General features: G+C 72.3%; 44 protein-coding genes, 1 pseudogene and 1 riboswitch. Of the genes and pseudogenes, 17 read left to right on the top strand and 28 right to left on the bottom strand.

Translation table 11 applies throughout. The features are described 5' to 3' along the window. Positions 1 to 76: 76 nt before the first annotated feature. Complete coding sequence (locus MXD62_RS19045) at positions 77 to 1,390, bottom strand: DUF2252 domain-containing protein (RefSeq protein WP_248830864.1); 1,314 nt, start codon at positions 1,388 to 1,390, stop codon at positions 77 to 79. A gap of 101 nt (positions 1,391 to 1,491) precedes the next feature. Beyond that, positions 1,492 to 2,568, bottom strand: a complete 1,077-nt coding sequence (locus MXD62_RS19040; RefSeq protein ID WP_248830863.1) for a YafY family protein — start codon at positions 2,566 to 2,568, stop codon at positions 1,492 to 1,494. A gap of 129 nt (positions 2,569 to 2,697) precedes the next feature. On the opposite strand from MXD62_RS19040, the gene MXD62_RS19035 reads away from it, so the two are divergent. The 4 genes from MXD62_RS19035 (at position 2,698) to metH (ending at position 10,177) form a co-directional block, all read left to right on the top strand. Continuing rightward, positions 2,698 to 3,114 carry a VOC family protein gene (locus tag MXD62_RS19035; RefSeq protein ID WP_248830862.1) on the top strand — a complete coding sequence of 139 codons (417 nt, stop codon included), beginning with the start codon at positions 2,698 to 2,700 and terminating at the stop codon, positions 3,112 to 3,114. 215 nt (positions 3,115 to 3,329) lie between these two features. After that, positions 3,330 to 5,189 (top strand): lytic murein transglycosylase, encoded by a 1,860-nt coding sequence (locus tag MXD62_RS19030; protein WP_248830861.1) that lies wholly within the window; start codon positions 3,330 to 3,332, stop codon positions 5,187 to 5,189. A gap of 223 nt (positions 5,190 to 5,412) precedes the next feature. Then, positions 5,413 to 6,243, top strand: coding sequence for an alpha/beta fold hydrolase (locus MXD62_RS19025; RefSeq protein WP_248830860.1), 831 nt, complete (start codon positions 5,413 to 5,415; stop codon positions 6,241 to 6,243). 61 nt (positions 6,244 to 6,304) lie between these two features. After that, positions 6,305 to 6,381, top strand: a riboswitch (S-adenosyl-L-homocysteine riboswitch). A 16-nt stretch (positions 6,382 to 6,397) separates the two neighbouring features. Beyond that, a complete protein-coding gene (metH, locus tag MXD62_RS19020) occupies positions 6,398 to 10,177 on the top strand; it encodes a methionine synthase (RefSeq protein ID WP_248830859.1) in 3,780 nt (1,259 codons plus the stop codon). A gap of 124 nt (positions 10,178 to 10,301) precedes the next feature. Here metH and MXD62_RS19015 read toward each other — a convergent pair whose 3' ends face one another. From MXD62_RS19015 to MXD62_RS19005, 3 genes are read right to left on the bottom strand one after another with little or no spacing between them, the layout of a single operon-like run. Next, on the bottom strand, positions 10,302 to 11,687 hold the full coding sequence (locus tag MXD62_RS19015) for a permease prefix domain 1-containing protein (protein WP_248830858.1): 1,386 nt from the start codon (positions 11,685 to 11,687) through the stop codon (positions 10,302 to 10,304). Beyond that, positions 11,684 to 12,058 (bottom strand): PadR family transcriptional regulator, encoded by a 375-nt coding sequence (locus MXD62_RS19010; RefSeq protein ID WP_071060168.1) that lies wholly within the window; start codon positions 12,056 to 12,058, stop codon positions 11,684 to 11,686. Before MXD62_RS19010 ends, MXD62_RS19015 begins: the two co-directional genes overlap by 4 nt. 20 nt (positions 12,059 to 12,078) lie before the next feature. Further along, the gene (locus tag MXD62_RS19005; RefSeq protein ID WP_248830857.1) at positions 12,079 to 12,348 is read right to left on the bottom strand and encodes a hypothetical protein; all 270 of its coding nucleotides are present in this window, start codon (positions 12,346 to 12,348) and stop codon (positions 12,079 to 12,081) included. Positions 12,349 to 12,476: 128 nt separating this feature from the next. Between MXD62_RS19005 and MXD62_RS19000 the strand changes: the two are divergent. After that, positions 12,477 to 13,043, top strand: a pseudogene (locus tag MXD62_RS19000) (zinc ribbon domain-containing protein); the annotation flags it as partial. A gap of 20 nt (positions 13,044 to 13,063) precedes the next feature. Here the strand turns inward: MXD62_RS19000 and MXD62_RS18995 are convergent. After that, positions 13,064 to 13,408 carry an EthD family reductase gene (locus MXD62_RS18995; RefSeq protein WP_248830856.1) on the bottom strand — a complete coding sequence of 115 codons (345 nt, stop codon included), beginning with the start codon at positions 13,406 to 13,408 and terminating at the stop codon, positions 13,064 to 13,066. Between the two features lie 56 nt (positions 13,409 to 13,464). Then, positions 13,465 to 14,286, bottom strand: coding sequence for an AraC family transcriptional regulator (locus MXD62_RS18990; RefSeq protein WP_248830855.1), 822 nt, complete (start codon positions 14,284 to 14,286; stop codon positions 13,465 to 13,467). 176 nt (positions 14,287 to 14,462) lie between these two features. On the opposite strand from MXD62_RS18990, the gene MXD62_RS18985 reads away from it, so the two are divergent. Next, positions 14,463 to 14,939, top strand: coding sequence for a ferritin-like domain-containing protein (locus MXD62_RS18985; protein WP_248830854.1), 477 nt, complete (start codon positions 14,463 to 14,465; stop codon positions 14,937 to 14,939). A gap of 22 nt (positions 14,940 to 14,961) precedes the next feature. On the opposite strand, the gene MXD62_RS18980 is transcribed toward MXD62_RS18985, so the two are convergent. Further along, positions 14,962 to 16,512 (bottom strand): NAD(P)/FAD-dependent oxidoreductase, encoded by a 1,551-nt coding sequence (locus tag MXD62_RS18980; protein WP_248830853.1) that lies wholly within the window; start codon positions 16,510 to 16,512, stop codon positions 14,962 to 14,964. 193 nt (positions 16,513 to 16,705) lie between these two features. Here MXD62_RS18980 and MXD62_RS18975 point away from each other — a divergent pair, with 193 nt between their 5' ends. Continuing rightward, positions 16,706 to 17,320, top strand: a complete 615-nt coding sequence (locus MXD62_RS18975) for a TetR/AcrR family transcriptional regulator (protein WP_248830852.1) — start codon at positions 16,706 to 16,708, stop codon at positions 17,318 to 17,320. 115 nt (positions 17,321 to 17,435) lie between these two features. Here the strand turns inward: MXD62_RS18975 and MXD62_RS18970 are convergent, their stop codons facing one another. From MXD62_RS18970 to MXD62_RS18950, 5 genes are all read right to left on the bottom strand, one after another. Continuing rightward, positions 17,436 to 18,248: a CYTH domain-containing protein gene (locus MXD62_RS18970; RefSeq protein WP_248830851.1), complete on the bottom strand. Its 813-nt coding sequence runs from the start codon at positions 18,246 to 18,248 to the stop codon at positions 17,436 to 17,438. A 230-nt stretch (positions 18,249 to 18,478) separates the two neighbouring features. Continuing rightward, positions 18,479 to 18,673, bottom strand: a complete 195-nt coding sequence (locus tag MXD62_RS18965) for a ferredoxin (protein WP_071060280.1) — start codon at positions 18,671 to 18,673, stop codon at positions 18,479 to 18,481. Positions 18,674 to 18,796: 123 nt separating this feature from the next. Further along, the gene (locus MXD62_RS18960; RefSeq protein WP_248830850.1) at positions 18,797 to 19,630 is read right to left on the bottom strand and encodes a TauD/TfdA family dioxygenase; all 834 of its coding nucleotides are present in this window, start codon (positions 19,628 to 19,630) and stop codon (positions 18,797 to 18,799) included. A 97-nt stretch (positions 19,631 to 19,727) separates the two neighbouring features. Next, complete coding sequence (locus tag MXD62_RS18955) at positions 19,728 to 20,300, bottom strand: carboxymuconolactone decarboxylase family protein (RefSeq protein WP_112104624.1); 573 nt, start codon at positions 20,298 to 20,300, stop codon at positions 19,728 to 19,730. A 571-nt stretch (positions 20,301 to 20,871) separates the two neighbouring features. Beyond that, entirely contained in the window at positions 20,872 to 21,783 is a 912-nt protein-coding gene (locus MXD62_RS18950; RefSeq protein WP_248830867.1) for an NAD(P)-dependent oxidoreductase, read from the bottom strand. Positions 21,784 to 22,064: 281 nt separating this feature from the next. Here MXD62_RS18950 and MXD62_RS18945 point away from each other — a divergent pair, with 281 nt between their 5' ends. After that, positions 22,065 to 23,723: a carotenoid oxygenase family protein gene (locus MXD62_RS18945; protein WP_248830849.1), complete on the top strand. Its 1,659-nt coding sequence runs from the start codon at positions 22,065 to 22,067 to the stop codon at positions 23,721 to 23,723. A 13-nt stretch (positions 23,724 to 23,736) separates the two neighbouring features. Here the strand turns inward: MXD62_RS18945 and sigJ are convergent, their stop codons facing one another. From sigJ to MXD62_RS18930, 3 genes are all read right to left on the bottom strand, one after another. Continuing rightward, positions 23,737 to 24,648, bottom strand: a complete 912-nt coding sequence (sigJ, locus tag MXD62_RS18940) for an RNA polymerase sigma factor SigJ (protein WP_248830848.1) — start codon at positions 24,646 to 24,648, stop codon at positions 23,737 to 23,739. 21 nt (positions 24,649 to 24,669) lie between these two features. Beyond that, the gene (locus MXD62_RS18935) at positions 24,670 to 25,365 is read right to left on the bottom strand and encodes an NAD(P)-dependent oxidoreductase (RefSeq protein WP_071060157.1); all 696 of its coding nucleotides are present in this window, start codon (positions 25,363 to 25,365) and stop codon (positions 24,670 to 24,672) included. 169 nt (positions 25,366 to 25,534) lie between these two features. Continuing rightward, the gene (locus MXD62_RS18930) at positions 25,535 to 26,044 is read right to left on the bottom strand and encodes a TetR/AcrR family transcriptional regulator (RefSeq protein ID WP_248830847.1); all 510 of its coding nucleotides are present in this window, start codon (positions 26,042 to 26,044) and stop codon (positions 25,535 to 25,537) included. Positions 26,045 to 26,309: 265 nt separating this feature from the next. Here MXD62_RS18930 and MXD62_RS18925 point away from each other — a divergent pair, with 265 nt between their 5' ends. After that, on the top strand, positions 26,310 to 27,617 hold the full coding sequence (locus MXD62_RS18925; RefSeq protein WP_248830846.1) for a GDSL-type esterase/lipase family protein: 1,308 nt from the start codon (positions 26,310 to 26,312) through the stop codon (positions 27,615 to 27,617). Between the two features lie 98 nt (positions 27,618 to 27,715). Here the strand turns inward: MXD62_RS18925 and MXD62_RS18920 are convergent, their stop codons facing one another. From MXD62_RS18920 to MXD62_RS18905, 4 genes are all read right to left on the bottom strand, one after another. Then, positions 27,716 to 28,984, bottom strand: coding sequence for an acyl-CoA dehydrogenase family protein (locus MXD62_RS18920; protein ID WP_248830845.1), 1,269 nt, complete (start codon positions 28,982 to 28,984; stop codon positions 27,716 to 27,718). Further along, positions 28,981 to 30,120, bottom strand: coding sequence for an acyl-CoA dehydrogenase family protein (locus MXD62_RS18915; protein ID WP_248830844.1), 1,140 nt, complete (start codon positions 30,118 to 30,120; stop codon positions 28,981 to 28,983). The genes MXD62_RS18920 and MXD62_RS18915 overlap by 4 nt, the downstream gene beginning before the upstream one ends. Before the next feature lie 245 nt (positions 30,121 to 30,365). Then, positions 30,366 to 30,764 (bottom strand): PPOX class F420-dependent oxidoreductase, encoded by a 399-nt coding sequence (locus tag MXD62_RS18910; RefSeq protein ID WP_248830843.1) that lies wholly within the window; start codon positions 30,762 to 30,764, stop codon positions 30,366 to 30,368. Between the two features lie 218 nt (positions 30,765 to 30,982). After that, positions 30,983 to 31,882 (bottom strand): hypothetical protein, encoded by a 900-nt coding sequence (locus tag MXD62_RS18905; RefSeq protein ID WP_248830842.1) that lies wholly within the window; start codon positions 31,880 to 31,882, stop codon positions 30,983 to 30,985. A 360-nt stretch (positions 31,883 to 32,242) separates the two neighbouring features. Between MXD62_RS18905 and MXD62_RS18900 the strand changes: the two genes are divergently transcribed. From MXD62_RS18900 to MXD62_RS18890, 3 genes are read left to right on the top strand one after another with little or no spacing between them, the layout of a single operon-like run. Beyond that, positions 32,243 to 33,163, top strand: coding sequence for an enoyl-CoA hydratase (locus MXD62_RS18900; protein ID WP_248830841.1), 921 nt, complete (start codon positions 32,243 to 32,245; stop codon positions 33,161 to 33,163). Continuing rightward, positions 33,160 to 33,933, top strand: a complete 774-nt coding sequence (locus MXD62_RS18895; protein WP_248830840.1) for an alpha/beta fold hydrolase — start codon at positions 33,160 to 33,162, stop codon at positions 33,931 to 33,933. The genes MXD62_RS18900 and MXD62_RS18895 overlap by 4 nt, the downstream gene beginning before the upstream one ends. Then, positions 33,926 to 34,660, top strand: a complete 735-nt coding sequence (locus tag MXD62_RS18890; RefSeq protein ID WP_248830839.1) for a methyltransferase domain-containing protein — start codon at positions 33,926 to 33,928, stop codon at positions 34,658 to 34,660. The genes MXD62_RS18895 and MXD62_RS18890 overlap by 8 nt, the downstream gene beginning before the upstream one ends. A gap of 25 nt (positions 34,661 to 34,685) precedes the next feature. On the opposite strand, the gene MXD62_RS18885 is transcribed toward MXD62_RS18890, so the two are convergent. Continuing rightward, complete coding sequence (locus MXD62_RS18885; RefSeq protein ID WP_248830866.1) at positions 34,686 to 35,621, bottom strand: LysR family transcriptional regulator; 936 nt, start codon at positions 35,619 to 35,621, stop codon at positions 34,686 to 34,688. 96 nt (positions 35,622 to 35,717) lie between these two features. Here MXD62_RS18885 and MXD62_RS18880 point away from each other — a divergent pair, with 96 nt between their 5' ends. Next, positions 35,718 to 36,116, top strand: coding sequence for a nuclear transport factor 2 family protein (locus tag MXD62_RS18880; protein ID WP_248830838.1), 399 nt, complete (start codon positions 35,718 to 35,720; stop codon positions 36,114 to 36,116). A 43-nt stretch (positions 36,117 to 36,159) separates the two neighbouring features. Here MXD62_RS18880 and MXD62_RS18875 read toward each other — a convergent pair whose 3' ends face one another. The 5 genes from MXD62_RS18875 to MXD62_RS18855 all read right to left on the bottom strand — a co-directional run bounded on the left by MXD62_RS18875 (position 36,160) and on the right by MXD62_RS18855 (position 42,640). Continuing rightward, complete coding sequence (locus MXD62_RS18875) at positions 36,160 to 37,380, bottom strand: low temperature requirement protein A (protein ID WP_248830837.1); 1,221 nt, start codon at positions 37,378 to 37,380, stop codon at positions 36,160 to 36,162. A 163-nt stretch (positions 37,381 to 37,543) separates the two neighbouring features. Beyond that, a complete protein-coding gene (locus MXD62_RS18870) occupies positions 37,544 to 38,998 on the bottom strand; it encodes a cell wall metabolism sensor histidine kinase WalK (RefSeq protein WP_248830836.1) in 1,455 nt (484 codons plus the stop codon). Then, positions 38,991 to 39,752, bottom strand: a complete 762-nt coding sequence (locus tag MXD62_RS18865; RefSeq protein WP_248830865.1) for a response regulator transcription factor — start codon at positions 39,750 to 39,752, stop codon at positions 38,991 to 38,993. Before MXD62_RS18865 ends, MXD62_RS18870 begins: the two co-directional genes overlap by 8 nt. A gap of 119 nt (positions 39,753 to 39,871) precedes the next feature. Then, positions 39,872 to 41,209 (bottom strand): DUF1501 domain-containing protein, encoded by a 1,338-nt coding sequence (locus tag MXD62_RS18860; RefSeq protein ID WP_248830835.1) that lies wholly within the window; start codon positions 41,207 to 41,209, stop codon positions 39,872 to 39,874. Positions 41,210 to 41,293: 84 nt separating this feature from the next. Further along, positions 41,294 to 42,640 (bottom strand): DUF1800 family protein, encoded by a 1,347-nt coding sequence (locus tag MXD62_RS18855; RefSeq protein WP_248830834.1) that lies wholly within the window; start codon positions 42,638 to 42,640, stop codon positions 41,294 to 41,296. A gap of 120 nt (positions 42,641 to 42,760) precedes the next feature. On the opposite strand from MXD62_RS18855, the gene MXD62_RS18850 reads away from it, so the two are divergent. The 3 genes from MXD62_RS18850 (at position 42,761) to MXD62_RS18840 (ending at position 46,247) form a co-directional block, all read left to right on the top strand. Further along, positions 42,761 to 43,522, top strand: coding sequence for an SDR family NAD(P)-dependent oxidoreductase (locus MXD62_RS18850; RefSeq protein ID WP_248830833.1), 762 nt, complete (start codon positions 42,761 to 42,763; stop codon positions 43,520 to 43,522). Between the two features lie 306 nt (positions 43,523 to 43,828). Next, the gene (locus tag MXD62_RS18845; protein WP_248830832.1) at positions 43,829 to 44,995 is read left to right on the top strand and encodes an acyl-CoA dehydrogenase family protein; all 1,167 of its coding nucleotides are present in this window, start codon (positions 43,829 to 43,831) and stop codon (positions 44,993 to 44,995) included. 37 nt (positions 44,996 to 45,032) lie between these two features. Next, complete coding sequence (locus tag MXD62_RS18840) at positions 45,033 to 46,247, top strand: CaiB/BaiF CoA-transferase family protein (RefSeq protein WP_248830831.1); 1,215 nt, start codon at positions 45,033 to 45,035, stop codon at positions 46,245 to 46,247. Between the two features lie 62 nt (positions 46,248 to 46,309). Here MXD62_RS18840 and MXD62_RS18835 read toward each other — a convergent pair whose 3' ends face one another. Then, a complete protein-coding gene (locus MXD62_RS18835) occupies positions 46,310 to 47,173 on the bottom strand; it encodes an alpha/beta hydrolase (protein ID WP_248830830.1) in 864 nt (287 codons plus the stop codon). Between the two features lie 16 nt (positions 47,174 to 47,189). Beyond that, entirely contained in the window at positions 47,190 to 48,029 is an 840-nt protein-coding gene (locus tag MXD62_RS18830; RefSeq protein ID WP_248830829.1) for an alpha/beta fold hydrolase, read from the bottom strand. A gap of 179 nt (positions 48,030 to 48,208) precedes the next feature. Between MXD62_RS18830 and MXD62_RS18825 the strand changes: the two genes are divergently transcribed. After that, complete coding sequence (locus MXD62_RS18825) at positions 48,209 to 49,252, top strand: helix-turn-helix domain-containing protein (RefSeq protein WP_248830828.1); 1,044 nt, start codon at positions 48,209 to 48,211, stop codon at positions 49,250 to 49,252. The last annotated feature ends 45 nt before the right edge of the window (positions 49,253 to 49,297 follow it).

The raw sequence follows: 49,297 nt of genomic DNA, 5'->3' as shown, positions 1-49,297 counted from the left end.
GGCGGGGCCCCCCCCCCGGGGGGCGGCGCCCGGCCCCCCCGCCCCGGGGGGGGGGGCCCGGGCCCGGCCCGCGGTCTCAGTCGACGTCGATGATCTGCCCGTTGCGGAACATGTCGACGAACAGCGCGTGGTCGTGGTGGACCTGGGCGCCGTAGTCGTGCGCGAACTCGACCAGGGACGCCGTGAACGCCTTCTCGTCCGCCGAGATCGCCTCGTGGATCGCGTCCTCGGTGGAGAAGCTGACCAGGTCGTGCTCGCTCTCGTCGTCGGCGACGGCGTGCATCCGCGCGGTCGACCGGCCGAGGTCGGCGACCAGGGCGAACATCTGCTCCCGCTCGTTCACCTCGGACCAGTCCAGATCCTGGGCGTACGGCGACACCTCGGCGACGAGCTGGCCGACGCCGTCGACCTCGGTGTGGCCGAGCCAGCTGTCGCTGTCGGCCTGCAGCGCCCGCTGCGAGACCGCCGTCCGATGGCCCTGGTGGTGGAAGTACTCCCGGATCCGTTCGTCGGAGACGAAGCGGCTGACCGCCGGGACCTGCCCCTGCTTCATGTACAGGACGACGTCGTTGTCGAGCGCCTCGGTCTGGCCCTCGACCAGCAGGTTGTAGGACGGCAGGCCGGCGCTGCCGATGCCCACCCCGCGCCGGGCGACGACGTCCTTGACGGTCAGCGACACCGGGCGGGTGCGCCGGCCCGGCGGCACTGTCGCCAGGTAGCGGTCGAACGCCTCGAGGACCTTCGCGTGGGTCTCCTCGTCAACCGCGGTGACGCCGTCGACCCGGGCGAAGCGCCGGTCGTAGTGCTCGACCACCGTGAGGTCGTCGAGCAGGCCGACCCGGGTGGAGCGCCGTGCCTGCTGCAGGAACGCGTGCACCACGCCCGAGGTGGACGTCCGGGTCAGCAGGTCCGCCGACGACCCGCCCTCGGCGAGGTCGCGGATCTTCTCCCGGTAGGCGTCCGCGCAGGCCTCGACGAGGCCCGTGATCACGGCGTCGCTGAGCGCCTTGGCGCGGCCCAGCAGCGCGAGGCTCGCCACCAGCCGGCGCAGGTCCCAGCGGAACGGCCCGACGTAGGCCTCGTCGAAGTCGTTGACGTTGAAGACCAGCACGCCGTTGCTGCTCATGTAGGTGCCGAAGTTCTCCGCGTGCAGGTCACCGTGGATCCACACCCGGCTCGTCCGCTCGTCGAGGAACGGGTCGTCGATGTCGTGGACGTCGGCGTAGAAAAGCGCGGCCGAACCCCGGTAGAACGCGAACGGCGAGGCCGCCATCTTCCGGAACTTGCGCCGAAACGCGCCCGGCTCGGCGGCCATCAGCTCGCCGAACGCCGCCGTGAAGACGTCCCCGATCACCTGGGCGCGCTCGGATTCGGGGGCGGACGTCGTCATGCGCTGCGCTCCTCCTCGCGCGACTACCACCGTGGTCCGCGCGTTATCCGTTCAGCATGCCAGCGCTTCCCGGCCGGGGGCCGGGCCGGGGGCCGGGCATCTCAGCACGCGGGCGGGTTCGCGGGCGGGTTGTAGAGCCCCGCCAGGCCCGCGACCGCGTCCGCCATCGCCGCCCGCAGCTCCGGGGGATCGAGCACCTCCAGGTCAGGGCCGAGGACGAGCAGGTCGCCCCGGGCGTGCCGGACCGACTCGATCGGGAGCTCGGCGCGCACCCAGCCGTCGGCGTCGGGGTCGCCCGCGGTCTGCTCGACGGCCCGCGCCACCGCCGGGGCGAGCCGGAAGGGAACCATCCGCCGGCCCTCCGGCGACAGGCGCACCGTGGCGGTCCCCCGGTAGACGCCGGCCTCGTACCTGGCGGTCCACCGCTCCCAGTAGGCCGCCAGGTCGAACCGCTCCGGCCGTTCGAACGTCTCCGGCATCGCCTCGAGACCGAGAATCTTCGCGACCCGGTACACCCGCACGGACGCCTCGAACGCCTCCGCCGTCTCCGGTGTCTCCGGTGTCTCCGCGGGTGGAGCGTCCGCGATGTCGGCCCGGCCGTCGCCGGGGCAGGCGGCGGCTACGACGTACCAGGTGCCGCTCTTGAGGACCACGCCGAGCGGCTCCAGCTCGCGGACGACCCGGCGCGGTGCGCGCCAGCGCAGGTAGGTGATCCGGATGCGCCGCCGCCCCCACACCGCACCGGCGACCTCGGCGAGCAGCGGCACCGGCTCGGCGGCGCGGAACCAACCGGGCGCGTCGAGGTGGAACAGCTCCCGCACCCGAAGTGCCCGCTCACGGGCCTCGGCCGGGAGCGCGGCGAGCAGCTTGAGCTCGGCGGCGGCGACTACCGCGCCGAAACCGAGCTCGGCGGCGGCGTCCGGGAACCCGGCGAGCAGCAGGGAGTCGGCCTCGTCCGCGGTCAGCCCGGTCAGCCGGGTGCGGTAGCCGGCGAGCAGCTCGTAACCGCCGGTGGCCCCACGCTCCGCCAGCACCGGGACGCCGGCCTCGGCGAGCGCGTCCAGGTCCCGGTAGACCGTGCGGACCGACACCTCCAGTTCGGCGGCCATCTCGCGGGCCGTCAGCCGGCCGCGGGTCTGCAGCAGCAGGAGGACGGAGAGGAGCCGGCTGGCACGCACGACCGAATTCTCCCCCGTCTCCCTCTGTCATCTCCCGGCGATACCTGACAGGAGAAGTCAGTTATCGGCGCCAGGATGGGTGTTGACAGCGCACCGACGCGCGGAACCAACGAGCGAAGGAGTTCGACCATGGCAACCACGGAGACCGCCCAGCCCAGCCAGGCCGCGCCCGTGACCTGGGCAGGGCTGATGCTCGACTGCCCGAACGCGAAGGATCTGGCGGCCTTCTACGGCGAGCTGACGGGCTGGGGCGTCGGCGGCGCGGACGAGGAGGGCGCCTGGGCGTTCCTGAGCCCGCCAGGCACCGAAATCATGATCGGCTTCCAGCGCGTCGAGAGCTACCAGCCGCCGAGCTGGCCCGACCAGTCCGCGCCCCAGCAGGTCCACCTCGACTTCCGCGTGGCGGATCTGGAGGCCTCGATCAGCCTCGCGGAGAAGCTCGGGGCGACGCAGGCCGAGTTCCAGCCGGGGGGCGAGCGCTGGCGGGTGCTGTTCGACCCGGCAGGCCACCCGTTCTGCCTCTGCCCGCCGGCGCAGGAGGGCTGAGCGCGGCGTCCGCAGAGCGGCGGGTCGCGTTCATGTCACCTGTTCTTCGCCCGACGGTCGCGCTGGGCAGCCACAATTGTACGGATGCGGTACTTCCCGGCGGATCCTGACCCTCGCCCGATCCGATGACACCGGCGGATGGCGACACGCCGAGCGGCCGCCACCGGCGGCCCCGGCAGCAGCCCCGTGATGGCCGCGTCCGGACGGCGTTGCCAGTGATCGCCACGGCGGGGCTGCTGCTGCTCTGCTCCGGCGCGGCGGCCCGGCCGGAGTCGGAGCCGTTGCCATCCGATCAGGCCAGCCGGTGGAACCTGGCGGATTCCAGGCCGCCGGGCACGGCGCCGACCGACGTGGCGAGCCTCACCGAGATCCCCGCGAGCCTCGACCCGCTCGGAGAGGACTCTGGTGCGCCCGGCGATGACGACACCGACGCGACGACCGCCCCGGGGGACGAGACCGGCGGGGACGGGAGCGCCGGGAGCGGGAGCGACGACGGCTCGGGGCCGGCGGGCACTGTCATCACGGGTGGGCGGGGCGTCCCCGACCGCGTCCTCGACGCCTACCGCCAGGCCGCCGGGCGCGTCGAACGGGAACTGCCCGGCTGCCACCTCCCGTGGGAACTCCTCGCCGCCATCGGGAAGATCGAGTCCGGCCACGCGGCGGGCCGGCCGATGGCCGACGACGGCACGGTGACCCGGCCGATCCTCGGTCCCGTCCTCGACGGCCGGGACGGGCGCGCGCTGATCCGCGACTCGGACGACGGCGTGTTCGACGGCGACGCCACGCTGGACCGCGCGGTCGGCCCGATGCAGTTCATCCCGACCACCTGGCGGACGTCGGGCCGGGACGGGTCGGGCGACGGCCGCCGCGATCCGCAGAACATCCACGACGCGACGCTCGCCGCGGGCGGCTACCTCTGCGCCCACGGGCGGGACGTGAGCCGGCCGGACCAGCTGCGCGCGGCGATCTTCTCCTACAACCCGTCGGCGTCCTATGTGAACGCCGTGCTGACCTGGATGACCGCCTATCGGGAGAAGGGCGCGACCGCGCTGCCCGGCGAGCCGGCGCAGGCCGGTGACCCGGAGCCGGCCATCCCGGAGCTGACCGCCCCGGAGCCGGCTGGCGACCCCCTGGTCCCAGCCGAGCCCACGACGCCAGCCGAGCCCACCGCGCCGGCCGAACCGTCCCCGCCGGCCCCCAGTGAGCCGCCGGCCGGGCCGGGGCCGTCGCTGCCTGCCGGCGGGGACGGGGGGCCCCGCGTCGAGGTCGCCCCGGAGGAGCGGCAGCCGGGTGGCGGAGGCGAGGTCGGCGAGGAGCCGGTGTCCGCGGCGCTGCGCGACCTTGGCATCGCGGTCACCGATCTCGCCGTCACACCGGTCGAGCTCGACGGCGCCGCCGCCGGCTTCGAGGCGCTGGACCTGACCTCGGCGCGCCGCCCGGCTCCGGCCGGACCACTGCGGGTGGCGGCCACCGCCGCGACGGAGGCCGGGCGCCCGATCGCGAGAAGCGAGATCACGATTCCCGCCGAGCCGGACCGGCCCGCGCAGGCAGCGTCCGGGGGCACGGGAGCGGCGTCCGGGGCCGCTGGAACGACGCCCGGGGAGGAGAAGCCGACCCTGCTCGCGCGGCTCGCCGGCGGGGACCTCGCCGCGGCGGGCCTGCCCGCGGGACGGTTCGTCCTCACCCTCGAGGCGCATGCCGAGTCCGGGCGCGTGTACACGGTGCGGCTGCTGGTCAGCCAGGTGAACGTGAAAGCCTTCGTCGCCCGCCCTGCGGCCACCGGCACTCCGCCCACCGGGCACGCGCCGTCCCCGAAGCCGCCGGCGTCCGCACCCGGGCCGTCTACCGGATCGCCCGCCGGCACACCGAGAACTCCCGTCCGGCCCGCCACTCCACCGGCCGCCTCGCCGCCAGCCGCGTCGACACCGGCCACCTCAAAGCCGGCCACGTCTTCACCGGCCGCCTCGCAGCCGGCCACCTCGCAGCCGGCCACCACGGCGCCAGCCGCGGTGGGGTCCGACCCCGCGACGCCCACGGCGACTCGGACGGGTGGGCCGGCGTCCGCGGCGCCGTAGGGCGCGTGTGCGGCGCGGCGCGGCGCCACCGGAATGAGCACCGTGGAATGAGCGCCGCCGGGATGGCGGCCGCGGCGGGCCCGCTCGTCGAGGCGGCCGTGCGCGGGGCGTGGGCCGGGGACGTCCACGATGGTGGATGTCGGATCGTGGGTGTCGGAACGGGTCGGGAAAGCGGGTGTCGGTGAGGGCACGGACGAACGGGCGGGCGCCGGAGGTGCGGGCGGTGGGCGCCCGAGGTGCCGTGAACGAGGTGCTCGTCGTGGGCGACGGGGAGCCGGTGGTGCTGGTCGCGCACGCGTGGGGGGCGTCGGCGCGAGTCATGCTGCCGACGGTGGCTGGTGTCCCCGGGACGCTGGTCGCGGTGAACTTCCGCGGCTACGGGGGCTCGTCGCCCCGGCCGAACGGCTGGACGTACGCCGACCTCGCCGAGGAGCTGGCCGGCGTCGCCCGCGCGGTGGGGGCCAGCGCGGCGGTCGGGCAGAGCATGGGCGCGGGCGCGCTGCTCGCCCTGGCCGACGGCGAACCGGACCTGTTCACGGCGATGGCGCTGCTGCTGCCCCCGGCGGTCGACAAGCCGATCCCGGCCGAGATCCACGAGATGTTCCGGCGCGTCCACGTCGCCAGGCTGGCCGGTGACCCGGCGGAGCTGCGGGCCGAGATCGCGCGGTGCATGTCCCCGGAGCTTCGGGACGCCCGCGGCGGCGCCGTCTACCTGCGCGCGTACGCGCTCATGCTGATGGCCTGCTCGGCGCCCACCGAGCGGCCGGGGAACGCGCCCGTCCCGGACCGCGCCCGGCTGGCGCGGGTGCGCGCGCGGACGCTGGTCGTCGGCCAGGAGGGTGATCTCATCCACCGCACGGAGACGGCGCTGGCCCTCGCCGCGGCTCTTCCCGCCGCCCGGTCGCATGTGTTCCCGGCAACAGCACCGATGTGGAGCGAGCGGCTCGCGCTGCGCACGCTGCTGACCGACCACCTGGCCCCGGCTGACACCCCGGCGCTGGCGGGTCATCGGGCGGTGACCGACCCGCCGGGTACGGCCGATCCGCTGAGCTGACCGTTCACCCGGCCGGTCGAGCCCCGCCCCGCGGCGCGCGGACGGCACTGTATCGTCGATGCCGGTCGAGGGGCGCTGCAACGGACCGAGGTCCGCCACGCTCGATCGGAACCTCATCCGCAAGGGCGCCTCCCACAACCGGGAGGTGTGCGCGATGGCAGGATCCGGATCGCTCGACGAGGTGTCGGTCCCCGCCGGCACTGTCGGAGGCGAGCGAGCCGAGGCCGGCGCCGGCGCACGGCCCGAAGGCGGCGGTGCCGTCCGGCCGGCGGCCACCGGCAGCGAACAGGCGCTGCGGGAGCTGCTGGAGCAGCGGGTCGTCGTCCTCGACGGGGCCTGGGGCACGATGCTGCAGAACGCCGGCCTCACCCCCGCCGACTACCGCACGGAGCGGTTCGCCGACCACCCGAAGGACGTCAGCGGCGACCCGGACCTGCTGAACCTGACCCGGCCGGACGTCATCCTCGACGTGCACCGGCAGTACCTCGCGGCCGGCGCGGACATCACGACCACGAACACGTTCACCGCGACGAGCATCGCCCAGGCCGACTACGGCCTGCAGTCGCTCGTGCGGGAGATGAACGTGCGGGGCGCGCAGCTGGCCCGCCAGGCCGCCGACGAGGCGGGCGGGCGGCGGTTCGTCGCCGGGTCGATCGGGCCGCTGAACGTCGCGCTCTCGCTGTCGCCGCGGGTCGAGGACCCGGCCTACCGGGCGGCAACCTTCGACGAGGTCCGGGACTCCTACGCCGAGCAGATCGAGGCTCTCGCCGAGGGCGGGGTCGACCTGCTCCTCATCGAGACGATCTTCGACACGCTCAACGCGAAGGCCGCGATCGCCGCCGCCCGCGAGGTCGCGCCCCAGCTGCCGCTGTGGATCTCGGTGACGATCGTCGACCTGAGCGGGCGGACGCTGTCGGGGCAGACCGTCGAGGCGTTCTGGAGCTCCATCGCGCACGCGAACCCGCTGGTCGTCGGGGTGAACTGCTCGCTGGGCGCCGACGAGATGCGCCCGCACGTCGCCGACCTCGCCCGCCTCGCGGGGACGTACACGGCCTGCCATCCCAACGCCGGCCTGCCGAACGCGTTCGGCGGCTACGACCAGTCCCCGGAGGAGGCCGGCCGGCTGATCGGCGAGTTCGCCGAGGCGGGCATGGTCAACATCGTCGGCGGCTGCTGCGGGACGACCCCGGCGCACATCGCGCGGATCGCCGCCGCGGTCGCCGGCGCGGCACCGCGCCCGGTTCCGGCGCTGCCGCCGCGCACCCGGTTCAGCGGGCTGGAGCCGTTCGAGATCGGCCCGGACACCGGGTTCGTCATGATCGGCGAGCGCACCAACGTCACCGGTTCGGCGCGGTTCCGCCGGCTGATCGAGGGCAACGACTTCCAGGGCGCCATCGACGTCGCACTGGAGCAGGTGCGCGGCGGCGCGAACCTGCTCGACGTCAACATGGACGCCGACCTGCTCGACAGCGAGCGGGCGATGACGACGTTCCTGAACCTGCTGGCCACCGAGCCGGAGGCGGCCCGGCTGCCCATCATGATCGACAGCTCGCGCTGGAGTGTGCTGGAGGCGGGGCTGCGCTGCGTGCAGGGCAAGGGCGTGGTCAACTCGATCAGCCTCAAGGAGGGTGAGGAGCCCTTCCTCGAGCAGGCCAGGCGCATCCGCGACTTCGGCGCCGGCGTCGTCGTGATGGCCTTCGACGAGCAGGGCCAGGCCGAGACCGCCGAGCGCAAGGTGGCCATCTGCGGCCGCGCCTACGACCTGCTCACCCAGCGGGTCGGCTTCCCGGCCGAGGACATCGTCTTCGACCCGAACGTGCTCGCCGTCGCCACCGGAATCGCCGAGCACAACGGCTACGCGAAGGCCTTCCTCGACGCGCTGCCGCGCATCAAGGAGCGCTGCCCCGGGGTGCACATCAGCGGTGGCATCTCGAACCTGTCGTTCTCCTTCCGCGGCAACGACGTCGTCCGCGAGGCGATGCACTCGGCGTTCCTCTTCTACGCCGTGCAGGCCGGGCTCGACATGGGCATCGTGAACGCCGGCCAGCTCGCGGTCTACCAGGACATCCCCGCGGACCTGCTCGAGCTCGTCGAGGACGTGCTCTTCGACCGCCGCGACGACGCCACCGACCGGCTCGTCTCGTTCGCCGAGACGGTGACCGGCAGCGGCACGAAGCGCGTCGTGGACCTGTCGTGGCGCGAGGGGCCGGTGGAGCAGCGGCTGTCCCACGCGCTCGTGCACGGCATCGTCGACTTCATCGAGGCCGACACGGAGGAGGCCCGGGCCAGCGCGGCCCGCGCCCTCGACGTGATCGAGGGCCCGCTGATGGACGGCATGAAGATCGTCGGTGACCTGTTCGGCTCCGGGAAGATGTTCCTGCCGCAGGTCGTGAAGAGCGCCCGGGTGATGAAGCGCTCCGTCGCCTACCTGGAACCGTTCATGGAGGCCGAGAAGCAGCAGGCGCTGCTGGACGGCACCGCCAGCTCCGACCGCAGCGGCAACGGCAAGGTGGTCCTCGCGACGGTCAAGGGCGACGTCCACGACATCGGCAAGAACATCGTCGGTGTGGTCCTCGGCTGCAACAACTACGAGGTGATCGACCTGGGGGTGATGGTCCCCGCGAAGGTCATCCTCGACACGGCGGTGGCCGAGAGCGCTGACGCGATCGGCCTGTCCGGCCTGATCACCCCGTCGCTGGACGAGATGGTCTCGGTGGCCACCGAGATGCAGCGGCGCGGGCTGAAGCTGCCGCTGCTGATCGGCGGCGCGACCACCTCACGCCAGCACACCGCCGTGCGCATCGCCCCCGCCTACGACGCCACAACCGTCCACGTGCTGGACGCCTCCCGTGTCGTCGGCGTGGTCTCCGACCTGCTGGACGCCGACCGGGCCGCCGACCTCGCCGTGCGCAACCGGGACGAGCAGCAGCACCTGCGTGAGCAGCACGAGAAGCGCCAGCAGCAGCCGCTGCTCACCCTCGCCCAGGCGCGGGCGAACCGCGAGCAGGTCTCCTTCGACGAGCTGCCCGTGCCGGCGTTCACCGGCGTCCGCGTCGTCACGCCGGAGCTCACCGCGCTGCGCGAGATGATCGACTGGCAGTTCTTCTTCCTCGCCTGGGAGCTGAAGGGCAAGTACCCGGCGATCCTCGACCAGCCGGTCGCCCGCGAGCTGTTCGACGAGGGCAACACGCTGCTCGACCAGATCATCGCGGACGGCTCCCTGCGGGCCGAGGGCGTCTACGGCTTCTGGCCGGCCAACTCGGACGGCGACGACATCCTGATCGACGTCAGCGCTGGTGGTGGCACTGGCACTGGTGGTGGCACTGGCGCGGCGGGCCCGCTGCGGGTGCCGATGCTGCGCCAGCAGACCGCCAAGCCCGCGGGACGCCCGAACCGCAGCCTCGCCGACTACGTGGCCCCGGCCGGCGATCACCTCGGCGGGTTCGCGGTGGCCATCCACGGCGCCGACACACTCGCGGCCGCCTTCGAGGCCCGTCAGGACGACTACCGTTCGATCATGGTGAAGGCGCTCGCCGACCGGCTGGCCGAGGCGTTCGCCGAGTACGTCCACCTCGAGGCGCGGCGCGCCTGGTTCGAGCCGGGGTCCGAGCCGGCGCTGGCGGATCTGCACGCCGAGCGGTTCCGCGGCATCCGCCCCGCCTTCGGCTACCCGGCGAGCCCCGACCACAGCGAGAAGCAGGCCCTGTTCGACCTGCTGGACGCCGGCCAGGTCGGCCTGGGCCTGACCGAGTCCTTCGCGATGACCCCGGCCGCCGCCGTCAGCGGGCTGATCTTCGCCAGCCCGTCGTCGCGGTACTTCACCGTCGGGCGCATCGGCCGCGACCAGGTCGAGGACTACGCCACGCGACGCGGCCTGACGGTCGGCGACGTCGAGCGCTGGCTGCGCCCGAACCTCGCCTACGACCCCGAGTAGGGATCTCGCCCCGCGCGGCTGGCCAGAACCCGGCCGCGTGGGGCGTACCCCGCCCTCTCCCCGCCTTGCCTCGGTCCCGCCTTACCTCGGTCCGTCTTCGACGGCGGGCCCGGCGATGCCTCGGTCAGGCATAGCCGAACAACGGAGGAAAGGCGAGGACCACGATCCAGGCCCAGACGGCGTACACCGGCAGGTAAGAGGTCTGCCAGCGTTCGAGCGCCGCGAATGGCGTGTGCCGGCGGACCAGCCTCAGCAGGAGCCACGCCGACCAGGCGAGGTTCGCCAGCAGGATGACGTTCTCCCCGAGTGCCGCGGCCTTGTTGGGCGTGGTGCCGTACTCGGTGATGCGCCCGGTGATTGCCAGTAGGACCAGCACGTCGATGGCCAGCGCGCTTACCACCAGGGCGAGCTGCATTCTGTCGAACAGGTCGGGCGGGGCCAGCGGATCGCGGGCTGACATCGAGTAGAGCAGCAGCCCCAGGACGACGACCAGCAGCAGGTCGAACAGGATCAGCGCGTCACGCTCGACGTCAATGCCGGTGCTGGTCCAGCAGACGGCGACGAGGAAGGCCAGCAGGACCACCGTGAACAGCGGTGTGAACAGCCTGGTGAGCACCGGGGCGATGTTCTCGACCACGCTCTGCTTCGCCTCGACGAGCCACCCGGCCACGATGACCCCGGCTGCCGCTCCGCAGGGAAGGAGCCACTGCGAGATGAAGTCGTCCGAAACGATTCCGATGGCTTCGAAGGTGCCGGCCGTGAACACGGTGAGCACACCGCCGCCGAGGGCGATGAGGACGAAGTAGACGAACCATTCGCCGGTGAAGCGGATGAAGTCCATACGTCTACGGGACGAGCGCCAGTCGTCCGCGGCGTAGGCCAGCCCCACCACGAGCCACAGTGCGATCGGGAGGTGGATGCTGGTGAGAACCAGTGACTGCGAGTTGTCGGCTACGGGATAGACGTTGGCCGCCACCGCGCCGAGCGCGAACAGCGCCCCCATGATCCCGATCAGCGGGCGTCGGGCCTCGCGGCGCCAGGCGAGGAAGCCGGCCAGCCAGGGCAGCACGAACAGGCTGAGGTTCGGCCCGTAGAACGAGGCCGAGCCGTCATCGGTCATCCGCATACCGAACAGCTCCGGCGCCTTGAGGGACGCCGCCGCACCCGCGGCACAGAGCACCATCACCCGCAGGTCCCGCCGCGACCGCGTGTCCGCGTCCGGGCCGCCGGTCAGGACCAGCTGCTTCCACAGCCGTTCCGAATGCTCCCGGGCGAACTCGCGGGACAGCTCGTCGAGGCTGCCCATCCGCTTGACCGCGACCAGGAACGCCTCGTCCGCGCTCAGGCCGGCCATGACGAGCTCGTCGACGGAACCGCGGAGATGGTCCTCGAGCTCGTCCGCGTCGGAGGACTGTAGCTCCCGGCGGCGCTGCGCGTAGTGCCGCCACTGCGCGAACTGCGCCTCCAGCGCCTGCGTCTCCACTGCCTCCTGGCCTTCCTGTGCTGTCATGCGTGGCCCTCCACTGGGATCACCGGCAGCGCGGCGCGGTCACCGAGGCCGGTCCAGATCTCCTTGAGCGCGTCGACGACGGTGTCCCACTGGCGGCGCTGCTCGGCCAGTTCAGCCAGGCCCCGGTCGGTGATGCGGTAGTACTTGCGCCGACGTTCGCCGGTGGCCGACCGCCAGCTGGACTCCACGTGCCCGAGGCGCTCGAGCCGGTGCAGCAACGGGTAGAGCAGGCCCTCGGTCCAGTCCAGCTCGCCACCGGACAGCTCGTTGATCCGCTTGAGGATCGCGTAGCCGTAGCTCTCCTCCTCCGCCAGGATGCCGAGCACGATCGGGGTCGCCGAGGCGGCCACCAGATCCTTGGCGACCTTCACGCTGCTTCCCCCTCGGTAACCTAGAAGCTCGATGCATAGTACTGCCAGGTAATCATGGAGCACCACCGGGCCCGACGGCTGACCACGACCTGCGGTTCGAGATGGCCGGGGTCCTGGCGAGCTGGGCGGTCCCCCGCGGCCCGACCCTCGGCACCTGGGCGCCGCACGGCACCACCGACCCGGTCGCGGCGGTCGCCGCCGGCGAGCTGCATGCCGACGTCTTCGGGCACAAGCTGCGCGGCCGGCTGGTGCTGGTCCGCGGCGATGGTGAGCAGTGGCTCCTGCTGCACACACGGGACGCCCACGCGGTGGCCGGCTGGGACCCGGAGGAGCATCCGCGCTCGGTGCTCAGCGGCCGGACCAACGAGGAGGTCCGGGCCGATCCCGACCGGATGTGGCGCTCGGACCTGCCCCGGCGCTGGCGGGGGGCAGTGTCGTCGTGCAGCAGCAGGCTTTGCGTGACTTCGCGACGGCGATGGGGAACTTCTTCCGCGGTTCGCATCGCAGGCCCACTTTCCGGAGGCGTGGGCGTGGTGAGGGGTTCCGGGTCGTGGCGGTGAAACCGGGCGACGTGCGGCGGGTGAATCGCCGGTGGGCGCGGGTGCGTGTCCCGAAGGTGGGCTGGGTGCGGTTCCGCTGGTCCCGTGCCGTGCCGGACGCGAAGTCGTATCGGGTGACGCGGGATCGTGCGGGCCGCTGGCATGTCGCGTTCGCCGTGACCCCCGCGCCGGGCACCCGTGCGGTCGTCGGTGTGGACCGTGGGGTGGTCGTGTCGGCGGCGCTGTCGACCGGGGAGCTAGAGCCAGCGGTCTTCCGGTGCGTCGCCTGCGGGCACACGGCCAACGCCGACGTCAACGCGGCCAGGAACATCGCGGTTGGGAACATCGCGGCCGGACGGGCCGTGACCGCGCGGGGAGGCACGGCGTTGGCCGTGCCCGCGAACCGCGAATCTCAACACCGCGCACCCCTTCCGACGGGTGCGTAGGAGTTGGAATCCCCCGCGGTTCACCCGGGGGAGGACGTCAAGATCTCGCTGATCTGCATGACGGGGGTGATCGTCGTGTAGTTCGACAGGTCGGCGCTGATGGCTGTGCTGTCGGCGCTCATCGCCGCCTGGAGCGCCTCCGCCGACTCGAAGAGGAAGTGCGACGCCGCCACGTACGGCCCACGGATGCCCTGGTCGACCTCGACCTCGGTGAGCCCCCACATCCGGCAGGCCATCGGGATGTGCTTGTTCACGTAGTAGTCGAGGTCGAACGTCGCGCCCTCGGTCCTGGGGTAGAACACGCTCAGTCGAATCACGGCGTTGACCTCCTCGTTCACCGCGCCTGCCGGATGAGACGCGTTCATCTCAGCTTCTCCCAGAACACACCGCCCACGCACCCGTTGGCCGGAAACAGCGACGCTTACGTACTCGTCAGATGGCTGGGGTCGTCCAGGGCGGCGGTCGTGAGCCATCGGTCGCGGTAGGCGGACGGGCTCTCTCCCGTCCACGCCCGGAAGGCACGTGCGAGCGCGCTCGCGCTGCCGAAGCCCACCTCGGTGGCGATCTCGCCGACCGAGGTCGTCGGCGTGCTCAGCAGTGCCATGGCCCGGATCAGCCGGACCTGCCGCAGGTACTCCCGCCACGGCTGCCCGAGGACGGCCGCGAACCGCCGGCGCAGCACCCGCTCCGAGATGCCGACGGCCCGGCACACCCGGGCCGCTGTGGCATCGGCCAGGTGGTCCGTGGTGTAGGCCATCACGTCCCGGACGATGGGATCGTCCGCGGTGGGCAGCGACAGGGGTGCCTCGTGCGCGAGCTGGCCGCGGACCACCGCGGCCAGCGCTTTGAAGAAGGTGTCGGCCTCGGCGTCGTCCTCGCCCCGGCCGATCGGCCATCGGGTCGCGTACCGCATCATCTCCCGCAGCACCGGCGGCACGGGAATGACGGCGGCCCGCGAATACGGGAAGTCGAAGACCGCGGGGTCGAAGAACACCGCGATCGTGGTCACGTTCCTGAGCAGGGGCGAGTGCTCCACCCCGGCCGGCACCCACGCGGCGTAGGACGGCGGCATCAGATAGTGGGTCGTCGATGTGCGGATCTCCGCGAGACCGGAAACGGCGTACTCGACCTCGTGCAGGTCGTGCCGGTGCCAGTAGGAGATCAACTCGTCCGCCCGGTGCTCCACCGTGCCCGCGCCGACCGTCACGCACCGGCGCATGGGGAGAAATGGCACTGCCGTCACGCTGGAATCGTAGGCGACCAGCCGGTCCGGGCGGGGCCGCCGCGTACGTGGGAAGGCCGGTCCGAACTGGGCCGCCGCGGTACGTGGGAAGGCCGCTGCGGTCGCGCGCCGATGCCCGGGGCGTCCCTACAGTCAGGCCGGTCCGATGGCCACTGTTGCCGAGGAGGCGACGAAGAATGGAAGAGCGGGACTTCGGGGCGTCCGCGCAGGCGCTCGCGAAACTGGACCACCTGGGCGTGCCCGAACTCAAGATCCTCTACAAGCTGGAAAGGACGTCAGGACAGCTCTATTTCCATCTGGCGGACAACATCGGCAACGAGGAGGCCGCCGAGCTGCTTCGCCGCAACGGCCGCGAGGAACTGGGCCACGCCAACCGAATGGGACAGGCCATCGGCATCAAACTCGGACGCGCCTACGAGGCCTCGGCGGACCTGAAGGCGGGATATCCCGTCGCCGCGCCCACCGCCGTCGACGCGGCCCTGCTGAACGCCATCGTGCGCGGCGAACGTGCCGGCGACGCCGACTACCAGCGGTGGGCGGCGTCCGAGGCGGACGAGAAGGTCGCCCGCCTGCTCCGGATCAGCGGCACCGAGGAGTCCGCGCACGCCGACCGGGTGGCCCGCGCGATCACTCTGCTGGATTCGGCCGGCTGACGGCCGACGATCCGCAGGTGTTTCAACCGCGGCCGACGGAGCGGGGGGCTGAGGCCGGGCCGACCACCGGGCGGGGAATCACCGGCGCGTCCCGGCCGGTCCCCCCACCGCCGGCCCTGCCACGCTCACTCACCTTCTCCTCGTGGTATTCCTCCTCGACGTTCACCGTCCAGATGTCGTGCCCGGCGTCGTCGAGGATGTTCTCCACCGTGAGCATGGCGGTCAGCATCGAGTGATCGGCGTTGTTGTAGCGGTGCATGCCGTTCCGGCCGACCGGATGCACATTGGGAACATGTAGCGCCAGCCATTCCCGCATCACCTCCACGTTCCGCCGGTAGAACTGGTCGTAGGTCGGATATGCCTTGGGGACGCGGACGACGTAGCCCCGCTCGACCGCGCCGGGGCGGACCAGCCCGAGGGTCTCGAGCTCGGCGGTGCCCAGCGCGACCAGCTCGTCGTCCGGACGAACCCACATGTCGTCACCCTCGAAGACGAAGAACTCGAGCCCGAGGCAGGTCCGGCCCTCCTTGACCAGGTACGGGGACCACGACCCGTAGTTCTGGATGCGCCCCACCCGCACCCCGGGGTCATGGATGTAGATCCAGTTGTCCGGGAAGCTGAACTCCTCCGACACGATGAGCGCGACGGTCAGGTAGTCGCGGTAGCGCAGATCGTTGGCCGCGTCGAGAACATGCGCGGGTGGCGGCGGATCCATGCTGGTGAGCAATGTCGACATCGGCATCGACGAGATGACGTGATCAGCCAGCACCCGCGAGCATTCACCGGACCGCGTCCGCACGGTGACCGCGACCGCCCGGCCGTCCTCGTGGTGGATCCTGGTCGCGGACGCGTTCATCACGACCCGCCCACCCAGTTTCTCGACCTTGGCTGCGGCCGCCTCCCACATCATTCCCGGCCCGTACTTGGGGTAGCGGAACTCCTCGATGAGGCTGGTTATCTTCTTCTGGTTACGCTTCGGAAGTACCGCATTCACGATGGCGGCGGCAAGCGACAGGCCTTTTACCCGCTGGGCCGCCCAGTCGACCGGCATCTGGCTGACCGGCATACCCCACACCTTCTCTGTGTAGGTCTTGAAGAAGGTCCGGTAGAGGCGCCATCCGAACCGCGCCACCAGCCATGCCTCGTAGTTGGTCGCCCGCTCCTTCGGAGGCCGGACGCGCGCCCACAGGTACGACGCGATGGCGAGCGATGCCTCGGCCAGACCGAGGTTAACGAGCGCGTTGAGCGCCTTCAGCGGGTAGTCATAAAGCTTCCCGTTGTAGTAGATCCTGCTCATCCGGGGGCGTAGCAGAAAATCCTCCTCAGGCAGGATCTCCCGCCAGAGTGCGTCCACCTGCGAGACCTTCGTGAAGAAGCGATGGCCGCCGATGTCGAAACGCCAGCCGTCACGCACGACGGTGCGGCTGATGCCGCCGACCACGTCGTCGGCCTCGTAGCAGGAGACGGGCGCTCCTCTGGTGGCGAGCTGGTAGGCAGCGGTCAGACCCGCGGGTCCGGCCCCGATCACGACGGTGTGCGGGCGGTCGCTGGGCAGGGTGTCGGGGTTGGGCACTCATCTCTCCATTGATCGGAGGCGGGACCGACCCGGCCAGCGTCCCGTTCGACGCGCGCAGCCAGGCTTAGGTTGGACGTCCACGCCTAGAGTGTTGGACATCAGTGTCCAAGGTTAGCCTGACCCGATGCCAGGCAACGAAGGTGGGCTCCCGCGAGCGCGGCGCGGCCTTCCCGCGAAGCGGGAAGCGATCATGGAGGCAGCGCTCGATCTCTTCGTCCGCCAGGGGTACGCGGCCACGACCCTCGACGACATCGCCACCGCGACCCCGGTCTCGAGGCAGACCGTCTACAACCACTTCGGCGACAAGGAGACGCTGTTCCGTGCGGTCATCGACACGCACCTGAACGCGACCCTCGAGGCGTTGCACGCCCCAGCCGACCGGCCGACCACCAGCCCGGCCGAACGCCCGGTGGACGCCGAGTCGCAGCTGAACGATCTCGCGAGACGCCTGACGGCGATCTTTCTCAATCCCCGGACGGCGTCACTGCGACGACTCCTCCAAGCGGAGGGCCCCCGCCAGCCACATCTACTCGAACTGTGGCGCACCCGCGTCGCCGGGCCCGTCTGGTCGGAGGTGATCAGCCAGCTGGCCCGGCTCACGCACGCCGGCGCGCTGCGCATCGACGATCCCGTCAGGGCCGCGAGCCAGTTCATCGTCCTGGTCACCGGCACGGCCTGGCAGATCACCGAGGTGGGCGTCTTCCTCTACCCGCCCCCGCCGGGCGTGGACGGCGAGCAGCTGGACACCGCGGTCCGCTCCTGCGTCGCGCTGTTCGTGCGCGGCTACCGGCCGGCGGCCCAGTGACCCTCTTGGCGTGAAGCTCCCAGGACCGAACCCCTCAGCACTGTGAATGGTCGTCGGCAGTCCGCGAGGGAGCGCCCGCCCGCTGCTGGGCCGGCCACCGCCGGGCCGGCCGCCCTCACCGCCGGGGGCCGGTCAGCTCGCCGGCGAAGAAATCCAGGGTGGTGCGGGTCTTCGTCTGCTGCGGCCCGCTGAGATCGACACCGTGCCGGCGCAGGACGTCCGCCGTGCGCCCGGCGACACGCAGCGCCTCGGCGGGCCGGCAGCGGGTGGAAAGCTCGAGGATGCGCGAGCCGTCGGGATACGTCCACCGCTCCGCGAGCAGCGCGCGGTCGTGACCGGCGGGGATGATTTTGACCCGGCGGGCGTCCACCGGGCCGAACACCGCGAGATCGTCGACGTTGAGCCGGGCCGGCAGGCGGGTGGCGAGCAGCCGCAGCTGCGGCGGGGTGAACAGCCGGTGCAGCGCCCGCCGCCGGGCCATCGTCCGGTCGACGTCGGTGGCGGCGTCCAGCCGGGCCCGCAGCGCCCCGGAGCAGACGTACCGGCCGGGCATACCGTCGATCTCGACGATGAAGTTGCGGGAGCGGCGCAGCCGCGGCGGGACCTCGGCCGGGACGACGGGCCGCAGCTTCACCACCGCGTCGTCGGCGCGGCCGGCGATGCTGCGAACCCGGGCCACCACACCGTTGCGGTGCAGCGCACGCTCGGGAGTGTCCAGGTAGAAGACCCGCAGCGCCCGGGCGCGGGTGAACTCGATGCCGAGCGCGGCGCAGGTCGCCTCGTGCGCGGCCACGGGCACGACCAGCTTCAGCTCGACCCGGTCGGCCTCGCCGGTCAGCGCCAGCAGGTCGTCGAGATCGGTGTCGGAAAGCTGCCAGAAGCGTTGCGCGGCGTGCCGATGCCGGGCGGATCGGGCCCCGCCGGCCACCCCCTCCTCGCCGACCCCAAAGCGGGCCCGGTCACGGGGACTGGAGTGAGCGCGGGACATCAACCGCCATGATAAGAGAAGGTGGCGTTCACCTGCCGGCCAAAGATCGTCTGCGTAACCGTCACCCCCCGTTCACGACACCGTGTCACGACGCGGCGCCGCGGCCCGGGGACGGAACGCGGCCGACGCGCCGGACGGTCAGTGGCCGCCCGGCGCCGACCTGTGCGCGCTCAGTCGTCGACGAGCTTGATGGCCTGCTTGGGGCAGGCGGTGACGGCCGCGCGGACGTCCTTGACGAGGTCCTCCTCGGGGTGCTCGTCCAGCACGTTCAGATAGTCGTTGTCGTCGAGCTCGAACACCGTGGGAGCGAGCCCCACGCACAGCGCGTTGCTCTCACAGAGCTTGAAGTCCACGACCACTCGCATGCTGACCTCCATCGGGCAGTTCGGACAGTGCGGACGTCCGTCGTCCCGCCGGCCTCGGCCTCGCCCGCGGGCCGACCGTCCGATGGACGTCAGAACTTCGCGCGGGGGTGCCGCGCGCGGAGGTCAGGCTACGACTTCTTCGCCCACGAGGGTCGTTCGGTGCATCAACCGGTGCGACGTCGCCGTGTATGGGATCGCCCGGTGCAGCATGCCGGTGTTGTCCCAGATCACGAGGTCGCCGGGGTGCCAGTGATGGCGCAGGACGAACCGCGGCTGGGTCGACCACTCGAGGAGCCGGTCGAGCAGGGCGCGGCTTTCGTCCGCCGGCCAGCCGACGACGTGGTCGGTCGTCGCGCCGACCAGCAGCGACCTGCGGCCGCTGCGGCGGGTCCAGACCAGCGGGTGCTCGCGGGCCGGCACCCGTGCCCACAGCGCGCGGGTCCGCTCCGACGCGTCGGGCTCGGCCAGCGACTGTGAGGCCGCGAAGCTGTGCACGACGCGTAGCTTCGCGAACTGCTCCTTCTCGGCGTCGGAGAGCGCCTCGTAGGCGGCGTAGGTGTTGGCGAACTCGGTGTCGCCGCCCTCGTCGGAGACCTGGCGGGCCGTCAGCAGCGTGGCCTTCTGCGGCAGCTCGTCGTTGGCCCCGTCGATGTGCCAGAAGAAGGTTCCCCGCCGGTAGGCGGCCAGGACGCTCTCGGCCGGGTCCAGAGTGATCTTCGAGATCTCGGGGTGGGTGTCCGTGCCGCCCACGGGGGCGACGACCACCTGGCCGAGCAGGCGGCTGAAGGCGACCAGGTCGTCGTCGCCGACGTGGATCTCGCGGTAGACGACGACGCCGTGGCGTTCCAGCAGGGCCTGGCAGTCGGCCGCGACCGCCGGGTCGGCGAGCTGGTGGCCGGCGAGGCCGGCGATCTCGACGCCGACCTCCGGGCTGATCTCGGTGACGGTCACGGCCATGACTACTCCTGTCGGATCCGGGTGCGCCACCACCCGCCGGAGACGGCGCCGGGCCGGGTCGCTCGCCCGGCGGTCAGGTCTGGGTCTCGTTCGGTGGTCAGGTCTGGGTGAGGTCGTCGTCGAGCTCGAGCTCGAACGAGCGCATCATCAGCGCCAGGGTCTCGTAGGCGCCGACCGTGAAGATGATGTCCAGCAGCTGCTGGGTGTCGTGCTTGGCCGCGAGGGTCTCCCAGCTGCCGGCGCCGATCGCGCCCTCGGTGAGGAGCTCGTCCACCGCGCGGATCAGCGCCGCCTCGACCGGGTCCCAGAAGGGCGCGTCCGGGCCCAGCGCGATGCGGGTGATCTCGTCGTCGGTCAGGCCGATGTCGTGGCCCATGACGACGTGCTGTGTCCACTCGTAGTAGCACTTGCGCAGTGCCGCCACCCGCAAAATGATGATCTCCCGCTGGCGCAGCGTCAGCGTCGTCGCACGCTGGATGTGGCCGTTGAACGTGAAGAAGGCGTGCGCCAGCGTGGGGTGGTGGGCGAGCGTCCCCAGCGTGTTCAGTGCCTTGGGCTTGCCCTCGGAGGGCATCGGAGGGTGCAGCGGCACGGGCGGCGTCAGGGCTGCCAGGGCCGGCCGCATCTCCTTCGGCCATTCCCTGAGGGGAAGCGGGTCGATACGTGCCATATCAGAGGTTCCTCCGCCCTTGAACCGGTAAACACCCGGCAACCGATAGTGATACCGATCACACAGCAGGTCAATAGTACTGTGATAACCGGGGCGAGCCGTCCGAACCGAACGAATCCCAAAAAATGCCTATCACCTGACGTTGGGTCGGTCAAGACCCACAGATCAATTCCGGCCGGCCGATCACCGCCTCCGACACCGCGTCACGGACGGTATTCGACCTCCCGGAATGCCGGCGCCCCCCCCCACGAAGCCCGGAAAACCTTATATGACGCATCCGAGAACCACCTTACCGCCCACAACCCCGCTGGTGACGCCCCAGGACAGGACCCGACCTCCAGCCTGGCCTGGCCTGGCCTGGCCGCTGGTGGACGTGAGCGCCGCCAGCCGTCGATTGCACTTTTTGGTAATAATCCTCTCCTCAACAGAGAGGATGATTTTCGATCATCAGCGAGAATCAACTCGGCCCGGATTAGTTTCTGAACACCCGCTTTGTCAAGACCCCGACCCCAGGAGGCTCCCCGGCCGGGAGACAGTGCGGAGATACTCGGAGCAGGCGTCCGGCGGGCAGTCAGGTGCCCTTCACGAAGGGATAGATCCGGGTGAAGTCGGCACCGGGTGCCGCGGCCGCGAACCGCTCCCACACCGACGCCGTGACCGCCCCGATCCGCGAGTCCCGCGAGTTCGGTGAGTTCGGTGAGTTCGGTGAGCTTCGCACAGCGCCGTCGCGCTCCTGGACGGCCGCCAGATAGAGCGCGACGTCCTTCGCCATCAACGAGTTGGTGAAACCAGCCGCGTAGCGTTCGGTGAGTACGTGGTTGGGGAACTTGTCGCCGGTCGCCGAGCTCCGGCCGCTCGCGCCGTTCAGCACGTCGAGCATCGTGGCCATGTCGAGCCCGGCCGCGGTGCCGAAGGCGATCGCCTCGCTGGTCGCCGCCAGCGCCGTCGCGGAGAGGAAGTTGTTCGCCAGCTTCAGTGCCTGGGCCAGGCCCGGCTCGTCGCCCACTCTGGTCCGGCGGTCACTCAGGCCGGCCAGGACGGGCGTGACCGCCGCGCAGTCGGCGTCGGACCCGGCGAACATCACCGCGATCGTGCGCGCCCGGGCGCCCGCCACGCCACCCGACACCGGCGCGTCGACGTAGCCGACACCGGCGCCGGCCAGCCGGCCGGCGATCCGGCGCGCGGCGGCCACCCCGACCGTCGAGGTGTCGACGACGTACGCCGCCCGCCGGCCGGCCAGCGCGACGATCTCACCGGCGACCTGCTCGGACACCGCCCCGTCGGGCAGGCTGAACACGACGGTGTCGGCCCGTCCGGCGACCTCGGCGACGTCGGCCGCGCCGACCGCTCCCACCGGGACCCGATCCGGGCCGGCCGCGTCGTGGGCGACGACGTCGAACCCGGCCGCGACCAGGCTCGCGGCCAGGGCGCCGCCCATGCTCCCCAGGCCCACGAATCCGACCGTCGCCCTCGTGCCCGCCATCACGCCCATCCTCGTCGCCGCGACCGCCTCGCCCGGGCGACGGCGCCCGGGCGGCGGCGGCCCGGGCGGGCCGGGACCTTCCCCCGGCGCCGCCACGAACGGTAGCTTCGCAGAAAGTAGACTGATGCGTCTACTTGATTCACCGGCGCGATCGAGCCATGGGCACAAACCCGGCGGGGGTGCTTTCCCACGGCGTTCACCCTGAGTCCACCGCCCGGCAGCCGCAGGCTCCGAGAATTTCTCTCAGCCGCTCCTCCGACGGGTCGGCGGGAGGTTTTCTCGTGGACCACGCGGTTTACCACGTGCTCGAGCAGAGCCGGGAATACGAGGTCGATCTTGTCGTCACCGCCGGCCAGTGGCCGGACGGGCTGACCGGGTTCGCATTTGTCGTCGGGCCTGCCCAGCCGACGGTGCTGGACTTCGCGCCGAGCGGGCCGGGAATGCTGACCCGGGTCGATCTGGCGAAACGCAGCTGGCGGACCCGCCGGGTGGTCACCCCGGACCTGGCGATGCTGGGCGGGCTGCGTGCCGCACTGGCTCCGGAGGAGCTCCAGCGGCTGCTGGCCGGCGCCCGCCCGTCACTCAGCCACACCGCGCCGCACTTCTTCGGCGACCGGCTGCTGCTCACCGCCGACCGACAGCGGCCGGTGGAGCTCGACCCGGTCACGATGACCTACCGGACGTTCCTCGGCGCGGTCCACGAGTATCCCCAGGTCGGGGCGCATCCGCTGTTCCCCGGGGTGCAGACGACGTCCCACCCGGTGGTCGACCCCGACGAGGGCTGCCTGTGGTGGAGCAACATCCACCTGCGCCCGCGCGGCCGGTCGACCACCGACGCGGAGGGCCCGCTGTCGGTGGTGCGCTGGGACGGCCACGGCGAGCTGGAGACCTGGGAGGTCCCCGGGGCGCGCATCACCCAGGGCACCCACGAGATCGCGGTGACCCGCGACTACGTCATCTTCACCGAGATCGGCTTCCAGCCGGAGCCCGGCAGCGTCGCCGGCCGCGGCCGCACCAAGCCGCACCTGCCGTTCACCGACATCTACCTGGTCGCCAAGCGGGCGCTGACCCGCGCCCGGGTCGGCTCCGCGGTGCCGGTGACGCACGCGCGGGTCCCGTACGAGTCGTTCCACGAGTTCGCCGACTACGGCCAGGACGGCGACGACGTCACGATGTACGTCGCGCACTCGAACGGCTGGGACATGAACTACGCCATCACCCGCTCGGACACCGTGTGGCGCACCGGGGACAGGCTGCGCAGCTGCCTGTCCGGGTTCATGCCGACGCCGGTCGACGCCGCACCGGTCGGGCGGCACGTCATCGACGGCCGTACCGGGCAGGTGCGGCAGAGCAGGTACTTCCTCGACCCGCAGCGGCACTGGGGAACCCTGCTCTACGCCCGCGACACCCGCCCGGCGGCGCTCGAGCGGGGCCGCCACCTGTGGCAGGCGTACTGGGGCGCCACGCCCGACACGATGGTCTCGGCGATCGTCGAGATGTACGCAGACCATCCGTTCCGGGTGGTCGACGTCGACGACCTGCCCACGACCGAGATCCCGTCGTCGCTGGTCTGCGTCGACCTGGAGTCGATGACCGAGCAGTCGGCGTGGACGTTCCCGGCCGGGACGATCTGCGAGTCCCCGGTCTTCGTGCCGGACAAGGCCGGCGGCGACGGCTGGGTGGTGGTCTTCGTCAAGCATGCGGACCGCACCGAACTGCAGGTCTTCGACGCCCTGGCGCTGGATCTCGGCCCGTGCGCCGTGGCGACGGCGCCAGGCCTGCGAATGCCCGTGCTGTTCCACTCCGGCTACACGGAGACCATCCGCTCCCCCGGTACCGACTACCGGCGCTCGTTCGCCGCCGACCTCGGCACCGGATGGCGCGACCTCTCCCCCGCCGCGCGCGCCATCGTCACCGAGATCGTGGAGGCGTTCGGCTAGGACGCGCATCGCATCAGTCGTTGACTTCCACGGCGGCCAGCCTGTCGGGGTCGAGAATGAGGTCGATCTCGCTGATGCGACCGTTGACGACGATGAATCCCACGACTGCGATCAGCCCGGCTCTGCCACGCGCGATCATGCCGGCGGCGCCGTTGACGAGGGCGGGTTCCCAAGGGCCGGCGAAGCGTGGGCCCTGGGCGGCGGCGTGGCTGGCGACGTCGCGTGCCCCGGTGAGCAGTGGTGGGGCGAGCCAGGTGCGGGGCCCGGTGTCGACCCGGAGTCTGACGTCCGGGTCGAGGAGTTCGACGAGCGCGGCGAAATCACCGTTGCGAGCGGCGGCGAGGAAGGCTTCGGCCACGCGACGCTGGGTGGGGAGGTCGGGATCCGGCCGGGTGCCGCTGCCCTGGACGCGACGACGGGCCCGACTGGCCAGCTGCCGTGTCGCCGCCGGGCTCTTCTCGAGGATGGGAGCGATGTCGTCGAACGGGACGCCGAACATGTCGTGCAGCACGAACGCGAGCCGTTCCGCCGGTCGAAGACTGTCCAGGACGACGAGGAGCGCCAGGCCGACCGAGTCGGCCAGCAGGACGCGTTGTTCGGGATCGGGGGTGTCCGCCTCGGTGATGACCGGGTCGGGCAGCCACGTGCCGGGCAGGTCCTCGCGCCGCGCCCGGCGGGCGCGCAGCATGTCGACGCAGACGCGCCCGACGACGGTGGTCAGCCACCCGGCCAGGTTGTCGATCGCCGTCTCGTCTGCTCGGCTGAGCCGCAGCCAGGCTTCCTGCACCGCGTCGTCGGCGTCCGCGAAGGAGCCGAGCATGCGGTAGGCGACGGCGCGCAGCTGGCGACGTTGGCGTTCGAACTGTTCGGCGTACCAGGCGGCGCCGTTCGCGGGGGACGCGGGGGACGCGGGCTCGAAGGTCATGACAGGTGGTCGGCGGCGGGGTCAGTCACGGCCGAACGCCTCCCGCCGGATCACCTGTAGGAGTGTCGGGGCGTTCTCGCTGGTCGTGATCTCGACCGTCCGGCCGACGAACCGCTTCCCGGTGGCCTGCGTCAGCAGGCAGTGGGCCAGGTCGGCACGGCTGGTGAAGACTCCGTCCAGCGGGCCGTCGCTGACGGTGTAGCGCGAGACGTGGTCGGCATCGAACAGCCCCGAGGATCGGATGATCGTCCATTCCGCGTCACTCTCGCGGACGATCTGCTCCATGGCCCGCATGTCCGCGTACGTGGTCCTGCCGATCGTCCTGACGATCATCGGCTGCATGACCCGGTTGAGCAGGAACCCGCCCTCGCGGTGGGGGTGGGGTTCGACCGCCGTCGAGCTGACGACGGCCAGCCGTTTCACACCGTGCCGCGTCATCGCCTCGAGAATCTTCGCGGCGCCGCGGCTGTAGACGGTGATCGGGCCACGGGTGAACGGCACCCCCAGGCTGGACAGCACCGCGTCGGCGCCCTCGATCGCCGGCGCGAGGGCGGCCCCGTCGGACACATCGCCCCCGATGACGGTGAGCTGCTCACCGGCCAGCGGGAACTCCGCCGGGCAACGCGTCACCGCCGTAACGGCGTGGCCCGCGTCGAGTGCCTGTCGCACCACGAGGCGCCCCGTGGCCCCGCTGGCTCCGAAGATCGTGATCTTCATACGCTTCCGTCCTTCGCCTGTGCTCGCGTCCGCGTGGCGGCGCGCTCTGGTTCCTGCGCGCTGCAGGCACCCTGCGGATATGTCGAATCCAGGCAGGTCGGATGTGACAGATCCGCGGTGGATCGGCACGGGCGATCACGGAGGGCCCAAGGGCTGAACGCCCTTGAGGCTAGGTGAGGATGCCGTCGAACACGACGGTGATGAGCCGCCGCGCGGCCGCCGCCCGGTCGGTGCCGGCCGGCACCGCTTCGGCCGCGGCGTCGAGCATCGTCATGAACAGCGCGAGATCCGGTGGTTCGAGATCGGGACGGAGCCGGCCCTCGGCCTGCGCCCGCCGGAACGGCGGGGTCAGGACAGCGATCAGCGCGTCGATGTGCTCCTGCTGGGCCCGGGCCGGCAGCTCCCGGATCAGCGCGGCGAGCGGGCGCATCGCGAGCTGCGTGGAGAAGACCCAGTACAGCAGATCACGGAATGAGCGGTGCTCGCCGTTCGCCGCGTCGGCATCCGCTGCTTCGGCGGCCTGCTCGAGCGCCCGGAGATTCTCCCCGACGACGGCGACCGCCAGCGCGTGCCGGTCGGGAAAATGCCGGTAGACCGTCGCCCGGCCGAGTCCGGCGCGCCGCGCGATCTCGTCCAGCGGGACGGCCTGCGAGCAGTCGGTGAACGCGTCGTCGGCCACCCGGAGTATGGCCGCACGATTGCGGCGGGCATCATCTCGCTGCGGCCTCGGCATCCCTTACCTCGCCAATACGGAATACGGCCCACCCTAACCGCCTGTAGTGAGATTCGCGACCCATTCCGAGTCTCGCTTCATCTCTCTATGCTCCGGTTCCGTGAATAGCGGGCCACAAGGGCGGCGTCGATTCGGCGGGGAACGGTGTCTCGCGACCATCCCATTTGTGGACCTCCCGCGCGTAGTCAGGGAGAAGACTGTGCAGAGATGGATGAGGTTGTCCGGTCCGGCGGCGATGGTGCTGCTCGCCGCCGCGTTCTCGGTGGGGCTGGCGGGGCCGAGCCCGGCGGTCGCGAGCGGTACCCAGGCCTGCGCCGGGAGCCGGTGGGTGGCGAGCTGGGCGGCCAGTCCCACCGACTCGCGGGTCCCCACCGACGCCACCGGAGCGGCCACGCCCCAGGCCCTCTCGGACCAGTCGCTGCGGATGATCGTCACCCCGCACCTCGGGGGGACGTCGCTGCGGATCCACCTGTCGAACCGCTTCGGCACCACCCCGGTGACCTTCGGCGGCGTCACCGTCGCACGACGGGTGCTCGGGCCGGCGGTGGGCCCGGCCGCACCGGTGCGGTTCGGCGGCGCCCGGTCGGTGACCATCCCCGCCGGCGGAGAGGCCGTCAGTGATCCCGCCGGGCTCACCTTCGCGGCCTTCGACCCGCTCGCGGTCAGCATCTTCGTCCCAGGCGACCAGGCGTCTCCGACGAAGCACTGGAACGCCAACGCGACCTCGTACTACTCGCCCGCCGGCAGCGGGGACCGGACCGGTGAGCTCACCGGTCCGAGCTACACCGGCCGGACCGGAAGCTGGCTGTACGTCAACGGCGTCGACGTGCTCGCCCCGGCCCCGAACCGGGCCGTGGTCGCGTTCGGCGACTCGATCACCGACGGGTTCGTGGCGTCCACCGCGCTGAGCGTCCCCGCGGACGCCAGCGTCGCGGACCGGAACCTGCGCTACCCCGACGACCTGCAGCGGCGGCTGCTCGGCGCCGGCATCCCGGTCTCCGTCGTCAACGCCGGGATCAGCGGGAACATGCTCCTGACCAGCGGTGAGCCGTCGCAGGCGGGGCGCAGCGGGCTGCAGCGCTTCGACGAGGACGCTCTCACGCGGGCCGGTGTCGCCGGGGTGCTGCTGCTCGAGGGCATCAACGACCTCGGGCTGACCCCCGCCACGCCCGAGCAGGTCATCTCCGGATACACCCAACTGATCGACCGGGCGCACGCGGCGGGCGTGAAGATCTGGCTGGGAACGATCACGCCCGCGTCCAATGCCATCATCGACGGCACCGGCACCGCCCCCGACAGCGAGAACTACCGCCAGCAGATCAACTCCTGGATACGCGGCCAGCGCCTCGCCGACGGATTCGTGGACTTCGACGCGGCGGTGCGCAACCCCGCCGACCCGTCCACGCTGCTGCCGGCGTACGCCTCCGTCGACAACCTGCACCCGAACCCGGCCGGCTACCGGGCCATGGCGAACGCCGTCGACCTGAGAATGATCGCGTCCGCCGGCTGCGAGCGCTGAGCCTCCCAGCCGAACGAGAGCAGACGAGCGACAGCCGGACGAACGACAGCGGCCGGGCGCGTGGGTACGCGCCCGGCCCCGGTGACGGGTCGGTGGGGTCAGCCCCCGGTGGAGGCGCCCCCCCGGGCGTACCCGGATGCCCCCCCGCGGTCCTTCGCCGGCTCGCGGGGCATGCCGAGCACCCGCTCGCTGACAACGTTGCGGGCCATCTCGGTGGTGCCGCCGCCGATGCAGCTCACCTGCCGCAGCAGGAAGTCGTTGCCGCACTCGGCGGTGGCGCCGTCATCGTCCGTCCAGGCCGCGCTCGCCCCGCCGGCCAGGTTGAACGACAGGGTCGTGGTCCGCGCGGCCGTCACACCGGTGAACAGCCGTCCGATGGCCGCCGACTGGTCGGGCATCCGGCCGGAGCGCAGGCCGCGAGACAGCCGGCCCTGCAGCGCGTGCGTGACGAGGTCGAGCATGCGGCCCTCGCCGATGAGGTCACGGGCCAGCGGGTCCTCGAGCCGGCCGGCGTCGCGCGCGATCTCCACCAGGTGGGTGGCGCGGATCGTGCCGCGCGCCCCGTCGGCGGGAATGGTGACCAGCGGCGAGTTGTGCAGCATCCGCTCGTGGAACATCCACCGCGTGCCGACCGTCCAGCCGTCGTCGACCTCGCCGATGCGGTCGGAGTCCGGGACCCGGACGTCGGTGAGGAACTCCTGGCAGAACTCCTTGTTGCCGTTCAGCATCTCGATGCGGTGCACCTCGATACCCGGCTGGTGAATCGGCAGGATGAACACGGTCAGCCCGCGGTGCTTCGGGACGTCCCAGTTCGTCCGGGCCAGGACGAGGCCCCAGTCCGACCACCAGGCGCCGGTCGTCCAGATCTTGGACCCGTTCAGGATCCAGTCGTCACCGTCGCGGACGGCGCTGGTCAGCGCGGCGGCGACGTCCGAACCGGCGCTCGGCTCGGACAGGAACTGCATCCACAGCTCCTCGCCCTTCAGAATCGCCGGGATGTGCTGGCGCTTCTGCTCCTCGGTGCCGAAGTCGAGCAGCACCGCGGCACACGGCGAGAATGTCGGGGCCTGGATGTCGGCGGGATACTCGTAGCCCGAGATCTCCTCGCTGAAGGCCTTCTGGTGGTCCGCGGTGAGCCCCTGGCCGCCGTATTCGCGGGGAAAGGCGATCCCGGCGAAACCCGCGTCGTAGAACATCCGCTGGATCTCGCGCTGGCGCGCGACCGCGGCGAGCTCCGCCTCGTCGCTTTCACCCGCGCGCATCACGCCGATCCCGCTGCCCGCCGGGAGCGGCGCCAGGTTGCCCCGGATCCAGTCCCGCGCCCGCTGGCGGAAGGTCTCGACGTCCTCGATGTCGCCCGTGCTCATGCCCGCTCCTTGAGATGTTCGACCACGCCGGCGATCCGCTGCCGGTGCTCGGCGGGGGTGCCGTACAGCGCGCGGTCGAGGACGACCCGGCGCAGGAAGAGATGCAGGTCGTGCTCGAAGGTCACGCCGATCCCGCCGTGGATCTGGACGCAGTCCTGGAGCAGCTCGGCTCCGTACTCACCGATGAACGCCTTCGCGGCGCTGACCAGCTCGGGGGCGTCCGGCGACTCCGCGTCGACGGCGCTCGCCGCCGTGTCGCTGATGGCGTGCGCCGCCTCCAGCCACGACTTCATGTCCGCGAACCGGTGCTTGAGCTCCTGGTAGGAGGCCAGCGGCCGGCCGAACGAGTAGCGCTCGAACGCCCACTGCACCGTCATGTCGAACGCGGCCTGCATCGAGCCGACGCTCTCCGCGCAGAGGATCACCAGGGCCAGCTGGAGCTGACGCTCCACCTGCTCCGCGGCCCCGCCGAGCTCACCGACCAGGGCGCTCGCCGGCACCCGCACCCCGTCGAACCGGACGGTCGCGAACCGGCGGGTCAGGTCGACGGTGCGCAGCGGCTCCACCGTCAGGCCCGGTGTGTCGGTCGGGACGAGCACCTGGGTGAGACCCGCCTCGCTGCGCCCCGTGACCAGCAGGAACTGGGCCACGCCCGCCGACTCGACCGGGCGCTTGACCCCGTCGAGGACGATCTCGTCGCCCTCTACCCGGCAGGTCAGCTCCACCGTGCCCAGCCGGTCGTTCGGCGCAGGCTCGCCGTAGCACCACGAGGCGATCGCCGTGCCTTCCAGCAGCCCCGCCAGGACGGCCTCGTGCGCCGCGCCGCCGACGGCGCTCAGCGCCGCCGCGACGACGTTCGTCGGCACCAGCGGTCCGGGCGCCGCCCGGAGCCCGAACTCGTGCGCGGCCACGGTCAGGTCGACCAGGCCCGCCCCACTGATCGAGCCGCCGCCGTTCTCCTCGGACACCAGCAGGGACGTCCAGCCGAGCTCGGCGCCGGCACGCCAGTAGTCCGCCTCGAACCCCGAGGCGTCGTTCCGCAGCCGCCGGATCGTCTCTGTGGGCACCCGGTCGGTCAGATACCGAGCCGTCGCCTCCCGCAGGACTTCCTGATCGGGATCCAACTCCAGCAGCACAGTCTGTTACCTCCACGACGCTTGAGGCCCTCGCGCGCCACGTGGCACCGCAAGAGGTCAGACTGAAAACGTATAGCGATTTTTGACAGAACTTCAACAGTTACCCCGTTACCGCCGCGAACCCCCGATCCAGCCCACCATGTGGTGACGGAGACCGGCTTGTCCGGCTACGTCTGGGCCGGAATGCGACGGCCGGTGGCTGGGCGGTCGCCGGACGAGGCCGGCGACCGCGGGCGGCGCGGCGGTCAGGAACCGGCGTTGTAGACGACCTTGCTCGGCGTGATCCGGACGATGATCCGCTGCTCGCCGGGCTTGCGGAACGGGTAGCTGTCGACCCCGAGGTACTTCTTGGCCAGCCGGTCGATGTGGGCGTCGGCGCCCTCGGTGTCGAGCGTGGCCGTCCCCGTCACGCTCACCAGGTGGTAGCGGTCTTCCGGGTCCAGCACGCCCACGGACACCCGCGGGTCCTTGCGCAGGTGCTTCTCCTTGACCCGGCCGACCGCGGTGTTGAACAGGACATCGTCGCCGTCGACGTCGACCCAGACCACCGTGCTGTGCGGCGAGCCGTCCGCGGTCAACGTGGTCACCCACCCGTGGAAGGGCTTCTCCAGCAGTTCCTTCGCCCCGTCATCGAGCTTGCCCATGTCCTACCTCCGTCGTCGCGAGGCCGTCGACACGGCGGCATCGACCACCGCACGCGACGCACCTCTCCTGGACGACGCCACCCGTCGTGAACGTCGCCACCCGCACGCTCAGCGGCGCCGGACCATCGTGATATTCCCGCACCCGCGCCACCCACCCGACGCCCGCCGGTCCGGGACGGCCGCGCCCGGCCACCGCGCCCGTTGCGCTCTCGGTGCGCTCACCCGGCGATGTCCCCGCGGACGTCACCGGTGACGTCCGCGGTTCTCGCGGTGACCTCCTCGGTCCCGTCCTCGGTGATGTCGAAGTCGTACTCGAGCGGCACGATCAGCCGGTAGGGCAGGAAGGCCAGCTCCTCGTAGGCCCCGCGGTGCGCGGGGAACCGGCCGACGGCCCGCCAGTACCGCTTGGCCTCCTCGATCCGCCCCATCACCAGCTCGGGCGGGTCCTCGCAGAGCAGCATGTGCAGCACGAGATCCGACCCCGGTGCGGCGTCGACAGCCTCGCCCCCGCCGGCCTCGTCTCCGCTGATCTCGCCCCCGCCGGCCTCGGCCCCGCCGATCTCGTCCGCCCACTTCAGCCGGACGGCGCCGAGGAGGCCGGGCACGGCCGCCAGGTCGGGCAGGTGCACCCGCTCCCACCAGTCCACCGCCTCGCCCAGCCGGGCCGCCGACGGCGCCCGCCCGAGCGCCACGATCACCCCTCGGTGCGCGAGATACGGGACGGCGACGGGGCGCACCAGGCACCCCGGGCGGCTCCACGCCGCGGCGACCCGCCACCGCGAGCTGTGGCGAGGCCGCCCGATCCGCCAGAAGCGCCCGCCTTTGAGGAGCGTCCGATCCAGGGCGAGCCAGCCCTCGCGGGCCTGCTCGCTGGTCATGTCCAGCGGACCGCCGAACCAGTAGGTGGTCAGGTACGGCGGATACCCGCCGAGCAGGTCGGACCGGACGACCCCCGGCGCTTCCCGCAGGTCGCGGGGCGCGACGTAGCGACGTCCCAGGAGCACGTCGGGCTTGGCCAGGTGCTCGGGCATGTGGTCGAGGTCGTACCACCGGTTGTACTCGACCGTGCACTCAGCCGGGATCTCCAGCAACGCCAGCATCATCCCGTCGATCTCCACAGCAACCGACCCCCTCGTGTCCAACCGGACACCATCAAACCGGGCTCGAGCCCCCCAGAACACCTCACCCACCCGAACCCGGCCATCCAGCGACTTCCGCGACCGCGGCTACCAGGGACCGGGCCGGCTCCGGGGCCGGGAGCTGCGGTTCGGGGCCGTGAGCGGGGCTGCGAGCAGGGTGGGAAGTGGCACAGGGGTGGCGGGAAGCATGGGGTGGGGGCGAGGCTAAGGGTGAGCGTTGACCTTTTCCGACTCCCGTGGATGAATATTGATGTCGACGTCGATGTCGGACAGCTATTCCCGGGCTCCCGTCGACCGCGGTCCCGCTCCCGTCCGCCCAGCACCGGCGAAGGAGACCCGATGCATCCCGACAACGCGACCGACAGCCCGACCCTGAGCCCGACCAGCAACGCGAGCGACAGCCCGACCACAAACCCGACCGGCAGCGCGACGCGGCCCGAGCAGGTCGGCTACGAGGCCGAGCACGTCGACTACGAGGTTGTTGACGAGCACATCGCCGTCATCACCCTTAACCGGCCGCAGGCCGCCAACGCGCAGAACCCCAAGGTCCTGCGCGAGCTCGACGAAGCCTGGCAGGCCGCCGACGCCGATGCCGAGGTCCGGGTCATCATTCTGAGATCGACCGGGAAACACTTCTCGGCCGGCCACGACATGTCCGGCACCGAGAGCGACGTCCCGCGCCCGGCGTGGACGCCCGACAGCGGCTACGACTGGGAGACCCGGCACTACCTGCACTATGCGAAGACCTGGCGGGACATCCCGAAGCCGTCGATCGCCGCCGTCCAGGGCAAGTGCATCGCCGGTGGGCTCATGCTCTGCTGGCCCTGCGATCTCATCGTCGCCGCCGACAACGCCGAGTTCTCCGACCCCGTCCTGCACATGGGCATCGGCGGCGTGGAGTACCACGGTCACACCTGGGAGCTCGGGGCCCGCAAGGCCAAGGAACTGCTGTTCACCGGCGGTCCCGTCACGGCCGCCGAGGCGCTCGGGCTCGGCATGGTCAACAGGGTCGTCCCGCTCGACGACCTGTACCCGGCCACCCTGGAGCTTGCCCGCCGCATCGCCCGCCAGGACCCGTTCGCGCTGCGCATGGCCAAGCGCGCCGTCAACCACACCCTCGACGTCCAGGGCTTCAGCACCGCCGTCGACTCGGTGTTCGACATGCACCACCTGGCCCACGCCCGCGCCGCGCTGCGGAACAACGGCATTCCTTCCCTCGCCGGGCTGACGTCCATGAAGAACCGCGGCAGGTCCTCATGACGGCGACCGTGACCGAGCCGCGTGGCGCCGGGGCGTCCGTCTTCGTCAGCAACGGCGGGGTCCGGTTACACGCGCTCGACAACGGGCTGCCCGGCGCCGCCGCGCCGCCGGTCGTGGTGGTGCCGGGCATGGGCGAGTCCGCGGCCGAGTACGGCTGGCTGCTCGACCAGCTCGGTGAGCGGCGGGCTGTCGTCGTCGACCTGCGTGGGCGGGGTGGCAGCGACGCGCCGGCCAGCGGGTACACGTGGGAAGACCACATCAGCGACCTGGGCGCGGTCATCAGCGCGCTCGAGGTGGAGCGGCCGGTTCTCGTCGCGTTCTCCCGCGGGTCGTCCTACGCGCTCGGGTATGCGCTCGAGCATCCGGAGCGGGTACGCGGGCTGGTGGTCGGCGACTACGGGGCACGGCACGTGCGCCCGCCCGACGCCGTCGTCGAGCGGCAGCTGCGGGCGGAGATCCGCGGCGTGCCGATGATCGACCGGATGGCGGAACACGCGGCACGGGCGGTCTTCGCCGAGAGCCGGGACGTACCGCTGTGGGACCGGCTTTCCGGGCTGAGCTTTCCCGTCCTGGTGATCAGGGGCGGGCGCCGCAGCACGGTGGTCACCGACCAGGTCGCCGACCAGTGGCGCCGGGCGCTGCCCACGGTCGAGATCGCGACCATCCCCGGCGCCGGCCACGACCTGTGGAGCGGTGATCCGGACGTGTACCTCGCAGCCCTCCTCCCCTTCCTGAACCGGCTCACCGACGTCGGCCGGGACGGTGCATGAGCGCATAGCGGACCTCGCCGACCCCGGGCCGGCGGACACGCTGGTCGACCTGGGCGCCGGCCACGGCGACACCCTCGCCGCGATCACCCGCCGGTCCCCCTCGGCGCGGCTGATCGGGCTCGACCTGAACCCCGAGCCGCTGCGCCGCCTCACCGCCGCGCTGCCCGGGGCAGGCGCCGTCCAGCATGATCTGAGCGGGGCCCTGCCGTTCGCCAACGCCCGCGTCGACGTCGTGATCTCCAACAACACGCTCGAGTGCCTCACCGATCCGGCGGCGTTGCTGGACGAGATCGCCCGGGTCCTGCGGCCGGGTGGGCGCGCGGTGCTCGCCCACACCGACTTCGAGACGATCGCCGTCGCGATCGCGGACCGCGACCTGGCCCGCCGGGTGCTGCTCACCTACGCGGAGCTGCCGGTCCCCTACGAGTACATGGCGGCCACCGACCCGCAGCTGGGACGTCGCCTCGCGGGCCTGGTGCGGCGCAGCCCGCTGGCGCTCGAGTCCGTCGAGGCGCACACGACCGTCTCGCCGACGCTCGCGGAGGCCATGCCGCTCCGGCTGGGCGAGATCCACGACGCCGTCCACCGCTGCGCCGACCACGAGTTGGGCCACGTGAGCCTGGACGAGCTCGCGGAGTGGAGCCGCCAGCTCCGGGCGGCGCAGGACGATGGCGACTTCCTGTTCAGTGAGACCGCGTACATCGTCACCGCCCGCCGGGCCGGGTGACCCGGCTCCGTCGTGTCGGGCTCAGTCAGGTGGGGGTCTGCCGTGTCGGGGCTGGAACACCGTTCGCGGGACCATCCGGATCGGGGACGGCGAAGGCCCGGCGGGCGTGGGCGAGCAGTTCGCGGACGGCGGGGCTGGCCGGGGCACGCCAGACAAAGGTGAGCAGCGCTGGCGACTCCAGGCCGTTCACGGGCAGCGCGATAAGCCGGTCACCGTACGCCGCCGCCATCGACATGCTGAGGACGGCCACGCCCAGGCCGCGGCTGGCGAGGTCGGCGATGGCGTCCGGCGCGCTGGCCTGCAACGCGATCCTGGGATGAAGGTCGCGGGCCTGGCAGGCCAGGTCGAACACGGTGCGCAGGCCGGTACCGGGCGGCATGCACACGATCGGATGCCTACACAGGTCACGCAGGGTGGTCCGGGGCCGCTCCGCCAGGGTGTGACCGGGCTGGACGGCCGCCACCAGCCGCTCCTCGACGATCGTCAGCGCCCCCAGCCCCTCGGGAGCCGGGGCGGCACTGCCCACCAGGGCCAGGTCGACCGTCCCGGCACGGACCTCCGAGACGAGCTGGTCGGAGTTGCCTTCCAGCAGGGAGACGTCCACCCCTGGGTGGGCACCGCGGAAACCGGCGAGGGCGTCGAACAGCGGCGTGACGGTGCAGCCGGTGACCATCCCGACGGTGAGCTGGCCGCGGATCAGGCCGGTGACCTCGCCGACCGCCTGGCGCAGGGCCGCGGTGGCGGCGAGCGCGGCGCGGGCGCAGCCCAGCGCGGCCTCCCCGGCGGCGGTGAGCGTCGCGGCGCGACCGGACCGGTCGAACAGCTCGGCGCCGAGATCCCGTTCGAGCTGGCGGATCTGTGCGCTGACCCCGGACTGGCTGACGTGGCTGCGCTCGGCCGCCCGGGTGAAGTTCCGTTCCTCGGCGACCGCGACGAAGTACTCCAACTGGCGCAGCTCCATAAGCAATGATGCTAGCTGCAAGCAGATCCATCTGTTGGACTTCTGGCTCCCCCGGTCCCAGGCTGGACGGCAGGACACAGCTGACAGGAGGAAGCCATGCAGCAGCACGCGGACCGCCAGGAACGGGGCTACCAGGACTACGAGAAGGCGATGCGGCCCGAGGACATCACCCGGCTGTTCGTCGAGCGTTCCAACGCCGGTGACGCCACCGGCGTCGCCGCGCTCTACGAGGAGAACGCGGTGCTGGCCTACCCGCCCGGCGGCCGGACGGTGGGCCGGGAGGCCATCCGGGAGCTGTGGGCGGCGGTGCTGGCCGGCGGCCCCCGCTTCGAGCCGGAGCAGCCGCTGCCCACCCTGGTCAGCGGCGACATCGCGCTCACGTCGACGCCGCCGAGGGACGGGACCGGCGCCAGGGCGCAGGTCGTCCGCCGCCAGCCGGACGGGAGTTGGCTGCGGCTGCTCGACCAGCCCGAGTTCAACCCGCCGGCACGCTGAGCGCGTGGGCCCACGCCCACGGGCGGTCAGGCGTCCACGGTGGTCATCCGGGCACGGTGGACGTCCGGGTGCGGCGGTCGTCCACGATGACCTGGAGGGCGATGGCGGCCCAGATCGGCAGGTTCAGCAGGACGACGGCCCAGGGCAGGGCGAGGCCGGCGGCGGCCGTCCAGGCGATCACGGCCAGCGCGCCGCAGGCGGCCACGACGACGCCGAGGTAGGTGACCGGCGCGGCCTCCAGCGGCGCGTGCAGGGCCCAGAGCAGCAGCAGGAACGCGATCAGGGGCAGCGCGACGGCGAAACCGGCGACGCCGTCCGAGGCGTGGATGTCGTGGACGAGTGTCTCCGCCGTGACCTCGAGGCCCGCGCCGAGCGCGGCGAGCGCGGCGAAGATCCCGTAGTGCCCGTAGCCCCAGTAGAACGACATCCCGCGGTGGGTGGCCAGGCCCCGGCCGGCGGGCGCGGCGAAGTACAGCCACCAGCAGCCGAACAGGGCGGCGAGCCCGCCGCCGCCGAGCAGGACGGTGTCGGTGGTGACGCCGGCCTCGACCGCCGGGGTGAGCGCGCGGGACGCCGCGAGCACGCTCTCACCGAGCACGATGATCGTGAACAGGCCGTACCGCTCGGCGATGTGGTGCGGGTGCCAGGTGGTCCCCGTGTGCCGCTCGGCCCACGGCGGGACGGCCAGCTCCAGCACGACGAGCACGAAGAAGCCGACGAACCCCGCGGTCTCGGGCAGCGCCAGCCGGGCCAGCCAGCCGGCCTGGATCACGACGGTGCCGGCGGCGTAGCGGTAGGCGGTCGACCGGCTCGCCGGGTCGCTGTGCCCGGCGCGCAGCCACTGCGTCACCATCGCCGCCCGCATGATGACGTAGCCGGCCGTCACCGCGGTGAAGTCGGTGTCCTCGAACGCGGCGGGCACGCCCGCGGCGAGCACGAGCACGCCGCCCATCTGCAGCAACGTCAGCAGCCGGTACGGGACGTCGTCGCAGTCGTAGGCGGAGGCGAACCAGGTGAAGTTCATCCACGCCCACCAGATGGCGAAGAAGACCATCAGGAAGCTGACGAGGCCGTCCCCGACGTGGTCGTCGGCGACGGCGTGCGCCAGCTCGACCGCGGCGGCCGCGACGGCGACCACGAAGGTCAGGTCGAACAGCAGCTCCAGCGGGGTCGACGCCCGGTGGCTCTCGTCGGCGGAGCGGGCCCCCATCGGCACCCGCCATCGGCGCCCGACGGGGGCGGTCAGCTCGGACGTCTCCGGCACGGTCGGCCCCTTCGTGATCGTTCACGGACGGCCATCGGCGAGCATGACCGTTCAGGTGGGAGCGCCGGAGATCACCCGGATCGCCGCCACGCGCCTGGTGACATTCTGCGTGCATCAAGCACCAGCCGCCCAGTTCAGAGGGCCGCCATTCCCCCACGCAGGGTCAGCCGGGCGGCAGCCGGATACCGAAGACGGCGCCGCCTTCGGGGGCGTGCCCGGCGAACGGCTCACCGCCGAGGCGGCGGGCCAGCCCGGCGACGAGCGCCAGCCCGACGCCGGTCGAGACGGGCCGGCGGCCCCGGTAGCGCTCGAACAGCGCCGAGCGGTCGAAGGCCACGGCGAGGTCGTCGGCGGTGAGGCCGGGACCGCCGTCCCGCACCTCGAACACCGCCTCCGGGGGGACCACCACCCCCTGAGGGACCACTGCCCCCTGGGGACCGCCGCCCAGCGCCATCACGATCGGCGCGCCGGCCGGGACCACCCGCAGCGCGTTCTCGGCCAGTCCGTCGACGATCTGCCGGAAGCGGACCGGGTCGGTGACCACCGGCACCGGCCCGTCCGGCAGCTCGACCCGCAGCTCGACGCCGGCCGCCGTGCACCGCGGCCGCCAGACCTCCACCGCCCCGGCCACCAGAGCGCCCAGGTCCACGGGCGCGAGGTCGACCCGGAAGTCGTCCGCGCCGAGCCGGGCGAGGTCGAGCAGGTCGGTGACGAGTCGGTCGAGACGGCGGGCCTCCCCGAGGATGATCCGACCGGTGCCGGCGGTGTCGGCCGGCTCGGTCACGCCGTCCGCGAGCGCCTCCGCGAAACCCTGGACGGCCGTCAGCGGGGTGCGCAGCTCGTGCGAGACGGACAGCAGGAACCTGCGCTGCCGGTCCTCGCTGACGGCGAGAGCCGCGGCGAGGCCGTCGAGGGCGGCACCGACGTCCGCCACCTCGGCCGGGCCGCGCGGACCGCCGGTGCCGACCCGGATGTCGCGCCGGCCCGCGGCGAGCTGGTGGGCGGCGTCGGCGAGGCGCCGCAGCGGGCGGGCGAGCCGGCGCGCCAGGACGGCGCCGGCGACGGTCGCGGCGGCCAGGCCGCACACCAGCGCGATCCCGAGCCGCCGCAGGACGGCGCCGGCGAGCTCGCGACTCTCGGACGCCGGTTGCACGAGCGCGATCGCGCCGCCGTGGGCGAGCGGCCGGCCGACGACGATCACCCGCCGGCCGCCGGCGGTGCGGGCCGTGCCGACCTCCGCACCGGAGGCGACCCGGGCGAGGACGTCGGCCGGGAGCTCGAGGCCCCTGCCGCCACCGGGCCCCTGGCGCGCGGTCGGACGGCCGTCCGGGGCGACCCGGACGAAGGTCACCCGCTGGGCGGCGATCGTCCTGGTCACCCCGGCGCGCAGGTCGGCGGTCGCGTTGGGACGGTCGTAGAGCGCGACGACGACGTCCGCCTGCCGGCCGAGCGCGCGGCGGGCCTCGTCGTCCGCGGCTCCGCCGACGAGACCGGCGAAGATCGTGCCGGTGAGCAGGACCGCGAGCGCGGCGACGGCGGTCGTCGCCAGGGCGATCCGCACCGCCAGCCCGGCGGGCCGCCGATTCCGCGGGTTCGGGCGGCTCCCGGGGTCAGGCATCGGCGGTGTACCCGACGCCGCGGACGGTGCGGATCGGGCTGGCCGGGCCGAGTTTCGCCCGGACCTGGGCCACGTGCACGTCGACGGTCCGGGTGCCGGCGCTCGCCTGGTAGCCCCACACGTCGGCGAGCAGGCGGTCCCGGGTGTGGACCAGGCCGGGGCGGCGCAGCAGGGCCGCGAGCAGGTCGAACTCGGTGGTCGTGAGGGTCACCTCGCGGTCGCCGGCGAGCACCCGCCGCCGCCCGACGTCGAGCACGACGACCCCGGCGCGCAGCACCGGGCCGCCGGCATTGGCGTCAGGACCGGCACCGGCACCAGGACCGGCAGGCGCACCGGCGACGTCGGTCGACCGTGCGAGCGCGGCGGGCCCGCTGGTGCGCCGCAGGACGGCGCGCAGCCGCGCGACCAGCTCGCGGGGCGAGAACGGCTTCGTGACGTAGTCGTCGGCGCCCAGTTCCAGGCCGACGACGCGGTCGACCTCGTCGTCGCGGGCCGTCACCAGCAGCACCGGCACCCAGTCACCGTCGGCGCGCAGGGCCCGCAGCAGCTCACGGCCGTCCAGGCCGGGCAGGCGGACGTCCAGGATGACCGCGACCGGGGTGAGGGCACGCGCCGCCGCCAGGCCGGCCGGACCGTCGGCGCGGACCTCGACGGCGAACCCCTCCCGGACGAGGTACATGCGGATCAACTCGGCGATGTGCGCCTCGTCCTCGACGACGAGGACAAGCTCGGGAGCGTGGGTGTCCGCGTCCATCTGCGTGTGGGTGTCCACCTCAGTGAGTGTGCTGGTCACGGGAACCGGAGCCGGCCGGCCGGCCGGGGTGGAATCGCGGAGCCGGGCCGCTCGCGGGCCAGGCCACGCCTGGGACATGGTCAGAGAAACGCGAGGCGGGGGAAGCTCTCGTCGGACCCGAGCACGGTGCCCGCCTCCGTTCCCAGGACGCGCTCCAGCAGCGTCGCGTACACCGAGCGGAAGTCCGTGGTGACCCGCAGGTCGCCGTCGTCGAGGTCGGTGAGGGAGGGCTGGTCGCCGAAGAAGCCGCCGCGCACCGGCCGCCCCAGGAGCAGGACGGGACCGGCGGTGCCGTGGTCGGTGCCGTCGCTGGCGTTCGCGGCGACCCGCCGGCCGAACTCCGAGTAGACCATCGTCGTCACCCCGCTCCCGCGGGGCGTGGCGGCCATGGACCGGTGGAAGCGGGTCAGCGCGGCATCCAGCTGGCCGAGCAGGCGGGTGTGGGTGCCGTCCTCGGCGGCATGGGTGTCGAAGCCGCCCAGGCTCACCGCGTACACCCGGGTGGGCACCCCGGCGGTTATGGCGCGGGCGACCACGTCGAGCTGGGCGCCGAGCTCGCCACCATCGCCACCGCCTGCCCCGGGGTCCCCGCCGTCGAGCTGGCCCTGGGTGCCGGCGTCGCGTTCCGGGGCGTCGGCGAGCACCGGGGCGAGCGCCCCGGCGACGGTGAACAGGTCCGCGCCGGATGCGGCGGCCCGGGCGGCCAGCGGGCTGTCGGCCGGGTCGGGGCGGTAGAGCGCGTGCAGGTCGGCTCCCAGCCGACCGCTGGGCGCGGCGAAGCCGCCGGTGGGTACCGCCGAACCCACCGCGTGGTCGCCGACCAGCAGCGGCGGCAGCGTGGGGCCGATCGCCAGCGCCCGCAGCGGATCGGCGCCGCCCGCCTGGCCACCGGCCGAACCACCCGTCGGGCCGGCCGTCGAACCGCCTGCCGGGCCGCCCGTCGCGTCGTCCTTCGCGGCCAGCGCGTCGAGCCAGCGCCCGATCCAGCCGGACGTCGACGCCGTCCGCGGTGACGCGGTCTGCCAGATGGCCATCGACCGGAAGTGGCTGTGATCCGGCTCCGGGTAGCCGACGCCCCGCACGACCGCGAGGCGGCCCTCCTTCCACAGCCCGGCGAGCCCGGGGAGCGCCGGGGCGAGCGCGAGGCCGTCGGCCAGCGGGTGGACGTCCGGCTCGGCAGGCGCGAGGTCGCCGCGTGCCTTCCGGTAGGCCGGGTCCTGGAAGGGGATGACGGTGTTCAGGCCGTCGTTGCCGCCGTAGAGGGTGACGACGACCAGCACGCCGGTCCCCGCGGCCAGCGGGCGGTCGGCGGCGGCGCCGTGCAGGGCGTCCCAGCTGAGCACCCCCGCGCCCGCGGCCAGGGCCCCGGCTCCGGTGACGCCGGAGGCGATGAGGAAGCGGCGGCGGCTGAGCGACATGGCGTTCTCTTCCTTCGGATCGGCCTGGGCCCGGAGGCGTTCCGGGTGACGGACGGGGCTGACGGGGCGCACGGGCCTGGCGCGTCAGGTGACGAGGTACTCCGGGGCGAGCAGGGCGAGGGTGACGAGCCGGGGCGGATCGTCGGCCGCCGCCGACAGCGCGGAGCGGGTGCGTGCGCTCCAGCTCGGCACCGACAGCAGCCGGGCGACGGCGTCCACCCGCTCGGCGGCCGGAACGTCCGCCACGGCCGACAGGTCGGCGGCGTCCGCGACCGCCGCCGCGAAGCGGGTCCGGACCAGGCTCGCCGCGGTCGTCAGCCACGCGCCGCCCGCCGGCCAGCCGCCGACGCTGGGCGGCGCGAACGGGAGCTGGCCGAGGCCGCGCAGCACCGTGGCCAGGCGCGCCGGCGCGGCGGCACCGCCCGCCCCGGACGCCGGGACGGTGATCCGCAGCGCGCGGAGCACGCCCACCACGTAGTCGATCGGCGGCGCCACCAGACGCCCGGCGGTGGCCCGGAAGCCGGGCGCGAGGAGCATCGCCCGCAGCGCCGCGCCGGTGTCGAGCCCCGGCCCGTAGGCGGTGAGCAGCGGAGTGAGCGCCTGGTCGGCGGGTGCCACCGGTGCGGCGTACCGGCTCCACAGCCGGGAGCACACCCAGCGCGGCGAGGCCGGTTCGTGGGCGAGCAGGCTGACGACGTCCTCACCGCCGAGATCACCGGTGTGGCCGAGGATCGTCTTGGTGCCCGAGTCGTGCTGCGCCGCGGCGACGGTGAAGCGGCCGGTGCGGCCGGCCCGCCAGCCGGTGAACGCCCGCGCCGCCTCCCGGACGTCGCGCTCCTCGTAGTTGCCGATGCCGAGGGTGAACAGCTCCATCAGCTCACGGGCGAAGTTCTCGTTCGGGTGCTCCCTGACGTTGCGGCCGGCGTCCAGCCAGATCAGCATCGCCGGGTCGCGCGCGACGGCGAGGGTGAGCGCGTCGAACGGCCCGCGGCCGGACCGCCGGAAGATCTCGTTCTGGGCGAGCATCAGCGCCGGCGAGCGCACCTTCTGGATGGACGTCGCGAAGTGGCCGTGCCAGAAGAGCGTCAGCTTCTCGGTGACCGGGTCGGCGGTCGAGACCATCCGGCCGAGCCACCAGCCGATCAGCGCCTCGGTGCGCTCGCGCAGCCCGCGGGCGTACGCCGCGCGGGCGGTCCGGTCGGACGCGGGCGGTGGCCGGCGGTCGGCCTCGGCGTCCAGGTCGGGCGGGGGTACCGCCCCGGGGTCGGGGCGGTCGTGCGCGTCGAGCAGGCCCCGGGCCGCCGCCTCGTAGCCGGCCCGCTCGGCGGCGTCGAGCTCGTCGGGACGGGCCCCGAAGCCGGCCCGCCGGTACAGGAGCGCGAGCTCGGCCCGCACCCCGGTGGGGCTGTCGGTGGTGACCGCGGCTGCCATGACGACCATGGTGGCGTGCAAAGGTCAGCCGCCGGCGAGCGTCCTGTACGAATCGTGTAAGGATCCGCGCCCGGCCGGCGGACGGTGGCGCCCCGCCGCGGAACTGTGGGAGAAGCGGTTATGGACGGACTACAGGGAAAGATCATTCTGGTGGCGGGCGCGGCCACCGGGCTCGGCGCCGACTCGGCCGGGCGGCTGGCCAGGGAGGGCGCCAAGGTCGTCGTCGGCGACCTGGACCTCGCCGGCGCGGAGCGGACCGCGGCGGCCATCCTGGAGGCCGGTGGGGACGCGGTCGCGGCGGGCTTCGACATCTCCGACGACGCCTCCGTCGCGGAGCTCGTCGCCTTCACCGTGCGCACCCACGGCGGCCTGGACGCCGTGCACGTCAACGCCGGTGACATGGGTGCCGTCCAGAAGGACAGCGACGTCGTCGACATCGACCTAGCGATCTGGGACCGCACGGTCGCCGTGAACCTGCGCGGCCACATGCTCGTCAGCCGGCACGCCATCCCGCGGCTGCTGGAGCGGGGCGGCGGCGCGCTCGTCTACACGTCGTCCATCGCGTCGTTCGCCGGCGAGCCGCAGCGGCCGGCCTACGCGGTGACCAAGGCGGGCATCAACGCGCTCGCCCGGCATGTCGCCTCCCGGTGGGGCACCGAGGGGATCCGCGCCAACGCGGTCACGCCCGGCCTGATCCTCACCGCCGAGATCCGGGACGGCGCGCCGCCGGACATGCTGTCGGCGATGCTGGCCCGCACCCGCAGCACCCGGCACGGCGAGGCGCGGGACGTCTCGAGCATGGTCGCCTACCTGCTCTCGGACGAGGGATCCTGGATCAACGGGCAGGTCGTCAACGTCGACGGCGGTACGGTCCTGCGCTGAACGCGACAGGAGACGCGGTAGGAGACGTGGCAGGCAGCGGCATCAGGTATTCGGGCACCGGCACCGGCGTCAGGCTCGTGAAAATTCGAACAGGCCCGCGACCAGAGGCACGGCCGCGTGCCAGTGTGTTAGCGCCACCTAACAGCAGTCCGCACTGACGCCGCGTGACGTAGTCACCACGTTCGCGACACGCGGCGTCGTCGGAGCCCGCTCGCGGTCCCGTCCCGCACGGAACCGTGCACGTCACGACGTCCCCGCGGCAGGCGACTGCCGTCCCGCCCACCTCGTCCAGTGGAAGGTCAGCCGATGCACTTCGAACTCACTCCGGATCAGGAGCAGCTCAGGGCCGGGGCGCGGGAGCTCGCCCGCAGCTTCGCGGACGACTACTGGGCGGAGAAGGACCAGAAGGGCGAGTTCCCGTGGGACTTCTACAACGCGTTCGCCGAGGGCGGCTGGCTCGGCATCGCCATCCCGACGGAGTTCGGCGGCGGCGGGCTGGGAATCGCCGAGGCGTCGCTGCTGCTCGAGGAGATCGCCGCCTCGGGTGCCGGCATGAACGGGTGCAGCATCATGCACCTGACCATTTTCGGCCTGAACACGATCGTCAAGCACGGTAGCCCGGACCTGCAGAAGGAGATCCTGCCGTCCGCGGCGGACGGCTCGCTGCACGTGTGCTTCGGCGTGACCGAGCCGAACGCGGGGACGGACACCACCCGGATCACCACCTTCGCCGAGAAGGTGGACGGCGGCTACCGGATCAACGGCCGGAAGGTCTGGATCACCAAGGCCGGCGACTCGCAGAAGATGATCCTCATCGCGCGGACGACGAAGCGCGAGGAGAGCGCCCGGCCCACCGACGGCATGTCGCTGTTCCTCATCGACATCGACCGGAACCACATCGACCTGCGCGCCATCCCGAAGATGGGGCGCAACGCGGTCTCGTCCTACGAGGTTTTCATCGACAACTACTTCGTGCCCGAGTCCGCGCGCATCGGCGAGGAGGGCAAGGGCTTCAAGTACCTGCTCGACGGCCTGAACCCCGAGCGCATCCTGCTCGCCCACGAGGCGCTGGGCATCGGGCGCGCCTCGCTGGAGAAGGCCACCCGCTACGCCAAGGAGCGGATCGTCTTCGACCGGCCGATCGGCCAGAACCAGGGCATCGCCTTCCCGCTGGCGGAGGCCCAGATCCGGCTGGACGCCGCCGAGCTGATGGCACGCAAGGCCGCCTGGCGCTACGACCAGGGGCTGCCCTGCGGGCCCGAGGCGAACATGGCGAAGTGGCTGTGCGCGGACGCCGGATTCAAGGCCGCCGACCAGGCCATCCAGACCCACGGTGGCATGGGCTACGCCCGCGAGTACCACGTCGAGCGTTACTTCCGCGAGTCGCGGATCATGCGCCTGGCGCCGGTCAGCCAGGAGATGGTCCTCAACTACGTCTCCCAGCACGTGCTCGGCCTGCCGAAGTCGTACTGAGACGACGGGCGCGGATCGACTACGGCGACGACGACGGATGACCGACCCCGGCGGGAGCCTGGACGGGCTCCGTGTCCTCGACCTCTCCCGGGTTCTCGCCGGGCCGCTGTGCGCCCAACTCCTCGCCGACCACGGCGCCGAGGTGATCAAGGTGGAGCCCCCGGCCGGGGACGACACCCGGGCCTGGGGCCCGCCCTTCGTCGCCGACGGCACCAGCGCCTACTTCACCGGGATCAACCGCAACAAGACGAACATCTGCCTCGACCTGAGCACTCCGACCGGGCACGACGTGCTCGGTCGGCTGCTCGGGGAAGCCGACGTCCTGGTGGAGAACTTCAAGGTCGGGACACTGGCGCGCTGGGGTTTCGACGACCCGACGCTGCGGGCGCGCCATCCCCGGCTCGTCCGGTGCCGGATCACCGGTTTCGGCCCCGACGGGCCGATGGGCGCCATGCCCGGATACGACGCCGTGGCCCAGGCGTACAGCGGTCTGATGAGCATCAACGGCGAGGCGGACCGGCCCCCGCTGCGGGTCGGCGTGCCGATCGTCGACATGGTCACCGGCATCTACGCGTTCGCCGGGATCCTGCTCGCACTGCACGCCCGCGCCCGCACCGGCGTGGGCCAGCTCGTGGACTGCACGCTCGTCGACACAGCTGCCTCCCTGCTTCATCCCCACTCGGCGGCGCACCTGGCGGACGGACAGGTGCCGATCCGGACCGGCTCGGCCCACTCCGCGATCGCTCCGTACGACACCTTCGACGCCGCGGACGGCCCGATCTTCATCGGCGCCGGCAACGACCGGCAGTTCGCCGCGCTCGCCACCGCGCTGGGCCGGGACGAGCTGTCCGGGGACCCGCGCTTCTCCTCGAACGCCGCCCGGGTCGCGAACGTGGCTGCGCTGCGCGCGATCCTGCGTGAGGCGATCGCGCCCCGCGCACGCCACGGCCTGGCCCGGGAGCTGCTGGCCCGCGGGGTACCCGCGACGGCGGTGCACGACGTCGCGCAGGCACTGGCCGACCCGCACCTGCGGCACCGGAACATGGTCGTGGAGCTCGACGGCTATCGCGGGATCGGCATCCCGATCAAACTGTCCGCCACGCCCGGCTCGGTGCGCCGTCCCCCACGGGCGCAGGGAGCCGACACCCGGCGCATCCTGAGGAACCTGGGCTACACGAACGCGGAGGTGGACGCTCTGATCGCCGCCGACGTCGCCCGCGCCCACGACGAGCCGCCACCCACCGAAGCGTGATCGCCACTGGGCGGCAGTCGGGCGACGGCGGGCCCGCGGACGAGACCCGCCGCCGCGGGGCCTCAGCCAGCTGCTGTCCTGGACGGGCGCTGGCCGGCATGCTCGACGGCCCACTGCAGCGCGTGGTCGGCGACGGCCTCCCAGCCGGGCTCGGCGCAGGTCCAGTGCGACCGGCCCTCGAACTCGAAGTACTCGGTCAGCGCCGCCGAGTTGTGGTACTTCTTCGCGTTCGACCTGTTCACCGACGGCGGCATGATGTGGTCCGATCCGCCACCGATGAACAGCAGCGGCGCCCGGTCGTCCCGGTCGTAGTCGACCCAGGTCTCCTGGTGTCCCGGCTTGAAGTTGGCGATCAGGCCGTAGACCCACACCCAGTTTCCCGGCGCCGGGATGTGGTAGCGCTCGTGGACCTTGTCGGACTCTTCCCGGCTGAGGGTGTTCGCGAAGGCGTAGTGGAACTCCTCCGGGGTAAACCCGACCGCCTTGTGGAAGTTCCCGGGATTCTTCAGGATCGGGAAGAGCGACTTCACCTGGGACAGCGGGTTGACGTGCACCCCCTCGGTCGGCGCTGAGTCGATGACGACTCCGGCCGCGCCGAGCCCGCGGGCGAGCAGCAGCTGGGTGAGGGTGCCCCCGAACGAGTGCCCCATGATGATCGGCGGCTTGTCGAGGCCCTCGATCACTCCGGCGAGGTGGTCGACGGTGGCCGGCACGGTGAGCTCGGCGATGACCTTCGGGTCCGCCCGCAGCGCCTCGACCTCCACCTCGAAACCGGGATAGGCGGGCGCGATGACCCGGTACCCCTTCTCCTCGAACCGGCTGATCCAGCCCTCCCAGCTGCGCGGGGTCATCCACAGGCCGTGTACCAGGACGATCGTGTCGGGTTTGCCGGAGCCGGCCGGGCTGGCCGCACTGTCGATACTCAATGTGTCTCCCTGTTGGTCAGGCGGAGGCGGGGTAGGTGGCGAGAAAAGCCAGCAGGTCGGCGTTCAGCCGGTCCTTGTGCGTCTCGGTGATGCCGTGCGGAGCACCTTCGTACACCGTCAGCTCGGCGCCCTTGACCAGTTCCGCCGACCGCCTGCCGCCGACCTCGATCGGGACCACCTGGTCGTCGTCCCCGTGGATGACGAGCGTCGGCACGTCGAACGCGGCGAGATCGGGCCGGAAGTCGGTGGCCGAGAACGCGGCGATGCACTCGAACGCGTTGCGCGCTCCGGTCTGCATTCCCTGCAGCCAGAACGAGTCGCGGATGCCCTGGGAGCGTTCCTGCCCGGGACGGTTCGCGCCGAAGAACGGGCCGTCGGCGAGATCCCGGTAGGCCTGTGAACGGTCGGCGAGCGAGGCGGCACGGAGGCCGTCGAAAACCTCGACCGGAACGCCGCCGGGGTTGTCGTCGGTCTTCAGCATGAACGGCGGCACGGAGGAGACCAGCACGATCTGCGCGACACGGTCCGTGCCGTGCCGACCGACGTACCGGGCCACCTCGCCGCCGCCCGTCGAGAACCCGACCAGCGTGACCTCACGCAGGTCCAGATGACTGATCAGCGCGGCGAGATCGTCGGCGTAGGTGTTCATGTCGTTGCCGTTCCACGGCTGGGACGACCGCCCGTGGCCGCGGCGGTCGTGCGCGACGACGCGGTAGCCGTTCGAGGCCAGGAAGAGCATCTGGGCCTCCCAGCTGTCCGCCTGCAGCGGCCAGCCGTGGCTGAGAACCACGGGCCGGCCCTCGCCCCAGTCCTTGTAGTAGATCTCGGTGCCGTCCAGCGTCGTCACGGTCGCCACGATGTCTCCTCTCGGCGGCCCGGGGACACGCGAGTCGTCCCCGGCGCCGGTCGTCAGCAGGCGTCCCCTCACGTCCACGCTAGGCGGATCGGGTCGGCCGTGCTGGTCTCTGCGTGCACGGTTCTGGACTCTCCGTGCCACATCCGCGACCCTTGGGACGATTCATGGGAGGAGCACCGGTGGCGACGGTTCTTGATCTCGACCACCTGCCGGCGCACCGGCGCGCCGAGGTCGCCCGGGACGCCATCGTCGCGCTCACCGTCATCAGCCGGTTCAGCGTGCACGCCCAGCACGACATCCGGGGCCGGATCGAGTCGTGGAGCTTCGGCGAGGTCGGCCTGATCCGCACGACCGTCAACGCCGGCCAGCACATGATCCGCACCGCCCGGCACGTGCGCCAGGACAGCGCTCCCCCGGTGCTGTCCTTCGCGCAGCGCCGGCACGGGCGCGCCGTCCAGGAGCAGTTCGGGGTCCGCCGCGAGCTGACCGCCGGCGAGCTGTACTGCACCGACCTGAGCTCCGCGTTCGAGTACGCCAACGCCGAGGGCGGATGCGGCCAGGGCCTGCAGGTACCGCTGGCCTCGCTCGGCCTGCCCGGCGAGGTCGTCCGGCGCGGCGCCCCGAACCTCGCCCGCAGCCCGCTCTACCCGCTGGTCACCGACCACCTCACCGCGCTGGCCCGCGACGCCGCGGCCCTCGAGCGGGACGAGTCCGCCGCGGGCGTCGGCACCGCGACCGTCGAGCTCCTCCGGGCGTTACTGGTGAGCGCGGCCCGCGGCCCCGACGACGCCCCGGGAACACCGGCGGAGATCATGCTGGCCCGCGTGCGGCACCACGTGCTGGCCCACCTGGCCGATCCCGATCTGAACGCGGACGGCATCGCGGCCGCGGTCGGGGTGTCCGTGCGTCACCTCTACCGGCTGTGCCGGGAGGCGGAGTTCAGCCTGGAACAGTGGATCGTGCGCAACCGGCTGGAACGGGCCCGCTCCGCGCTCGCGGCCCGGGACGCGCGCGGCCGCAGCATCGCCGCCATCGCGCGCGCCAACGGCTTCGCCGACCCCTCCCACTTCAGCCGCCGCTTCCGGGCCGCCTACGGCACCACCCCCCAGGAATGGCGCCGCCACCACACCCCCCACCACACCCCCCCGCCGCGAACCCCCACCCCGGAGTCCGGGTCGGGGCCCGCCCCCAACCCGGACTCAAGGTCATCTCGCGGTGCCTGAAGGTGCGTGGCGGGTGAGTGAGTTCATGGACTCACTCACCCGCCA

This window comes from Frankia sp. Mgl5 (assembly GCF_023242985.1).
GTDB classification, from domain to species: Bacteria; Actinomycetota; Actinomycetes; order Frankiales; family Frankiaceae; genus Parafrankia; species Parafrankia soli.
This window is presented reverse-complemented; position numbering and strand designations above follow the sequence as displayed.

What these genes read in the sequence shown, in the direction of transcription:
- MXD62_RS19045 (WP_248830864.1), bottom strand. Translation starts at nt 1,390, where the DNA reads ATGACGACGTCCGCCCCCGAATCCGAGCGCGCCCAGGTGATCGGGGAC.
- MXD62_RS19035 (WP_248830862.1), top strand. Translation starts at nt 2,698, where the DNA reads ATGGCAACCACGGAGACCGCCCAGCCCAGCCAGGCCGCGCCCGTGACC.
- metH (WP_248830859.1), top strand. Translation starts at nt 6,398, where the DNA reads ATGGCAGGATCCGGATCGCTCGACGAGGTGTCGGTCCCCGCCGGCACT.
- MXD62_RS19015 (WP_248830858.1), bottom strand. Translation starts at nt 11,687, where the DNA reads ATGACAGCACAGGAAGGCCAGGAGGCAGTGGAGACGCAGGCGCTGGAG.
- MXD62_RS18995 (WP_248830856.1), bottom strand. Translation starts at nt 13,408, where the DNA reads ATGAACGCGTCTCATCCGGCAGGCGCGGTGAACGAGGAGGTCAACGCC.
- MXD62_RS18985 (WP_248830854.1), top strand. Translation starts at nt 14,463, where the DNA reads ATGGAAGAGCGGGACTTCGGGGCGTCCGCGCAGGCGCTCGCGAAACTG.
- MXD62_RS18975 (WP_248830852.1), top strand. Translation starts at nt 16,706, where the DNA reads ATGGAGGCAGCGCTCGATCTCTTCGTCCGCCAGGGGTACGCGGCCACG.
- MXD62_RS18965 (WP_071060280.1), bottom strand. Translation starts at nt 18,673, where the DNA reads ATGCGAGTGGTCGTGGACTTCAAGCTCTGTGAGAGCAACGCGCTGTGC.
- MXD62_RS18960 (WP_248830850.1), bottom strand. Translation starts at nt 19,630, where the DNA reads ATGGCCGTGACCGTCACCGAGATCAGCCCGGAGGTCGGCGTCGAGATC.
- MXD62_RS18955 (WP_112104624.1), bottom strand. Translation starts at nt 20,300, where the DNA reads ATGGCACGTATCGACCCGCTTCCCCTCAGGGAATGGCCGAAGGAGATG.
- MXD62_RS18950 (WP_248830867.1), bottom strand. Translation starts at nt 21,783, where the DNA reads ATGGCGGGCACGAGGGCGACGGTCGGATTCGTGGGCCTGGGGAGCATG.
- sigJ (WP_248830848.1), bottom strand. Translation starts at nt 24,648, where the DNA reads ATGACCTTCGAGCCCGCGTCCCCCGCGTCCCCCGCGAACGGCGCCGCC.
- MXD62_RS18935 (WP_071060157.1), bottom strand. Translation starts at nt 25,365, where the DNA reads ATGAAGATCACGATCTTCGGAGCCAGCGGGGCCACGGGGCGCCTCGTG.
- MXD62_RS18925 (WP_248830846.1), top strand. Translation starts at nt 26,310, where the DNA reads ATGAGGTTGTCCGGTCCGGCGGCGATGGTGCTGCTCGCCGCCGCGTTC.
- MXD62_RS18920 (WP_248830845.1), bottom strand. Translation starts at nt 28,984, where the DNA reads ATGAGCACGGGCGACATCGAGGACGTCGAGACCTTCCGCCAGCGGGCG.
- MXD62_RS18910 (WP_248830843.1), bottom strand. Translation starts at nt 30,764, where the DNA reads ATGGGCAAGCTCGATGACGGGGCGAAGGAACTGCTGGAGAAGCCCTTC.
- MXD62_RS18900 (WP_248830841.1), top strand. Translation starts at nt 32,243, where the DNA reads ATGCATCCCGACAACGCGACCGACAGCCCGACCCTGAGCCCGACCAGC.
- MXD62_RS18895 (WP_248830840.1), top strand. Translation starts at nt 33,160, where the DNA reads ATGACGGCGACCGTGACCGAGCCGCGTGGCGCCGGGGCGTCCGTCTTC.
- MXD62_RS18885 (WP_248830866.1), bottom strand. Translation starts at nt 35,621, where the DNA reads ATGGAGCTGCGCCAGTTGGAGTACTTCGTCGCGGTCGCCGAGGAACGG.
- MXD62_RS18880 (WP_248830838.1), top strand. Translation starts at nt 35,718, where the DNA reads ATGCAGCAGCACGCGGACCGCCAGGAACGGGGCTACCAGGACTACGAG.
- MXD62_RS18870 (WP_248830836.1), bottom strand. Translation starts at nt 38,998, where the DNA reads ATGCCTGACCCCGGGAGCCGCCCGAACCCGCGGAATCGGCGGCCCGCC.
- MXD62_RS18865 (WP_248830865.1), bottom strand. Translation starts at nt 39,752, where the DNA reads ATGGACGCGGACACCCACGCTCCCGAGCTTGTCCTCGTCGTCGAGGAC.
- MXD62_RS18860 (WP_248830835.1), bottom strand. Translation starts at nt 41,209, where the DNA reads ATGTCGCTCAGCCGCCGCCGCTTCCTCATCGCCTCCGGCGTCACCGGA.
- MXD62_RS18855 (WP_248830834.1), bottom strand. Translation starts at nt 42,640, where the DNA reads ATGGCAGCCGCGGTCACCACCGACAGCCCCACCGGGGTGCGGGCCGAG.
- MXD62_RS18850 (WP_248830833.1), top strand. Translation starts at nt 42,761, where the DNA reads ATGGACGGACTACAGGGAAAGATCATTCTGGTGGCGGGCGCGGCCACC.
- MXD62_RS18845 (WP_248830832.1), top strand. Translation starts at nt 43,829, where the DNA reads ATGCACTTCGAACTCACTCCGGATCAGGAGCAGCTCAGGGCCGGGGCG.
- MXD62_RS18840 (WP_248830831.1), top strand. Translation starts at nt 45,033, where the DNA reads ATGACCGACCCCGGCGGGAGCCTGGACGGGCTCCGTGTCCTCGACCTC.